Here is a 54,750-nt window from a genome sequence, read left to right as displayed (position 1 = left end):
CAGCAAATAGCCCTGGGCGATGTAGCTGCCCATGCTATGGCCGAGCAAAATAATCGGCAGGTCCGGTTGCTGCTGGCCAATATGCTGGTTGAGGCTGGCCAGGTCGCCGACTACTTTGTTCCAGCCATCCTTTTCAGCGTACAGCCCCAGGATGCCCTCGTCGGCGGTACGGCCATGGCCGCGCTGGTCCAAGGCATACACGCCGTAGCCGGCGCGGCACAAGGCGTCGGCCAGGCGAGCATAACGACCACTGTGCTCGGCCATGCCATGGGAGAGCATGACCACCGCCCTCGGCGGGCTGTCTGGCAGCCATTGGTTGACAGACAGGCGGCTGTGGTCGTTCGCGGTCAGCCAGAAGGTGCTGTGGTTCATGGCGGCTTCCTTTGCTCAGGGTCGTTGCAGTGTATAGCTCATCGCCAGAATTGCGCGGCATCTACCTGCACGTTAGACGCAAGATTCACGCAATCAATGACAGGATTTATCTTATTTGCCTGTTTGGTCATAGCTGCTAACGTCCCTCAAATCTCCGCTTTTTATCAATGCTTAAAGCGGCCGGACACACTCAGGTAAGAGGGCAAGAATAATGCAACCTGATTTCTGGAATGACAAACGGGCGGCGGGCGTCCCCAATGCCATCGACCTCACGACCTACAAGTCAGTGATCGAGGTCTTCGAGCGTTCCTGCAAGACCTTCGCTGACCGTCCGGCGTTCAGCAACATGGGCATTACCCTGACCTACGCCGAGCTGGAACGCCAGAGTGCGGCGTTCGCCGGTTACCTGCAACAGCACACCGACCTCAAGCCCGGTGAGCGCATTGCGGTGCAAATGCCTAATGTGCTGCATTATCCAGTTGCCGTATTCGGCGCACTGCGCGCCGGGCTGATCGTGGTCAATACCAACCCGCTGTACACCCCTCGCGAGATGCGCCACCAGTTCAAGGACGCAGGCGTGCGGGCGCTGGTGTACCTCAACCTGTTCGGTTCGCGGGTGCAGGAGGTGTGCACCGACACCGAGATCGACTACTTGATCGAAGCCAGGATGGGCGACTTCATGCCCGCCGCCAAAGGCTGGCTGGTCAACACCGTGGTCGACAAGGTGAAGAAGATGGTCCCCGCCTATCACCTGCCGCGGGCGGTATCGTTCAAGCGCGCCCTGCGCATGGGCGCGGGCCTTGGGGTGACGCGCCATCCGGTAACCCTGGACGACATCGCCGTGCTGCAATACACCGGCGGCACCACCGGCCTGGCCAAGGGCGCGATGCTCACCCATGGCAATCTGGTAGCGAACATGCAGCAGGTGCGGGCGTGCATGTCGCAACTGGGTGAAGACGGCCACCCGCTGATCAAGGAAGGGCAGGAGGTCATGATCGCGCCGTTGCCGCTGTACCATATCTATGCATTCACGGCCAACTGCATGTGCATGATGGTGTCCGGCAACCACAACGTATTGATCACCAATCCACGCGACATCGGCGGGTTTATCAAGGAATTGAAACAGTGGCGCTTCACTGCGCTGCTGGGGCTCAACACCCTGTTTGTGGCGCTGCTGGACCACCCGGATTTCAAGAGCCTGGACTTCTCCCACCTCAAGATCACCAACTCCGGTGGCACCGCTCTGGTCAAGGCCACGGCGGAACGCTGGAAGGCGCTGACCGGTTGCGCCATCGGCGAAGGCTACGGCCTCACCGAAACCTCGCCAGTGGCCAGTACCAACCCCTACGGCGGCCTGTCGCGCCTGGGTACCGTGGGCATCCCGGTGCCGGGTACGGCGATGAAAGTCGTCGATGACCTGGGGCAAGAACTGCCTTTGGGCGAGCGCGGCGAGCTGTGCATCCAGGGCCCACAAGTGATGAAGGGCTACTGGCAGCAACCGGCCGCCACCGCCGAAACCTTGGACGCCGATGGCTGGTTGAAGACCGGTGACATTGCGGTGATCGACACCGATGGCTACATCAGTATTGTGGATCGCAAGAAGGATTTGATCATCGTCTCGGGTTTCAACGTGTACCCCAACGAAATCGAAGACGTGATCATGGCCCACCCGGCCGTGGCCAACTGCGCCGTGATCGGCGTGCCGGACGAGCGCACGGGGGAGGCGGTGAAACTGTTCGTGGTGGCTCGGGCCCAGGGGGTGAGCCTTGAGGAACTGAAAGCGTACTGCAAGGCCAACTTCACGGGGTACAAGGTGCCCAAGCATATTGTGTTGAGAGAGTCGTTGCCGATGACACCGGTGGGCAAGATCTTGCGCCGGGAGCTGCGCGACATTGCTTGAATTGAAATAGAGTACAAAAAATGTGGGAGCGGGCTTGCCTGCGATAGCAGTGTTTCAGTCACCTGTTGAACTGACTGATCCACCGCTATCGCAAGCAAGCCAGCTCCCACACTGTATTTTTCGCCCTTGAAAGCCTGTTCTAGAGCCATTTTTGGCGTTATAGAATTTTTGCTCTAAAAGTGACCATTGGATATTCTTGAGTCATGTTTATGACTGTAGGGCCCTCTTTTGGCTCTAGGCGGCCCTTGGCAAAGCTGCTACTCTCGGCGCGCTTTGTGACTTCTAGGCCTGCTTGAAAGCGCCAGACTCACCTAAAAACATACACCAATAATAATCGCATCAAATGCGATGATGAATTCGCGTCGCTGAGGAGTGGGCTTCCATGAATGAAGACTTTTGGAAGGATAAGTACCCCGCCGGGATTGCTGCACAGATCAATCCAGACGAGTATCCGAATATTCAGGCGGTACTGAAGCAGTCCTGCCAGCGCTTCGCCAACAAACCGGCTTTCAGCAACCTGGGCAAGACAATCACCTACGGTGAACTGTACGAATTGTCCGGCGCATTCGCCGCGTATCTGCAACAGCATACCGACTTGAAGCCTGGCGATCGAATCGCTGTGCAACTGCCCAACGTTCTGCAATACCCCGTCGCTGTATTCGGTGCCATCCGCGCCGGCCTGATCGTGGTCAACACCAACCCGCTATACACCGCGCGGGAGATGGAACACCAATTCAATGATTCGGGGGCCAAGGCCCTGGTTTGCCTGGCCAACATGGCGCACCTGGCTGAAAAAGTCGTGCCCAAGACCGCCGTCAAGCACGTGATCGTCACCGAAGTTGCCGACCTGCTCTCGCCGTTCAAGCGCGTGCTGATCAACAGCGTGATCAAGTACGTGAAGAAAATGGTCCCGGCCTATCATCTGCCCCAGGCCATCAAGTTCAACGACGTACTCGCCAAGGGCCATGGCCAGCCGGTCAACGATGCCAGCCCGGCCAGCGGCGATGTGGCCGTGTTGCAATACACCGGCGGTACCACCGGCGTGGCCAAGGGCGCGATGCTGACCCACCGCAACCTCGTCGCCAACATGTTGCAATGCAAGGCGCTGATGGGCTCCAACCTCAATGAAGGCTGCGAGATCCTGATCACGCCGCTGCCGCTCTACCACATCTATGCCTTCACCTTTCATTGCATGGCGATGATGCTGATCGGCAACCACAACATCCTGATCAGCAACCCGCGCGACCTGCCGGCGATGGTCAAGGAACTGTCGAAGTGGAAGTTCAGCGGCTTCGTCGGCCTCAACACCCTGTTCGTGGCACTGTGCAACAACGAAGGTTTCCGCAAGCTGGACTTCTCTGCGCTGAAGGTCACCCTATCGGGCGGCATGGCGTTGCAACTGGCTGCGGCGGAGCGTTGGAAGGCCGTGACCGGCTGCGCGATCTGCGAAGGCTACGGCATGACTGAAACCAGCCCGGTGGCCACGGTCAACCCGATCCAGAACATCCAGATCGGCACCATTGGCATTCCGGTGCCTTCCACCGCGTGTAAAGTCATCGCCGACGACGGTACCGAGCTGGCGCTGGGCGAAACCGGCGAGCTGTGTGTAAAAGGTCCGCAAGTGATGAAGGGCTACTGGCAGCGCCAGGATGCCACCGACGAGATGCTCGACAGCGAGGGCTGGCTGAAGACCGGCGACATCGCGATCATCCAGCCAGACGGCTACATGCGTATCGTCGACCGCAAGAAGGACATGATTCTGGTCTCCGGCTTCAACGTCTACCCCAACGAGCTCGAAGACGTGCTGGCGGGCCTGCCGGGCGTGCTGCAGTGTGCGGCCATCGGCGTACCGGATGAAAAATCCGGCGAGCACATCAAGTTGTTCATCGTGGTCAAGCCAGGGGCCACCCTGACCAAGGACCAGGTGATGGAACACATGCGCGCCAACGTCACCGGCTACAAGGTGCCCAAGGCCGTGGAGTTCCGTGATGCGTTGCCGACCACCAACGTGGGCAAGATCCTGCGGCGTGAATTGCGTGATGAAGAACTGAAGAAACTCGGTCTTAAAAAGTAACCCATAAAAAACCCCGCTGATGCGGGGTTTTTTATGAGCGCTGGCCAAACACTTACCTCCTGTGGGAGCGGGCTTGCCCGCTCCCACAGGGTTACCGGGTTACAGCACGAACTGCGCAAAGCTCACACCCGCACCGGCGGGGCGCACGTCCTTCAAGAACGAATCCTTGTCGGCGCTCAACTCCAGGGTAATCTCCGGCTTGCGCTTGCCCGCATTGCGCACCACCAGCCCCTCGAGTTTTTCACGCAGGAACACGGTCGGCACCTTCAGGTGCAACAACTGGTCGGTGTCGGCGTTGTGCATCAACAGATGGATCCACTCGTACTGGCCCACGGCAATACGCCCCACCGGCAGGTCGAACCACCAGATGTTGCGTTTGCGGTCCAGGTCGGTGAAGTGGCAGTTGTTGACGCCGAGTACGGCACCGCCCAGTTCCTGGTTTCTGCGGGCAATGGCCTGTGCTTTATTGAGTTTCATAACCTTCCTACGGGATCTGTTATTCAGCGTTGCAGCCTGAATGTGCCGGGCATTCTCGTGGGTTGGACATAAAACATAAAGCCAAACCTGCCGCTTTCGATGAAATGCTCGTACAAAAATAATTGAAACTCTGCCGTTGCGCTTCAGGTCAACCGCTATGTAGTGACCAAAAACCATTTGATTGTTATCAGGAGTAATACCATGAGCAGCACTTCCGATAAGGTAAAGGGCTTGGCGAACGAAGCTGTCGGTAACATCAAGCAAGGCGTCGGTAAAGTCACAGACAACGACAAACTGCGTGCTGAAGGCGTGATCCAAGAGAAAAAAGGCGAAGCGCAGCAAGCAGTGGGCAAGACCAAGGACGCAGTGAAAAAAGCCACTGAGTAACACGTCCTGGCGGGCAGCCCCCAGCAGCCCGACGGCCATCCACGGATGGCCGTTTTTGTATCCGGTGTTGCAACTAAACTTTCGAAATTGTTTCAAAGTCGCCAAATGGGCTACTTTGATGTAGAAAACGGCCCCTGAGTCGCCCATGAACTCAATCTCTTTGCGGCGAAAGGAGACGCTATGATTTTTCCGGTACTCGATGGTCTCAAGCTGCACAAGGTGCTGATGCGCACCGTCACTGAATTTCTCGATGACGAGATGCCGACTTACGCCTCGGCACTGGCCTACCAGATGCTGTTCTCGTTGTTCCCCTTTCTGCTGTTCCTGATCGCCCTGATCGGTTTCCTGCACCTGCCTGACTTCTTCACCTGGCTGCGCCTGCAGTCGGAACTGGTGTTGCCGCCCCAGGCGCTAGAGCAAGTCAACCCGGTGATCGACCAACTGCAGCAGTCCAAGGGGGGGCTGCTCTCGGTCGGTATCGTGATTGCCTTGTGGACGGCCTCCGCGGGCGTGCGCCTTATGATGAGCGCCATGAACGCCGCCTACGACGTGGTTGAGGGCCGGCCGATCTGGAAGCGTTTTCCACTGTCGATTTTCTACACCGTCGGCATCGCCGGCATGCTGCTGGCTGCTGCCGCGCTGATGGTGCTCGGCCCGCAGGTCATGGAGTGGCTGGCCGGGCAGATCGGCATGCAGGAATTCGTCGTCACCCTGTGGACTATCCTGCGCTGGCCATTGATCGTGATCCTGCTGATGTTCGCCGTGGCACTCATGTATTACGTGATGCCGGATGTCGAGCAGGAGTTTCGCTTTATCACCCCAGGTTCGGTATTGGCGGTGGTGGTGTGGATCGTCGCCTCCCTCGGCTTTGGCTACTACGTCAAAACCTTCGCCGACTACAACGCCATGTATGGCAGTATCGGTGCGATTATTGTCCTGCTCCTGTATTTCTATATCTCCGCTGCCGTGCTGTTGCTCGGCGCGGAGATGAATGCCGTGATCGAACACATGTCTGCCGAAGGCAAGGACCCCGGGCAGAAGGAAATCGGCGAACCGGCCCCGACTGAAAAACAGCACGTCTCTGGCTTAGGCCGGGACCACTCCAAGCCCATTACCGAGCCTGAACAATGATCCGTGAAATCCTGAAAATGGGCGACGAGCGCCTGCTGCGTATCGCCCCGCCGGTACCGCCGGAGATGTTCGACAGCCCCGAGTTGTGGCAACTGATCGACGATATGTTCCAGACCATGGAACACGTAGGCGGTGTTGGCCTGGCTGCACCGCAGATTGGTGTCGACCTGCAACTGGTGATCTTTGGTTTCGAGGCCAGCGAACGCTACCCGGAGGCGCCGCCGGTACCCCAGACCATTCTGATCAACCCGCTGATCACACCGCTTAGCCCGGTACTGGAAGAGGGCTATGAAGGTTGCCTGTCAGTGCCCGGCCTGCGCGGCGCCGTGAACCGTTACCAGCAGATCCGCTACGAAGGTTTCGACCCCAAGGGCGAGCCGATTGTGCGTTTTGCCGACGGCTTCCATGCGCGGGTGGTGCAGCATGAGTGCGACCATTTGATCGGCCGGTTGTACCCATCGCGGATTACCGATTTCAGCAAATTCGGGTTTATTGAAGTGATGTTCCCGGAGCTGGACCCAACGGCTGACGAATAGCCCACAGTTCAACTGTGGGATCAGTGTTTATTCAGGACTGGGGCATTGAGCCCCATCGCAATCATCGGCTTATTGCGCTTGTAACGCACCAGCCGTTCACTCAGCGATTGCGGCAAAACCGTGTCCTGGCTGAACCCCATGCCCCGATACAACCCTTCCAGGTCCGGATGGCACAGCAACCAGACCGTCCCCTCACAACCCGCCACGGCCTCTTCAACCAGTCGCGCCGCGAGCCCCTGGCCACGATAAGTCGGCGCCACAAACACCCCCGTCAGCCACTGCCCACCCACCACCGGGCTCAAGCACAAGCCGGCCACGATCTCGGCATCTCGCACTACCCACAAACGGCCGCCCTTGAGCGCCTTCATCGATGAATTGTGACTGCGGTAAAACTTGTTCAGCAGTGGCCACAGAGGCTCGGCCAGCGGTTCGATGTGCAATGGGGGCATGGGTTCAGACAAGCGTTATCAAGGGCAGGGGATTATAAGCGCCTTCTGCCGGGCAATAGGTGGTATACCCAGTGCTACATCCCCTGTTAGTGGAGCATGCATCATGGCCAAAGGTATGGATTCAAAGAAAGCCGCGAAGAAAAAACCGGCAAAGACCGCGGATGAAAAACGCGCGGACAAGAAGACCAAAAAATCCGAAGCGGGCCTGTTCGGTCACTGAGTTACACGCTTAGAACCAAACGATCTGCAAGATTTTCCCGCCTCATTGCACAGAGCAGGAAACACCTGCTCTGAGCTGCCGATGGCCAATTACCTTGATCCGACCCAACGCCGGGAAATCGAAGCCCTGGCGACGACCTTCGTGGCAAGAACCGAATGGCCGACCTGGCTACTGTTGATCGGCGTATATGCCGGCTGGTTCGCGGTGATCCTTGGCAGCCGGTGGCTGGGCCTGTGGCTGAGCATGTTGCTGCTGATTCCGCTGGTGACCCTGTGGCTATCGGTGCAGCACGAATTGCTCCACGGCCACCCGACCCGTTCGTTGTTGCTCAATAAACTCCTCGGCTATGCGCCTTTCGCGGTGTGGTATCCCTATACGCTGTACCGCGACAGCCACCTGTTGCACCACAACGACGACAACCTGACCCTACCGGGCATCGACCCGGAAAGCCGCTACCTCAATCAGCAGCAATGGGACGACAGCTCGCTGTTCGAACGTGGCGTGCATTGGCTGACCAAGACCGTGCTTGGCCGCTTCCTGCTGGCTGCGCCGTTGGCCATTGGCCGGTTGGCCCGTCACGAGTTTCAACGCCTGCCCCAGGTATGGCCGATGTGGCTGGCTCACGGCGCCGTTACTGTGCTGATGCTGAGTTTCATTGCCTCCTACAGCGCGCTTGCGGTGTGGCATTACCTGCTGCTGGTCAGCGTGCCAGCGTTGTCCCTGGCTTCGATCCGCTCCTACTATGAGCACCGCCCCCATCTGCGGCCGGAACACCGCACAGTGCTCAACGAAGCGTCCTGGCCCTGGGCCTGGCTGTTTCTCAACAACAATCTGCACCTGGTGCACCACGATCTGCCAAAGTTGCCGTGGTACCTGCTGCCCAGGGTGTACCGTGCCCGGCGCGAGCAGTGGCTGGTGCGCAGCGGTGGCTTCCTGGTGCAAGGCTACGGCCAGTTGATCAGCCGTCACGGCCTCAAGGCCATCGACAGTCCCCGGCACCCGTTTGCCTGAGAGGCGACCATGAGTGAGTACTACGCCGACCTGCGCATGTACGTTGCGCCCGAACCCATCCAGCAGGCCAATCAACACTGGCTGGCGCGCATCCTTGAGCGCTTGAAGCTGCATCGTCTTAACGCCGACCACCTCGACTTGCGCGGCCTGTGGCTGGCGCCACAATTGCTCGTCAGCCAAACCTGCGGCTACCCGCTGATGACCCAACTGCGCGGCCAGGTGCGCATCATTGGGCGCCCCCGTTACGAGTTGGCCCACAGCAGCCACGGCGAACATTGCAGCCTGCTGTTGACCCGCGCGGACAACCCGCGTACCCGCCTGACGCAGTTCTACCAGAGCCGCGGCGTGATCAACGGCCACGACTCCAACAGCGGCATGAACCTGCTGCGTCACTGTCTGGCGCCGTTGCAGCGCGACGGGCGGTTCTTCGCCAGCGTCGGCATCAGCGGCGCCCACCGCGAGAGCTTGCGCTGGCTGCGTGAAGGCCGCGCCGACCTCGCCGCCATCGATAGCGTCACCTACGACTACCTCGCCCGATTCGCCCCCGAAGAGGTCGCGGGCCTGCGCGTCATCACCCGCAGCGCGCCGAGCCCGACTTTGCCTTACATAGGCGCGCTGGGCTTGAGCGATGGGCAGGTGGCGCAGATTCGTGAGGCGATGAACCTGGCGTTGCAGGACCTGCCGCAGGTGGCGCAAACCCTCGGTGTGCGAGCTGTGCTTCCTGCCAGCGAAGATGACTATCAGGTGGTGTTGGATTACCAGCGCAAAGCCGCCAGCATCGGCTATTCGGTACTTCAATAAGGTTATATAAAAATGCGTTTTAAGTATTATTAAAGCATAAGGGGCCTTGCTAGGATTGCTTCACCGGAACACCGGACATACCGCGCAACCTACTCAGAAGGAGCCCCTATGTCCGGCGCCGATCGTGCTCACAGCGACTATGTGGGCTCCCTGTTTCGCATTCATTACCCTTGGCTGTGCAGCCGTTTGCACCGCCACCTCAACTCCCGTGCCCACGCCGAAGACATCGCCGTCGACGCGTTTGTCCAGCTCTTGAGTGCACCTCAGGTAGCGCCGATACGACAGCCCCGCGCATTGCTTACCACTATTGCCCAGCGCCTGGTGTACCAGGTGTGGCGTCGACGTGACCTGGAGCGTGCCTACCTCGCTACGCTGGATAACGATGCGGCCTGCGCGGAGGGCAGGGCCCGAGTGCTCGAAGCGCTGCAGGCCGTCGAGCAGACGCTCGACCGCTTGCCGGCCAAGGTCAAGGCGACGTTCCTGCTGTCCCGCGTCAACGGCCTGACGTACCCCCAGATCGCCGCCGAACTGGGGATTTCCCAGCGCTCGGTCAGTGACTACATGGCCCGCGCTGTTACCGGACTTGAATCCCACCCCGATCAAATGTGGGAGCTGGCTTGCCTGCGATAGCGGTGAGCCAGCCAACACCTCTGGCCATGACAGGCCGCCATCGCAGGCAAGCCAGCTCCCACACTTCCTGTGCTCACTTTGAATCTGATCGAACCACCAAGAGGCAACTTATGAAAGCAATCAGACACCTGCTGGGCAGTTCGCTGCTGGCATTGGCAGTAATGGCGCAACCCACCTCGGCGGCCGAACCTTCCACGCTGCGCATCGGCTACCAGAAAAGCTCGGTCAGCATGGTGCTCGCCCGTGAGCACAAGCTCTTCGAAGCCGCACTGCCGGGCACTCAGGTGCAGTGGACCGAATTCCTCGGTGGCCCGCCGCTGATCGAAGCGCTCAACGCAGGCAGCCTGGACATCGGCAATATTGGTGATATACCGCCGATCTTCGCCCAGGCGGCCGGGATCGACTTGCAGTATTTTGCCGTCGAGCCCAACGAGGGCAAGGCCGAAGCAGTGCTGGTGCCCAAGGCCAGCACCGTGCAGAACGTGGCCGAACTCAAGGGCAAGCGCGTGGCATTGCTCAAGGGCTCCAGTGCACACAACCTGTTCCTCAAAAGCCTGCTGCACGCCGGGTTGCAGTGGAAGGATGTGAATGTGGTGTACCTGTCGCCTTCCGACGGCCGCGCCGCGTTCGAACAAGGCAAGGTGGACGCATGGGTAGTGTGGGACCCGTACTACTCGGCCGCCGTGATCGACGGCTCGGCACGCGTGCTGCGGGACGGGCAAGGGTTGAACCCTGCGGGCAGTTTCTTCGTGGTCAACCACCCGTTTGCCAAGCAGCACCCAGAGGCCATCGCCACGATTATCCACACGCTTGGCAAGGCGCAGCGCCTGTCGCTTGATGAGCCTGCCGCGAGCATCACGCTGATGGCCGGCACCCTGGGCCTGCAACCGGCGGTGGTCAAAAGCTACTTCGAACATCGCTCGCCTGAGCCGATCCGCCCCTTGGCGGCCATCGACATTGCCAACCAGCAACGCACCGCCGACCTGTTTTTTGCCAACGGCCTGATCCCGAAAAAAGTCGACGTGCAGCAGGCTGTCTTCAAGCCCCTTGATCATCCCTGAGTAGTGATGCTGGCGGATTAGTGGCCTTGCAGAGTGCCAAGGCCTGTCTATGCTCACCCAGAACCGTTAACGACGCTTGGCCGATAAAGCGTTTCCAATGGTTATTTCCCCATGCAGGTGTACCAGAAATATCCAACGTATGAATGGAATGCGCCCTCCAGGCGCCGGGAATCCAGGGTGATCTGACCATGTTCAACCGCCAGCACAAATCCGACCTGCAAGAGATCCAGCGTTTTTCCTGTGCCCTTACCGAAGCCAACGCCAAGCTTGCCGCCATCAGCCGCTCCATGGCGATGATCGAGTTCGACCGCACGGGAGTGATCCTGAATGCCAACGAGCGTTTTTGCCAAACCATGGGCTACAGCATCGAGCAGATCCGTGGCAAACATCACCGCCTGTTTTGCGAGGAGGCGTATACCCACACCGATGCCTACCACCAGTTGTGGCGCGATCTGGCGCGAGGCGAGGCGCTCAGTGGCACCTTTATGCGCTTGAACAAGCATGGCGAGGAGGTGTGGCTCGAAGCCAGTTACATGCCGGTGCTGGACAGCGACAACCAGGTACGCAGTGTGATCAAAGTAGCGTCGGATATTTCTGCACGGGTGCACCATGAACACGAAAACCAGAGCCTCATCGACGCCATTGGCCGTTCCATGGCGGTAATCGAGTTCACGCCCCAGGGCCAAATCCTGAATGCCAACGACAATTTCCTGCGTACCGTGCAGTACACGCGGGAGGAAATCATCGGCCAGCACCACAGCATGTTCTGTCATCGCAGTGAAGTGGAGTCGCCGGCCTACAAGGCATTCTGGGCCTCACTCAATCGCGGCGAATATCACTCCCATCGCTTCGAGCGTAAAAACAAATACGGTAAGACCTTGTTTCTGGAGGCGTCCTACAACCCGATCTTCGACACGAATGGGCGCCTGTACAAAGTGGTGAAGTTCGCCAGCGACATTACCAGCCAGGTCACTACCCTGCGTACTGCCGCCGATTCGGCCCACGCCACCTCGGTGCAAAATGACGCCTGCGCACGCAAGGGCTCGCAGGTGGTGCAGCAAACGGTAGAGATCATCGAGGCGATCTCCAGTGACCTCAACCAGGCTGCCGAGAGTATCGATGCGGTGAACAAGCAATCGGACATCATCGGCGCCATTGTGCAGACCATCCGCAGCATCGCCGAGCAAACCAATATGCTGGCACTCAATGCGGCGATTGAGGCGGCGCGGGCCGGTGAGCATGGACGTGGGTTCGCGGTGGTGGCCGATGAAGTGCGCAGTCTCGCGGCACGCACCAGCCAGGCCACGGTGGAGATCGTGGATGTGGTGCGCAAGAATCACGACCTGTCGCTGTGCGCGGTGTCGAGCATGCAGTCGAGCCTGAGCCGCACGGGGCTCGGGGTGGAACTGGCGAATGAAGCGGGGCAGGTGATCCTGGAGATCCAGGAAGGCTCGCGGCATGTGGTGGATGCGATCAGTCAGTTCAATTCCACGCTGCAACTGCAGTAATTGAAACCTGCGCTGATACCCTGCGAAAGAATATTCAAATGTGGGAGGGGGCTTGCCCCCTCCCACATTTGGATTCCCTGCGCGACTAGATCGCAGCCAGGGTTTCTTTCACGGCCTGCGCCTGTGGGTCAGCCGTCTTCGCCGCTACCTGCTGCTGTTGCTGCTGCTGGAGGCGTTCGGATACTTCCTTGGCAAAGGCCTCGTCAATGTAGCGGCGGGTAGGCGGGCGCTTCAGGCGGCAAGCGATGACCGTATAGAGACCAATCGTTGCCGCTGGCTAGCTGTTTTTTACGGTGCGAATATCAAACGAGCCTTTGAACGAACGGTCCGTGCCTTCGACCTCAGCAGTGATTTCGAAAGTGCCGGCTGCAGAGCCTGTATTCCCGTCATAGGTGCGCAAGTCAAGCGTGCCGCTTTTTGCACGGTAGGAGGTGCGATGGCCGAAGACTGTTTGTCGGAAATAGCTGACGTTAACGTCTTTTGGCCAAGGTTGAGGCACGGTGATCGGACCTGGGGGCTGATCCTTGGGAAAGTCGATTTGAATGCCGATAAAGTCGCCACCCTGGCTGGGCTGGCGTCCATCCAGAGTGATCCAGCGTCCGGGACTGGATTCGCGATATACGACGTTGCTGGTATCTATTTCACCTTCGAAGCCTGTGGATTTAAGCCATCCTGCCGAGGCGTGTTCGCTCTGTTCCATGTTCAATCCGGGTTACCTTCCAATGGCGGCCCACCACGGGAACGCCTGATTATCAGTAGAACCGCCTGAGGCGTTGCGATCTACTGTCAAAGTTGACAGTAGAGTCACTCCGCTGACGGACGGTATCGAGCGCCGACGGTGGTCAATGGGCGATATTTTCCAATGCCAGATTACGCGTACGCGGCCCGAACCAACTGATGGTAATCATCACGATCAACATGCTGCTGGCGATAAACGCCAACACCCCCGGCGTGCCAAGGTGCTCTAGGATAAAGCCGATCAACAGGCTACTGAACACCGTGGACAAACGGCTGAACGAATAACAGAACCCGACCGCTCGCGCACGGATATTGGTGGGGAACAATTCGCTCTGATAGGAGTGATAACTGAAGCTCAGCCAGGCATTGCAGAAGGTGATCATCACCCCGCAGAAAATCAGCCCTAACGCTGTGGTTTGCAGGGCAAACAGGCTGCCGAAGATCACTGCACCCATGGCCGAGCCGACAATTTGCCATTTGTTCTCAAAGCGGTTGGCCACCTTGACGAACAGCAGCGGGCCCAGCGGGTAGGCGAGGGTGATGATAAAGGCGTAGAGCAGGCTGTGGGTCACGCTGACACCCTGGCCCGAGAGCAAGGCCGGCAGCCAGTTGCCAAAGCCGAAGAAGCCGATGGCCTGGAATACATGGAACACGATCAGCATCAAGGCGCGTCGCCGGTAGGGCGGCTGCCAGATATCGGCGAAACGGCCATTGCCCTGCACGCTGATGGCTTCGGGGTCCGGTTCGTCCAGCGGCTTGCCATGATCCTTTTGGCAGCGTGCCTCCAGGTTGTTCAGGATCGTGTCGGCCTCTTCGAAGCGTCCCTTTTGTGCAAGCCAGCGCGGTGACTCCGGCAGGCGCTTGCGCAGTTGCCAGATAAACAGCGCAAACACTGCACTTGAGAGCACCACCCAGCGCCAGCCCGCGATACCGAACGGCGCCTGTGGCACCAGCCACCACGACATCAAGGCCACAGCCGGTACCGACAGAAACTGGATAAAAAATGCAAAGGCAAACGCCGAACTGCGCATGCGCTTAGGTACCAGTTCCGAGAGATAGGCATCGATGGTCACCAGTTCGATGCCAAGGCCAATGCCCACCAGAAAGCGCATGCAGATAATGCCCACGGCCGAGGTCTGAATGCCCATCAGCACCGTTGCCACCGTGTACCAGACCAGCGCAAAGGTGAAGATCGCGCGTCGCCCGAAGCGGTCGGCGATGGGGCTGAGCAGGCTGGCGCCGAGGAACAGGCCCAGGAATGTGGCCGAGGCGAAAGCGGCCTGGTCCGAGAAGCCGAAAACACCTTCGCTGCCGGTATGAAAAATTCCGTCGCTGATCAGGCCAGGGCTGATATAGGCGGTTTGGAACAAGTCATACAGCTCGAAAAAGCCGCCGATGGAGAGCAACGCCACCAGGCGCCAAATAGTGGCGACGGCGGGCAGGCGGTCGATGCGGGCGCTGATGTGGGCGGCGCGCAGAGAGGCGAGGGTGTCTGTGGTGGAGGCGGGGAGTGTGGGCATGAGCAAATTCCATAGGCAGTCACCTGGAATCTTAGCTTCCTAACGGAAATGGGTGCTTGTTAAGTTGCCGGAAATGGGCCGTACATTCGCCGATTAATTGCGCGTGGTGCCGCTGTTTCGGACGTTTATGGTTCGAGGGCCTGAAAGCTGTCCTGCCGAAGGTTGCTATCGGCAGGCAGCTTCTGGCGGGAGTGGGGCCCTCCCGCTGCGTGGATGTTCTAGACGTGCTTGAAGTCCTCAACCTTATAAGCGCCTTGGGTGAAGCTCATCTTCTTTTGAGGGTCTTGCGCGTTTTGCGCTTCAAATTCGAGGGACGCTAACAGAGTATTGCCTTGCAGTTGCAATACGGCGAATTTGCCACTGGTTGCCATATAATTGCCTGGCTGACCTTGTCGCGTGTCGTCAAACTCAAGTCGTACTTTTTTATCACTTTCAGTTGCACCGATGTCGTAGGTCTCACCTTCCTTGATATTTTGGTCGATGCTCATTTTTATCAAGCCAGATCCGGACATGATTCCAACGGTCGAATTGAAATTTGACTCTCCGTTCAAATGGGCGACGTAAGACGTTTCAAATGGGAAGTTCCACCCATCGATTACGCCGGAAATTTTGTCGTTCTCACCGATCTTCTTGCTCATGGCCGCTTCTCCATATTCAGGGATGAGCGAGGCATTGCCTTGCTCTGGCTTATGAATAGGTGAAGATGAAAAACAGGTCTACTGTCAAATATGACAGGTGGTGGTGGTTTTCAGACCGATGGTGATGACCATCGGCCTGAGGCCCAATAGCTCGCTCAGTCATGGCCGTCGAGGGCGAAGGTCTTGAAGCCGGCATGCTGGCTGAGGCGTTGGTAATACGCCGCGATGGCGGGGTAGGGTGGCCGCTCCATGGGTGTCATCTGCCACCGATGCACCGAAAGACCTATCAAGATGTCAGCGAGGGTGAACTCTTCGCCCGCGACGTAGGCGCCGGTCTGGGTCAACTGTTGTTCCAGCAAGGCCATCTTGTCATTCCAGGCCTGCACGCCCGCCTGGATGCGTTGCGGGTCCTGATAGTCCGGGTTCTTACGCACCAGTGCGTTGAACACATAGCCCCATGAAGGATTGAGTTCGGTGGCCTGCCAGTCCATCCACTGTTCAACCCGTGCACGCAAGGCAGGCTCAACGGGTAGCAAGTCATGGCGCTGATAAAGGCCGACAAGGTAGCGACAGATGGTATTGGACTCCCACAGCACGCCATGGTCGTCGATCAGCACCGGCACCTGCGCGTTGGGGTTCAAGGCGAGGAACTCGGGGGACTGGGTGGGCTTGAAGCCGATGCCCCAGTCCTCACGCACGTAGTCGATGCCCAGTTCTTGGCAGGTCCAGAGTACTTTGCGCACGTTAATGGAGGAGGTGCGACCCAAAATTTTCAGTGAATGGCCCATGGTGCTTCCCTGGCATTTGGAGAATGACCAATCTAGCAGGCGCCGGGCACAGCGGCGAGGGTGTGAAGCGGGCCCGGTCGAAAATGTGGGAGCTGGCTTGCCTGCGATAGCGCTGTGTCAGTCAATGAAGGTACTGCCTGATACGCCGCTATCGCAGGCAAGCCAGCTCCCACAGGGATCGTGGATTGCCTCAGCAGCGTGGTGTGTGCTGGTCCATGGCCTTGCCCACCAGCAATACGCTCAGCTCGCTCAATTGATGAATGGCCAGGGCCACATCACGGTGTTTGCCGGTGAGGTCATCGGACAGGTCGAGAAGTAAGGTGCTGACGGAGCAGACGGTTTCGTAGCTGTTGGCCAGCAGGGTTTCAGTGGAAACATCGGGGATGAGCGTGAAGAGGGTGGTTAGCGGCGGATCGATTTTTTTGATCATCAGAGCATCCTGGAATGGGCTGCCGCCGTATCGCTACTAAACGAGGGTGGCAGCTGTACGCAGGTTAGTAGACCGGTGGACACTCAAAGCCGGCGCACCCGAAAGTGCCCTACGCACAGCCGCCATTAACGCGGGCAGGCTTATGCACTTAGAGTGACCAAACTCGGGCTACTAAACCCGATCACCGAGAAATTCAGCGACCGGCAAACCTTAGAGACCGTCACCGAGGCGCACAAGCCGGCGGATTCTGACGTAAGCGTAGGCAGCGGAGCAAGGCGCTTACTGCAATGTAAGCCGCTTCCTACGGCTGTCCTACCTATCAAGTGGGCACGGTAGAAAAAGGTGGGAGCTGGCTTGCCTGCTCCCACATTGTGTGCGTTCAGCTCGACGTTCAGGTGCTCTCGCGCACCTGCAACTCAAACCCCATATCCACCACTGGCTTGGCCACCTTGTTGCCCGCCATGATCGTCAGCAAATGCTCCGCCGCCCGACGCCCGATGGCTTCCCGTGGCGTGCTGATGCTACTCAGGCGCGGCACCATGAATGAGGAAGCGGGCAGGTCGTTGAAGCCCAGCACCGCCACACGTTCAGGCACCTTGATGCCATGGCGCAGGGCTTCGAGCAGGGCGCCCTGGGCCAGGTCGTCGTTGCCGAAGAAGATCGCATCCACATCCGGATGCGCTGCCAGCAATTGCAGGAACAGTTCGCCGCCCAGGCCCACGGAGGAGGGACGTGGTGTCAAAAGCTCCAGCGCCGGGTCGTACATGCCCGCCTGCTGCAAGGCGCGGCGGAAACCTTCGCCGCGCAACAACGTGCGCTGATCCAACTGCGCGCCGATATAGGCCAGGCGCTTGCGCCCCCGGGACAGCAAGTGCGCCGCCGCGGTCTCGCCAGCGGCCAGTTGCGAGAAGCCCACGCAGTTCACCCCGGCATTAGGGTCCAGATCCATCATGTACACACAGGGCACATTGCTGGCCTCGACCATTCGTCGCGCGCTTTCGGTGCGGTCAAACCCGGTCAGCAGCAATCCCCGCGGCTGATAGGCCATGTAGTTGCGCAGCAGGTCTTCTTCTTCATCGCGCGAATAATGGGAGTTGCCGATCAGTACTTCAAAGCCCTTGGGCCGCAGTACCTGATGAATAGCTTCCAGGGTTTCGATAAACAGCAGGTTGGACAGTGACGGCACCAGCACCACCACCGAATGGCTCTGCGCCGAGGCCAGGGCGCGGGCGGCGGGGTTGACCACGTAGCTCAGTTCGGCGGCGGCCTGTTGCACCTTTTCTACCAGCTCCGTGGCGACCGTGCTGATACCGCGCAAAGCACGGGAGGCGGTAATCGGACTGACGCCAGCCAGGCGGGCGACTTCGTTCAAGGTGGGGCGACCCGTCGTGCGGGTATTTTTATCGTTCTTAGAGGTCATCAGGCAGCTTGCCAAACAAAAATCGAGGCACTAAGGTAGCGCTGTCTCCAAAGGGCTGCAAATTCTTGGATAAAGGGTTGCCTGATCCTGTCCAGCTCTTGAAGTCAATCTGTTGGAACGGATGCACGCGTCACTCCATAAAAATGACAAGTCGGCGCGGGAAAAGCCTGTTTTTGCACTAGCCTTACGCTATGCAAAGGTAGCGCTATCTGCGTCCTGAGGTGTTTCATGAGTCAACCTGTTACCGCCCTGGTCATCATGGGTGTTTCCGGCTGTGGCAAGTCCAGCGTCAGCCAAGCCCTGTGCGCCCTTAACGGCGCCACTGCCATTGAAGGCGACAGCTTTCACCCCGCCGCGAACATCGAAAAGATGAGCGCCGGCCACCCCCTCAACGACGACGACCGCGCCGGCTGGCTCGACATCCTGTGCGATGAACTGCGCCGCGCGTTGAAAGCGGGCGAGCATCCTGTACTGACCTGTTCGGCCCTGAAGAAAAAATACCGTGACCACTTGCGCGAAGCCGCGCCGGGCCTGGGTTTTGTCTTCCTGGAACTGACCCGCGAAGTCGCCGCCGACCGCGTGTCTCACCGCCCCGGCCATTTCATGCCGGCAAGCCTGATCGATAGCCAGTTCGCCACCCTTGAATCGCCCAAGGGCGAGCCGCTGACCCTGGCCTTGAACGCCAGTGAAGACAGCGTCGAGGAGCTGGCCGAGCAGACCAATACCTGGTGGCGCAAGCACGGCTTTGAACCTACTCATTAATTTTTTGCCGGAAAAGATAGCGCTATCCCCGGCAGGAAGTTCAACACCCGCTTTAATAACAACAACAAACAGGAGAGACCCCCCATGTTTGGCATGTCCCACGAGTCTTACCTGCTGCTAGATGCAGTAGTCACTATCATCGGGTTGATCGTACTGATCACCAAGTTCAAGGTGCACCCGTTCATCGCACTGATCATCGCGGCCGGTTTCCTCGGCCTGACCTCGGGTATGCCCGTGGACAAGATCATCAAGGCGTTCCAGGACGGCTTCGGCGGGGTGCTCGGCTTTGTCGGCATCATCCTCGCGCTGGGCACGATGCTCGGCAAGATGATGGCCGAGTCCGGCGGTGCCGATCAGATCGCCCAGACCCTGATCCGCGCCTTCGGCAAAGAGAAGGTCCAGTGGGCCATGATGTTCGCCGCGTTCCTGGTGGGCATCCCGCTGTTCTTCGAGATCGGCTTTGTATTGCTGATCCCGCTGGTGTTTATTGTCGCCCGGCGTACCGGCGTGTCGTTGATCAAGATCGGTATCCCGCTGCTGGCCGGTTTGTCGGCGGTGCACGGTCTGGTGCCACCGCACCCGGGCCCGCTGCTGGCCATCGGCGTGTTCGGTGCCGATATCGGCAAGACCATCCTGTACGGTCTGATCGTTGCGCTGCCGACCGCCATCATCGCCGGCCCGATTTTCGGTACGTTCATCGCCAAGTACATCCCGGGCAACCCGTCCCAGGAACTGGTGGACCAACTGGCCCGCGAGACCGATAACAAGTCGCTGCCAAGCTTCAGCATCACCCTGGTCACCGTGCTGCTGCCGGTGTTCCTGATGCTACTCAAAACCTTTGCCGACATCGCGTTCGCTGAAGGCAACGTGGTGCGTAACTGGATGGACATGATCGGCCACCCGATCACCGCACTGTTGCTGGCTTTGCTGTTGTCGCTGTACACCTTTGGCCATCGTCAGGGCATCCACTCCAAGCAGATCCTCAAGCTGCTCGACGCCAGCCTTGCGCCGACCGCCGCGATCATCCTGATCATCGGTGCCGGTGGTGGTTTCAAACAGATGCTGGTGACCAGCGGCGTGGGCGACGTGATCGGCCATATGGCGGTGAACGCGCAGATCAACCCGATCCTGCTGGCGTGGCTGGTGGCGGCGGTGATTCGGATTGCCACCGGTTCGGCGACGGTTGCGACCATTACCGGCGCGGGCATTGTGGTGCCGGTGGTGGGCATGATCCCAGGGGTTAACCGCGAGTTGCTGGTACTGGCGACGGGCGCGGGTTCGTTGATCCTGTCTCACGTCAACGATGCGGGGTTCTGGCTGGTCAAGCAGTACTTCAACATGACCGTGGCCGAGACGTTCAAGACCTGGACGGCGATGGAGACCATTCTGTCGATCGTGGCGCTGATCTTCATCATGTTGCTGTCGTTGGTAGTGTAAGCCACACCACAAAAGCAGTGGCGGCAACTCGATCAAAATGTGGGAGCTGGCTTGCCTGCGATAGCATCACCTCGGTACATCTGAAACACCGAGGTGTCTGCATCGCAGGCAAGCCAGCTCCCACATTAATTGGGTTTCTTCAGGTAGATCAGGTCAGGCTTTGCTGACCAACGCATCCGCCCTGAACATCCCGCGAATCCCACGCACGGCCTGGCGAATCCGGTCCTGGTTTTCGATCAGCGCAAAACGCACATGATCGTCGCCATACTCACCAAAGCCGATCCCCGGCGACACACACACCTTCGCTTCCAATAGCAGTTTCTTGGCAAACTCCAGCGAGCCCATGGCCGCGTACTGCTCGGGAATCTTGGCCCAGACGTACATCGACGCCTTCGGGTTCTCCACCATCCAGCCCAGCTCATGCAGGCCTTTGACCAGCACATTGCGACGCTGGCGGTACTGTTCAGCGATGTCCTTCACGCACTGTTGGTCGCCTTCCAGCGCTGCAATCGCCGCCACTTGCAGCGGGGTGAAGGTGCCGTAGTCGTGGTAGCTCTTGATGCGTGCCAGGGCGTTGACCAGTTCCGGGTTGCCTACCATGAAGCCGATGCGCCAGCCGGCCATGTTGTAGCTCTTGGACAGGGTGAAAAACTCCACCGCAATGTCCTTGGCGCCGGGCACTTGCATGATCGAGGGGGCTTTCCAGCCGTCGTAGACGATGTCGGCGTAGGCCAGGTCGTGCACCACCAGCACGTCGTACTGCTTGGCCAGGGCGATCACCCGTTCGAAGAAGTCCAGTTCCACACACTGCGCGGTGGGGTTGGACGGGAAGCCGAGGATCATCATCTTCGGCTTGGGGATCGAGCCGCGAATCGCGCGCTCCAGCTCAGCGAAGAAATCCACGCCCGGTATCAGCGGCACCGAACGTACCTGGGCACCTGCAATCACTGCGCCGTAGATATGAATCGGGTAGCTGGGGTTGGGCACCAGCACGGTATCGCCCTGGTCCAGGGTGGCCAGCATCAAGTGCGCCAGGCCTTCCTTGGAACCGATGGTCACGATGGCTTCGGACTCAGGGTCGATATCCACCGCGTAACGGTCCTTGTACCAGCGCGAAATCGCCCGGCGCAGGCGCGGAATGCCTTTGGAGGTGGAGTAGCCGTGGGTGTCTTCACGCTGGGCGACGGTGACCATTTTCTCCACGATATGAGGAGGCGTGGCGCCGTCAGGGTTACCCATGCTCAAGTCGATGATGTCTTCGCCGCGCCGACGCGCAGCCATCTTCAGCTCGGCAGTGATATTGAAAACGTAAGGGGGGAGTCGATCTATGCGCGCAAAGCGGCGCGGCGAACCTTGGTCTGCCATTGTTGCCTCGAGGTACGTAAGCGCCCGGAACCGTCCGAGCGACGTCGGCCACTGCGGTGGCCTGCGGGGCAGACAATAAGGGCGATGATGGCCAGTTGTCCAGATGCGTAGGAAATTTTTCTACATGGAGTACAACGCGGATATGCCCCTATACTCGATGCGGGTTTGTTCCCTCATAAGAAGGAGACTGTTCGTATGGATCAGCAGACAAAACAACCGTTGGAGTCACGCCTGGAAGCCGGTAAGGCCCTGGTGATCGCCGGGGTACAAGGGCGATATTCGAAGGCCACCGTGGGCGATATCCCACGGCTGTGGGAGTTGTTCGATACCTGCATCAAGGACATCAAGAAGCGCGTCGGCGGTGTGACCTACGGGGTGTGCCATAACCCGCATCACGGCGAATTCGATTACCTGGCAGGTGTTGAAGTCCCGGCCAGGAAAGACGTGCCAAGCAATTTCGAGGTGATCGAAATTCCGCCACTCAACTATGCCGTGTTCCCCCACTACGGGCCGGTGCAGGCGCTGGAGCAAACCTACGAGCGCATCATGTTCGAATGGCTGCCGCACTCGGGCTACAAAGTCATGGGCGCGGATTTCGAGCGCTATAGCGCGGACTTCGATGCCAGGAAGGGCACGGGGACGGTGGAAATCTGGCTGCCGATCGGGGAGCGGGGCTGACACTGCACCCGATGTCACGTAAACACGACATGCACGCTTAAAAGTCATGTTTACGTGACATTGCCGCTATGGATTAAACCTGAAGCTCAACCGGCGCTCATACCCTACGCGACCCTTGTACGCCTCACCGCGATCCACCCATCCTGCCCCCAGATACAACCCCATTGCCGCCAGGTTGTGGGCATCCACCGACAACTCCAACCCCTTGATCTGCGGCCAGGCCTCGCGCGCCACGGCGGGCAACGCCTGCAAACACATCTTGCCGTATCCACGCCCCTGTTGATGCCGGTCTACCTGTAGCGCGTGGAGTGTGGCGCTGTGTTCATCGGCCCAATGAGGCAGGCACGGTGGTCGCTTGAGCAGCAAGAACGCCACAGGAAGGTCGTCGACCAACAGCGCAAAGCCCTTGACCCCAGGGCTAGGGTTGGCGAGCAGGGTATTGAGGGCGCAATACATATCACCGCAAAACGGCAGTTGTTCAGGGTGAACTTCGATGGCGCCGACTTGCTGTTGTTGCACAGCATTCAGCGCCTCGTAGGCAACGAGGCGGGTTGGCATGGGGCTGTCCGAACGGCTGCAAGGGAAGTGGCAGTTTATCGGGTTTGAGCCACGGGAAATTATTTTTCAGGGGGATGTCGATTTCCCTTCGGGCCATTCGACTAAGGGTGTCTTCCGTGATTTTCCACCCCAAGGAGTCATCGCCATGAGCACTGCAATCAAGCGCCTGATCGAGCAATGGAAAGACGCCGTCGTCAGTCGCGATATCGACAAAATTGTCAGCTTTTACGCCGACGATATCGTCTCGTTCGACGCCGTAACCGCTCTGCAATTCAAGGGCAAGGCGGCCTACCGCGCGCATTGGGAGGCGTGCATGGAGCACTGCCCCGGCCCCGGCATCTTCGAGTTTCATGAATTGCATGTCGTCGATGCGCCAGACAGCGCATTCGCCCACTGGCTGGCCCACTGCGGCGGCGCCGGGCCGGACGGCGAGGTAAAGGCCTGCTGGATGCGCGTGACTGCCGGCTACCAGCGTATCGATGGCCAATGGAAGGTGGTGCACGAGCACTGGTCGGCACCGTTTGATATGCAAAGCGGCACGGCGTTGTTCGACCTGAAACCTTGAGCACTGCGAACTATAGTCAGTAGTCCGAAAACGGAGAACGCCATGAAATACCTGTGCTTGATCTACAGCGACGAACAGGCGTTGCACACCTCGCCCGACAGCCCCCACGACTCGGAATGTCTGGCCTACGCCGAGTCCATCCAGGCCAGCGGGCGCATGCTGGCCGCCGAGCCGCTGGAGTCAGTGACCACCGCCACCACCGTGCGCATGCGCAACGGCAAGCTGTCGATCACCGACGGGCCTTTTGCCGAAACCAAGGAGCAGCTCGCCGGGTTCTACCTGATCGACGCCAAGGACCTCAATGAAGCGCTCCAGGTGGCTGGCGGCATTCCGGCAGCCCGGGTCGGCAGTGTGGAAGTGCGCCCCGTGCGCCAATTGAATCTCTCAACACAATAATCAAAAGACTTGAGGAGGTTGCCCCGTGAACATTCAACCCGCCGAATTTGAACTGTCCATCAGCCGCTTGATCGATGCGCCGCGCCGCCGGGTGTTTCGCGCCTGGACCGAGCCAACCCTGCTGCAACAATGGTGGGGCCCCCACGGCATGACCACCCCTGAATGCGAGATGAACCTGTGGGTCGGCGGCTTGTTCCGCACCTTGATGCGCGCCCCGGATGGCAGCGAGTACCCGACCCAAGGCGTGTTCCTGGAGATCGACGCGCCCAACCGCCTGGTGTTTACCGACGCGTTCATGCCGGGTTGGGTGCCTTCGGGCAAGCCGTTCATGAGCGCCGAAGTCACCTTTGAGGAGGTCGGCGAAAAGACCCTCTATACCGCCCGCGCCATGCACTGGAGTGCCGAGGACAAGCAGGCCCACGAAGCCATGGGCTTTCATGACGGCTGGGGCCAGAGCCTGGACCGCCTGGTGAAGTTGGTGACCGAGGACATGGTCGATTGACCCAGCAGATCGACGCTATTTACCGCCGCGAATCACGCCGCGTGCTCGCGACGTTGATTCGTGTGCTAGGGGATTTCGACCTGGCCGAGGAGGCGCTGCACGAAGCATTTTTCGTCGCCCTGCAGCGCTGGCCCGAGGATGGCGTGCCGGATAATCCACGGGCGTGGCTGGTGTCCACCGGTCGCTTCAAAGCCATCGACCGCCTGCGTCGGCAGTCGCGTTTTACCCCGTTATTGGAAGAGCAGGCCGAGGCGTTGGAGGCCGCGCCTTGGAGTGATGAAGACGTGGAAGACGACCGCCTGCGCCTGATGTTCACTTGCTGCCACCCAGCGTTGGCAGCCGATGCCCAGGTTGCGCTGACCTTGCGCGAGATCTGCGACCTGAGCACCGAGGCCATCGCTCACGCTTTTCTAGCCACGCCCACCACCATTGCCCAACGCATCGTGCGCGCCAAGGGCAAGATCCGTGAGGCGAGAATTCCCTATCAAGTGCCGTCCCGCGCCGAATTGCCCGAACGATTGGACAGTGTGCTGCGGGTGATTTACCTGGTGTTCAACGAGGGCTATTCGGCCTCAGCGGGTGCCGACCTCACCCGCGAGGACCTGACCTTGGAGGCCATTCGCCTGGGGCGTTTGCTGCTGGAGTTGCTGCCCGAGCCGGAAGTCATGGGCTTGCTGGCGTTAATGTTGCTGCACGAGTCGCGTCGGCCTGCCCGCACTTCTGCCAGCGGCGAACTGGTGCTGTTGGACGCTCAGGATCGTACGCTTTGGGACAGGGCCTTGATCGCTGAAGGCTGCGCATTGGTGGAGCAGGCGCTGATGACGCCACGCTTCGGGCCGTATTGCTTGCAGGCTGCGATTGCCGCCGTGCACGCCGAGGCGCCCAGCGCAGGGGAAACCGATTGGCGGCAGATTGTCGGGCTCTATGATGTATTGCTCAGGTCTGTGCCGTCGCCGGTGATCGAGTTGAACCGTGCGGTAGCGGTGGCGATGGAGCAGGGGCCTTTGGCGGGGCTGGCGCTGGTAGACAACCTTTTGCAGCGCGGTGAGTTGCAGGACTATCACTTGGCGCATTCGGCGCGTGGGGAATTTTGCCGGCAGTTGGGGCGGTTTGACGAAGCTCGCAGCGCGTACGAAAAAGCGCTGTCGCTGACGCAACAGGCGCCAGAAAAACGCTTCATCACGCGACGCCTCGCCGAACTCAAATAGCCAACACGATGTTATGACGCCCCGCGATCCAATGTGGGCGCTGGCTTGCCTGCGATGACGGCCTGACAGCCAACGTCTCTCTAACGGCCCCCTCTACATTGCACTGCGTTCACTCCAGCATCTTGCCCAGCAACCAGCTCCCCGCAGGCCCCGGCGGCTGGTGCCGGGACCACAGCGCATCCACCGCCACCGAACGCGGCCAACTGCGCACCTTGAGTTCAACCAACTGGTTGCCGCCAAAACGCTCCACCAGCCAGCGCGGTATCGGTGCCCAACCAAAACCCAGCTGTGCCATTTCCATCAGCATCAGGTAACTCGGCGCCGACCATACTCGCTGCGTGCCGCGGTTTTCATTGGGGCTGATGATGCTCGCCAAACGCAACTCCCGGTGTTGTTGCAAGGTGTGCGGGTGAACCTTGTCCAGGTTCGCCAATGGGTGTCCAGGCGAGACAAACAGCGCGATCTCCGTGCGCTCTTCCACGGGGGAGAACGTCAGGTCCGGCGGGTAGGCTTCTTGTTTCTCGATAAACGCGATCTGCGCCCGGCCACTTTGCACCAGTGCGATCAAGTCTTCGCATTCCGCGATCAGGCATTCCAGCTCAAGGTCTGGGTAGCGTTGTTCGAAGGCGCTGAGAGCGACCTCGAATCGATCGGATTGGTAAGTATCGGACATGGCGAGACTCAACTTCGGCTCCAGGCCTTGCGATAACTGACTGGCTGCCAGCTCCAGGCGGCTACTGGCTTCCAGCACTTGCTCAGCCCGTTGCAGCAACACTTGCCCCGCCGGTGTGAGGGTCGGCTTGCGGCTGCTGCGGTCAAACAGCACCACGTTCAGGTCAATCTCAAGGCTGGCCACTGCCGCGCTCACGGTGGACTGGCTTTTGCCCAGCTTGCGCGCCGCCGCGGAAAACGAGCCTTGGGTGGCAGCCTGGACAAACGCCTGAAGCACTTCATGGGAGGCCATGACTATCGCCTTGATCGATGGTTATTGGTTATGAAGTATCGAGACAAAGCCTGATCATGGCAACCATCGTCACTCACGGAGCCGGGCCATGACCCCTACCAAATCCCTTACTGAACGCGTTTTTCAAGCCCTTGGTTTCGAGGGGTTGGCCTTATTGATTTGCACGCCGCTGTTGGTGTGGATCACCGGCCGGCCAGCGCTGGAGATGGGCGCAGTGACCCTGGGCATCAGCCTGTTGGCACTGAGCTGGAACGTGGTGTTCAACAGCCTGTTCGACCGCCTTAAAAATCGCCTGCAACTGGCCAACGGTGGTTGGACCCGTGTGCTGCATGCGCTGCTGTTTGAAGGCGGCCTGATCCTCTTGGCAGTGCCGTTGATTGCCGCCTTGATGAAGATCAGCCTGTTGGAAGCCTTCATCCTCGACATTGGCGTGTTGTTGTTCTTCCTGCCGTACACCTACGTGTACCACTGGGGTTATGACGTGCTGCGCGAGAAATTCGCCGGTAAAACCCCAGTTACCCCGTAGGCGTGCGTCGCTTATAGGAACATCCCGCCCGACGCCTCGATCCGCTGGCCGGTGATCCAATGACTGCCATCGGCCAGCAAGGTCGAAATCGCCCCGCCAATGTCGTCCGGCAAGCCTACGCGGCCCAGGGCGGTGTTATTGGCAACCATCGCATTCACATCGGTGTTATCGCGCACCGCGCCGCCGCCGAAGTCGGTGGCAATCGCGCCCGGTGCCAGGGTGTTCACGGTAATACCCCGTGGGCCCAGTTCTTTAGCCTGGTAGCGCGACAAGACTTCCACCGCGCCTTTCATAGATGCGTAGGCGGCATACCCCGGCAGGCTGAAGCGCGCCAGGCCGCTGGAGATATTGATGATGCGCCCGCCATCGCTGATCAGCGGCAGCAGTTTCTGCGTGAGGAAAAACGGTGCCTTCACATGGATCGCCACCAACTGGTCGAACTGGGCTTCGGTGGTTTCGGCAAAGCTTGCGTAGGTGCCAACCCCGGCGTTGTTGATCAGGAAGTTGAAATGCTCCTGGGCGAACACATCCTTGAGCAGTGTGCCGATCTGGCCAACGAATGCATCGAAGGTTGCGCTCTGGCTGACGTCCAGTTGCAGCATGGCGGCGCGACCGCCCAAGGCCTCTACCTGGGCAACCACGGCTTGGGCTTCGGCCGCTGCGCTGTGGTAAGTGCCGATGATGTCGATGCCTTGCGCAGCCAGGTGCAGGGCGGCGCTTTTGCCCAGGCCACGGCTAGCGCCAGTGATGAGTGCGATTTTACGGGTCATGGTGCAGTCCTCGAATGGGGTGAGTGGGACTGAGTGTATTTGTCCGGCCATAACGTGATAAACAGGCTGATATCGAAATCACTGGCCGGATAAGGCGAACAATCTAATGAACAAGCTTGAGCTGCTGCGCACCTTCGTACGCGTTACTGAGTTGTCGAGCTTTACCCAGGCCGGCCAAAGCCTGGGCTTGCCGCGCTCTACGGTCTCCGAGCATGTGCAGGCGTTGGAGGAGTTGCTCGGCGCTCGGCTGTTGCAACGCACCACGCGCAAGGTGCAGGCGACCCAGGATGGTCGTGTGTTGTATGAGCGCAGCAAGGATCTGCTGGCGCACATGGAAGAGTTGGAAGGTTTGTTCCGTCAGGACGAAACCCAATTGGCCGGACGCATACGGGTGGACATGCCCAATGTCATGGCGCGGGGCGTGATCTTGCCGAACTTGCCCACGTTCATGGCGCGCCATCCGCTGATCGACATGGAAATCAGCTGTTCGGACCGCCAGGTGGACCTGATCGCCGAAGGTTTTGATTGCGTGGTGCGCGTCGGCGCCCAGCCCGATCAAACTGTGGTAGCGCGGCGGGTGTGCAGCATGCCGATGGTCAACTGCGCGAGCGCGGCGTACCTGCAACGGTATGGCGTGCCCGACACCCTGGCAGACCTGGCGCATCATCAGTTGGTGCATTACGTGCGGCCGCTGGGCGCACGCTCGGCCGGGTTCGAATACCTGGTGGGCAACAAGGTGCAGCGGTTGCCGATGGCAGGCCGGGTGACGGTCAACAGCACCGACGCCTATCAATCGGCGTGCCTGGGCGGGTTTGGCATTACCCAGGTGCCGCAACTCGGGATACACGACTTGTTGGCCAGCGGCGAGTTGGTGGCGGTGCTGCCCGACTACCAGGCGCCGCCCTTGGATGTGTCGTTGCTGTACGCCGGCCAGCGGCATCTGCCGTTGCGGGTGCGGGTGTTCATGGACTGGTTGACCGCCATCCTGCAAGCTCATCTTTAACGGCGTGCCGACAACTGCTGGGGCGCCAGGAACGCGTCGTGGAAGTAATCCCGGAACGCTTGCATCGCGGGGGTAAACGCGCGCTCGCGGTGCCAGGCCAGGCCGACGCTCATGGGTGTGACCGGGTCGGTCACGGTCAGGGTTTCGATGCGTTTGCCTTCCAGGGACCAGGGCCGGTGCACCAGGTCTGACAGGATCGCCACGCCGCTGCCATTGGCAACCATGCTGCGCACCGCCTCCACCGAGCTGGTGCGCAGCCGCACCTTGGGCGTTTGCCCGGCCTGTTCCCAGTAGCGCATGGCGCTGTGTTCGGCTTCATCGACGGTGAGCAAGATGTAGGGTTCTTGGGCCACGTCGGCCAGGCTCACGGCACCGCGTTCGCACAATGGGTGATGGCTGGGCAGCCACAGGCGGCGTTCGGAGTTGAATAGAATTTCCGAGACGATATCCGCGTGGGTGAGGTTGGCAGTGAGCACCACAGCCATGTCGAACTGGCCGTCGAGCAGGCCCTGTTCGATGGCCTGGCGCTCCTGTTCGAACACCTCGATGGTCACGTCCGGATGCCAATGCTCCATGCGCTGTAAATGGTGCGGCAGGAAATAACCCAGCACGGTGTAGCTGGCCGCCACCCGCAGCACGCCGCTGGCGCGGTAGTCCGGCAACGGGCTGTTGAGGGCATCCTCCACGCTGCGCACAATCACATAGGCACGGTTGAGAAAATGCCGCCCGGCATCGGTGAGGTTCATGCCTTGGGCCGAGCGCACGAACAACTGCACGCCGAGCATGGCTTCCAGCTCCTTGATCGCTGTGGTCACCGCCGATTGGGAAATATTCAGGTGAATTGCTGCCTGGGAAATCTGGCCGATTTCCGCAGTGGCGACGAAATAGCGAACCTGGCGCAAGGTTAAAGACATATCGCACTCTGCTTATTGATCGTTCCCACGCTCTGCGTGGGAATGCCTCTTGTGACGCTGCGCGTCACGGTCTCAAGTGCGGACGCAGAGCGTCCATGGCTGCATTCCCACGCAGAGCGTGGGAACGATCGGGGGTCGAGGATAAAAAGCTATCTGATTTTCAGAAGATGGGCCATCTGATAATAGATCTTCCCAAGGGGTCAAGCCACGGCCTACTTTGCGGGCATCACCTTTGGCGGAGCGACCTTGATGCAGGCAGTGGATTTCAATTCAGACATGGGCGAAGGCTTTGGCCCCTGGACCATCGGCGACGGCGTCGACGCAGAGCTGATGGCCTATATCAGCTCGGCCAATATCGCCACCGGCTTTCACGCCGGCGACCCAGGCACCATGCGCCGCACCGTCGAGCGCGCCAAGCAACGGGGTGTGGCCATCGGCGCACACCCAGGCTTTCGTGACCTGGTGGGTTTCGGTCGTCGGCATATCAACGCACCGGCCCAGGAACTGGTGGACGACATGCTCTACCAGCTCGGTGCCCTGCGCGAAATAGCCCGTGCCCAAGGCATGAGCCTGCAACACATCAAGCCTCACGGCGCGCTCTACATGCACCTGGCCCGCGATGAAGAGGCCGCCCGGCTGTTGGTGCAAAACCTGCAAATCATCGAGCCCACGCTGATGCTGTACTGCATGCCCAACTCGGTGATCTGGCGCATTGCCAAGGAACTGGGGCAGCCGGTGGTGCGCGAGTTCTATGCCGACCGTGAATACGACCTCAGCGGCTCCATCGTGTTTACCCGCAATGTGCGGGCGCTGGACCCCGCCACAGTGGCCGCGCGCGTCTTGCGTGCGTGTCAGACCGGCCTGGTACGTACCGTCGAAGGCGAAGACCTGGCGATCGAATTCGATTCCATCTGCCTGCACAGCGACACCCCTGGCGCCCTGGAGCTGGTGGGGGCCACCCGTGAAGCCCTGGACCAGGCGGGTATCGACGTCAGAACACCCCGATAAGATCCCCCCCTTACTTTTTTGCCTGCCTTTCTACAATGATTCCAAGAGGAACAGACATGGCTGAAACGTCCCCCATCCGCTACAGCTTCGGCGGTGATGAACACCTGTTTGCCGAGGTCAGCAACAGCATGTCCCTGGAGGCTTTTTTCAAGGGCATGGCGGTGACCCGCGCCGTGGAGCGCCTGGCACTGGAAGGCGTATTGGATGTCTGCCTGGCCAACGCATCGTTCCAGATTCGCTTCGACCCTGACCGCATCGCCCCTCAGGCGCTGCTCGACGCCGTGCAAAGCGCCGAAGCCCAGGCCGTGGCCGAACGCACCTTGCGCACGCGCATCATCGAAATCCCGGTGCTCTATAACGACCCCTGGACCCACGAAACCCTGATGCGTTTTCGTGACCGCCACCAAGACCCCAGCGGCACAGACCTGGAATACGCGGCACGCATCAATGGCCTGGCCGACGTGGACGCGTTCATCGCCGCCCACAGTGGCGCGCCGTGGTTTGTGTCGATGGTCGGCTTTGTCGCGGGCTTGCCGTTCATGTTCCAGATGGTCGAACGCGAGCGGCAATTGCAGGTGCCCAAATACCTGCGCCCACGCACCGACACGCCGAAACTGACCCTGGGCCATGGCGGCTGCTTTGGCTGTATCTACTCGGTGCGTGGCGCGGGCGGTTACCAGATGTTCGGCGTTACCCCGGCACCGATCTACGACCCGGCGCAGCAGTTGGCGTACCTCAAGGAGCACATGGTGTTCTTCCGCCCTGGCGATATCGTGCAGTTCAAGCCGATGGACCGCGAGGCTTATGACCTGGCGGTCGCCGAGGTGGACGCCGGTCGTTTCGACTTGCGCATCCGCCCGGTGGAGTTTTCCCTGGATGCCTTTCTTGCTGACCCCATCGGCTACCCGAAAACCCTGCAGGAGGCGCTGGCATGATCAAGGTCCTCAAACCTGGCCTCGCCACCTCCGTGCAGGACCTGGGCCGCGAAGGTTATTACCACTTGGGCATCCCGCCGTCGGGGGCGCTGGACCAATACGCGTTGAGTGCGGCCAACCACCTGGTGGGCAATCCTGTGGGCGCGGCGGGCCTGGAATGCACGCTGATCGGGCCGGAGCTGGAGTTCCAGCAGGACGCGCTGGTGGCCTTGAGCGGCGCCTTGATGTCGCCGCGCCTGGACGGTGAAGTGGTGCACCAGGACACCGCCTTTGCCGTGCGCGCCGGGCAGGTGCTGCGGTTCGAGTTTCCCAAGGCCGGCGCACGCACCTACCTCGCCGTCGCCGGCGGTATCGACGTGCCGTTGGTGCTCGGCAGCCGCTCCACCTACACACTCGGCGCCCTCGGCGGGTTTAACGGCCGACGCTTGCAGGAGGGCGATCAATTGCCGATCGGTACCGCCAGCGGTATGGGGCGTGCGGGCAACAGCTTGCCGATGGCGTTGCGGCGTTCGGTCGGCGGCGATGTGACGTTGCGGGTAGTGCCGGGGCTGTATTACGAGCGCTTGACTGACGAGGCCAAAAGCAGCTTTTTTGCCGAGCCGTGGACGGTGGGCTCCGAGGCCGATCGCATCGGCTACCGCTTCAAGGGCGGCAGCGCGTTGAGCTTCCAGCCACGGGAACAGCCGTTTGGCGCGGGCTCCGATCCTTCCAACATCGTGGACAGTTGCTACCCGATTGGCTCGATTCAAGTACCGGCGGGGCTGGAGCCGATTGTGTTGCACCGCGATGCGGTGTCGGGCGGTGGCTACGCGATGATTGGCACGGTGATCAGCGCCGACCTGGACTTGATCGGGCAGATGCAGCCCAACCAGCGAGCGGGGTTTGTGGCGGTGAGCCTCGAGGAGACTTTGGAGGCGCGGCGGGTGTACAAGAAGCGCCTCAAAGCGATGACGGGACTCTTCAATCACTGAATAAACGCAAACTGCTGTGGGAGCTGGCTTGCCTGCGATAGCGGTGGGCCAGCTTGCATTGTGTTGGCTGATACACCGCAATCGCAGGCAAGCCAGCTCCCACAGTTGGGCTCATTTCAATTTGAGAATGTGCGCAATGCCCGGCGATCAGTGGCTGGACGCTTCAAACACTGAATAAACGCAAAACCCTGTGGGAGCTGGCTTGCCTGCGATAGCGGTGGGTCAGCTTGCATTGTCTTGGCTGATACACCGCAATCGCAGGCAAGCCAGTTCCCACCTTTGGGCTTATTTCAATTTGAGAATTTGCGGAATGCCCACCGTCCAGCGATCAGGGTGAAGGTTGCGACCAAGGCCACCAGTATCCAGAAGCCTTCCGGATCCTGGGAAAGCGGCACCCCACCCACATTCATGCCAAAAAAGCCGGCAATGATATTGATCGGCAGCGCCAGCACCGTCACCACCGTGAGGGTAAACAGCGTGCGGTTGCTCTGTTCATTGAGGTTGGCGGCGATCTCTTCCTGCAACAGCTTGATGCGTTCGCCCAAGGCGGTCAGGTCGTTGATGATCAGCGCAAACTCCTCGGTGGATTTGCGTAACTCCTTCACGTCTTCCTTTTGCAGCCATTGCGGCGGGCGATTGAGCAGGCGCAGCAGCGAGCCCGGTTCCAGCGCCAGCAGGCGTTGCAGGCGCACCAGCACGCGGCGGGCGGCACCCAGTTCGGCGCGGTTGGTGGACAGGCGCGAAGACAACAGCTGATCTTCGATATGGTCGACGCTGATACTGGTCTTGCGCACGATCTGCGTCAGCACTTCGCCCTGGTCGCGCAGCAGGTGTACCAACAGCTCCAAGGGGGAGCGAAAGTGTTCGCCGGCCTTCACCGACGAGCGCAATTTATCCACCGAGTGCAAAGGCTGCAGGCGCGCGCTCACCAGCAAGCGGCTGCGAGCGCACACCCATAGCGTGGAAATATCCGACGACACCATGCTGCTGAAGTTGAACACCACATCGTTGACCACTGCCAACAAGGCCGAGTCCACATGCTCGATGCGCGTGGAGCGTGAGCCCTCATGCAAGGCTTCAAAAAACTCTTCCGGCAGCGACAAATGCGCCTGCATCCAGCGCTCGCAGGCGGCGTGCGCCAGGTTCAGGTGCAGCCACAGGAATTCGTCCGGGTCTGGCGGGTGCTGTAAGGCGGCGAGGGCGGTGGCGGAATCAATTTGTTGGCCTTTCTCGCCGGGGCGAAAACGAAAACCGTAAAGCAGGCCAAACAGATCGGAATCTTGATGGCCGTGGTCGATGCTGTGGTTCATGGCGACTCGCAGAGAAAGGGCCTGTAGGACGTTTCACAGGTTCCTGAGCGAATCATTGCAAGGCGGTATGACGGTTATGTGACCGTTTGAGGCGCGCATAAAAAAACGCGCCACCCGAAGGTGGCGCGTTTTTTCAAGGTTCAACTCAGGTGTCTTGCTTGTTTTCCAGCACGGCACCGGTCTTGGCGTCGAGCTTCACATCCCATTTCTTGCCGGTGGTGTCGGTCAGGTCCACTTCGTAGACCAGCTTGCCAGCTTCGTGATCCAACTCGGTATCGTTGATGGTCGCGCCGGCATGTTGGGCGACGGCGGCGGCGTTAAGCTTTTCGAACGCCATCACTTCACCGGACTTGAGCAGGCTAGGAATCTGGTCCGGACGGACATCAGCCTGGGCCAGGCCGGCAGTCAAGGTCAGGGCAGTAGCAGCGAACAGGGCAGTCAAGGTTTTCATGGTGTGTGTCCTTCTTAGGTTGAGCTGTTTAAGTGGCGCCAGATTAACCGGCGCAACTTAACTCATCCTTAATGGCTCACTGACACTAACGCTTTTAGTACTTATGGTCGTTGAGCAGGTCTTGCACGCTGGACGACGGCCAGCGCTTGTAGAACTTCAACAGCTCGGCGGCGCGGTTGGTGAAAATGCCATCGACGCCGGCCTTCATCACTTTCTCGAAGTCCACCGGCTCATCCACCGTATACACATGCACCAGCAGGCCCTTGTCGTGGGTCAGCTTGTTCATTTCAGGCTTCACCAGGTCGGTGTAGCTCTGGTCGCCGTGGTCGGTCAGCTCGGCCGACGGGCCGGTGCCGATGGCGCCGAGGCTTTTGGCTTCATCAACCCATTTTTCGAATTCGGCAGCGTCTTTAGGCTCTTGCTTGGCGTAGTAGGCGGCCTTGGTGGATTCGCCAGACTCGGCGAAGGTCACTTTGGATTTGGGCTCGATGCTGCCTTCACCCACCCACAACAGCAGGATTTTCGGAGTGTTGGGCATTTCCTTCTGCAGCTCTTTGAGGCTGGCGGTTTCGAAGGTTTGCAGCACCACGCGGCCCTTGCCTTGGCCGACACCGGTATTGCTCTTGCCCAGTTTGGAGCCGGCGGAGCTCAGCCAGCCTTTGTCGAGCAGCTTGTTTTTCAGGTCGGCTTCGATACCGGGGAACTGCTTGGGCTCCTTGGTCTCGATGTACAGGCCGGGTTTGTGCGAGGGGTTGCCTTCGGCGATCTTGATGATGTCGTCCAGGCTCAGGATTTTCAGGCCAACGAAACCAGGGCGCGCGCGGTCCGGGTAGGCGGCGTTGAACCAGCTGCCGGCGTCGAGGGTTTGCAGCTCTTTCCAAGTGAACTCGTTGGCGGGTGCGTCTTTGCGCTCGGGAAACTTGGTGGCGACGTCGGTGGTGCGCTGCAGGTTGTTGTCGTGCAGGGCGAACAGCACGCCGTCCTTGCTACGTTGCAGGTCCAGTTCCAGGTAGTCGGCGCCCAGGTCGCGTGCAACCTTGTAGGCAGCGGCGGTGGATTCAGGCGCATCGTAGGAAGCACCACGGTGAGCGATCACGGCAGGGTAGGGAATGCCTTCGTTTGTCGCCAATTCGGCCGGGCTGACCGGCTCGGCAGCCTGTGCCTGGCCAAGGCCGAGCATCAACGCCAGCAGCAAGGCGCTTTTGGAAAACGTGACAGGCATATGCGAAGTCCTTTCGTGGAGGTAACTTTGAGAAGGTGTCCTTTTTAACAATTGATTGCGAACGGCGCTATCACCAAACCGACATTAACGTGCGCACCGGCCAATTTTGTCGACTTTTTTGCAGGGTGTTGCAGTATTCTTACGGGTAGCTGCCCCGCCAGAGGGCGGTATTTTCTGCCACGCGTGTAAACCATCTTTCCAGTCCCTGTGGGACTTTTCAGTGAGGTTTACCATGCGCATCACTTCCGAGCTTATCTGCCAGGCCGCCGACCAACTCCAGGGTTTTGTCGGCCTCAACCGCAAGACCGGCCAGTACATCGTACGATTCAGCGAAGACTCATTCGGCATGGACGTGGCCGATGACGGCATCATCCCCACGGCCGAGTTCGTCTGGCTGCCGGCCGCCGACCACACCATGACCCTGTGCCGAGCGCGCCTGCAGTTGTTGCTCGACCAGAATATCGACGAGCGCATCAACATCACCGAGCCGCTGCGTGTGTATATGCGCCGGGTAGAGATCCCGCAGATCAGCGCGTTGCGCAGTTTGGTGAGCTGAGCGTCCGCGATTGCTAACGATGACGAGCAAATGTGGGAGGTGGCTTGCCTGCGATAGTCTCACTGCGGTTTCACTGCATCACCGAGGTGTCTGCATCGCAGGCAAGCCAGCTCCCACCGGGTTCGGTGTTTCAAGTGGAGAAGGCGTAGGCCCGCTCTACCTTGCACACCCGCGTGTGAAACGCCGCATACCAAGTGGCCCGCCCTTGCTCACGCACCTGCCGATGCTCGGCCTGCTGTTTCCAGGCCAGGATGGACGCCTCGCTGGCCCAGTAGGACACGGTGATCCCCAGCCCATCCTCCCGCGCCGATTCCACCCCAAGAAACCCCGGTTGTTGCCTGGCCAGTTCCAGCATGCGCGTGGCGGCCTCGCCATAACCCCGGTCGGCGTCGGTGCGCAGCGAGCTGAAAATTACCGCGTAATAAGGTGGGGCGGGTGTTTTGGCAATCATGCCGATACCTCCTGGCAGGCCTTGAGCAGCGCAATCACCAGCGGCGGCGTGATGCCCTTGAGTGCGGCGCGTTCGGGCTGGAACAGGGTGGCGACGAAGAACGGGTGGTCGAGCAGTTCCACCGCGCGCAGATCGCCCGCCGAATCGTGGCCGGTGGGAATCAGGTTGGCGTCCAGCAGGGCGTCGGCAAAGGTGGGGTTGATGCCGTAGCGGCAACGGTAACCCTCGTGGATGTCCAGGCTGCCGTAGGCCTGGGCAATGCGCGTGTACGCGGCCAGGCGCACGGTGTCGTTCACTTCCACCAGGGAGCAGTCCAGCGGCGTGATGACGGCGCGCTCAGCATCGGGCATTAATTCGCCGTGCTGGGCATCGGCCCAGCCGAGCACATGGCGGGCATATTCCAGCACGGCATGTTGAAAACCGCCGCAGGTACCGAGGAAAGGGCGACCTTGTTCGCGGGCAAAACGTATCGCGCGCAGGGCGCCGTCGACGTCGCGATAGGGGCTGCCGGGCACGCACCAGAAGCCGTCGAAGTCGCTCAGGGCAGAAGTGGAGGTAAGGGTGTCGGTGGCCAGCCATTGCACGTGGACGCTCAGGCCCAGAGCGTCGGCGGCCTGTTGCAGGGCCATGGGAATGGCTTGGTGGGCGGTCACATCAGGGTTGTAGTCACCGATCAGGGCAAGGTGCAGCGCGGGGGTTGGCATCGTGTACGTCCCATGGCTTGTGGTGGGTTGATACCCACTATAGATTGGCGCTCACGCAATCAATATTGGCGTTTGCCCATATGTTCAATGCAGCTACGCACTATCAAATCGACTACGCCGACCTGTCATTGGTCCTGGCCCTGGTGCGCGGCGGTACCCTGGCACGGGCGGCGGCGCTGCTGCGGGTCGATGTGTCCACGGTGTTCCGTGCGGTGCGGCGGCTGGAGGCGGCGCTGGGTCAAACCCTGTTTGAAAAAAGCCGTGCCGGTTATTTGCCCACCAGCCTGGCGAGCAACCTGGCCCAACAGGCCGAGCGTGCCGAGCAGGCGCTGGAGGCGGCGCGCATTGGCGTGGAACAGGGCGGTGAAGTGATCAGCGGCACCGTGCGCCTGACCTGCACCGACTCAGTGTTGCAAGGCTTGCTGTTGCCGGCCCTCGCGCAGTTCATGCCGGCCTACCCGGCGTTGACCCTGGAACTGAGCACCTCCAATGACTTCGCCAACCTCAGCCGCCGCGATGCGGATATCGCCCTGCGCCTGACCACGGCGCCGCCGGAGCATCTTGTCGGACGTTGCCTGGGGGCGGTGGCGTATCAGGTGTGTGCCAGTGCCGACTATGCGCGCCTGCACCCAGACCATGAGTGGGCCGATCTGGCCTGGATCGCGCCGGACGATTTTTTACCCGATCACCCCACCGTCGCCTGGCGCCGTGAGTATTTGCCGGGCGTGCGTCTCCGTTATCGGTGCAACAGCATGCAGTCGGTGGCCGAATTAGTGCGCGCAGGGTTGGGCGTAGCGGCGCTGCCGGATTTTCTAGTCGGGAATGGCGTGCAACCGCTGGGCCCTGCGCTGGCAGGGCACGATACGGCGTTGTGGTTGTTGACGCGGCCTGATTGTCGGGCGTTGCGCTCGGTGGTGACGCTGTTTGATGAGTTGGGGCGGCATGTGCGCTGGCTGCGAAGTTAACCCTCAGACAGCCAGCGCCAAGGGTTCAGCGATTGCCCCGCTCATTGGCAAACGCGCTTACCGCTTGTACCGCCTCGCCGGTACCTTCGCGAATCTGCAGGATCACCGTGCCGGCCTGGTTGGCCAGTTCCACACCCTGGGCAGCGCGGTCGCGGGTGGCGTCCATGCTGTCGATGGCTTGGCGGGTTTCGTCCTGGATCATGGCGATCATGCCGGAGATTTCCGCGGTGGAGCCGCTGGTGCGCGCGGCCAGTTGCCGCACTTCATCGGCCACCACGGCAAAGCCACGTCCCTGCTCGCCGGCGCGGGCGGCTTCGATGGCGGCGTTGAGGGCCAGCAGGTTGGTCTGGTCGGCAATGCCGCGAATGGTGTTGACGATGGCGGTGATCTGTTGCGAGCGTTCGCCCAGCTTGGCGATCAGTTGCGAAGAGGTGTCGATATCCACGGCAATTTCACGCATGCCGCTGGCGGTCTTCTGAATCACCTCAGCGCCTTTTTCCGCCATCTCCTGGGTGTTCAACGACAGGTGATAAGCCTGGGCGGCGCTCTGTGCGTCAGCGGCATGCTGTAGCACGCGGGCGGTGACGTCCGAGGCGAACTTCACCACTTTGCACAAGCGCCCGCTGGCGTCGTAGACCGGGTTGTAGTTGGCTTCCAGCCACACGACCTGGCCGTGTTTATCCACCCGCTCGAACTGGCCATTGAACAGCTCGCCCTGGTTCAAGCGCTTCCAGAACTCGCTGTAGGCCGCACTGTTGGCCAGTTCGGCCGTGCAAAACAGGCGGTGATGCTTGCCCTGGATCTGCGCCAGGCTGTAGCCCATGCGCTGCAGGAAATTGCCGTTGGCGGTGATGATGGTGCCGTCGAGGTTGAACTCGATCATCGCCATGGCGCGGTCGATGGCTGCAAGCTTGGCGTTGGCTTCGCTCTCGGCTTGCAGGCGCGGGGTGACGTCCATGGCGTATTTCACCACTTTGATTACATTCCCCGCTTCATCCCGTACCGGGTTATAGCTGGCTTCCAGCCACACCGAGGCGCCGTTGCCGCCTACTCGTTCAAAGGTGCCCGACTGGAATTGGCCGTTGCGCAGGTGCGTCCATAACTGGTTGTAGTCCGCGCTGCGGGCGAACGCCGGGGTACAGAACATCCGATGGGGCTGCCCCAGGATCTGTTCGGCGCGGTAGCCCATGGTCTTGAAGAAGTTGTCATTGGCGCGCAGCACGGTACCTTGCAGGTCGAATTCGATCACGGCCATGGAGCGCTCGATGGCGTCCAGCAGGCTGGTCTGTTGGGCAAGGCTGTGTTGCAGGGTACTGATGGTTTTCTTGTGAGCGTGAAATAGCATGGTGGAGGGCTCGGGCATGCAAGCGTATGCGGGGTCCATGTATTTGCGCCTGACCCCGTAGGGCCCCTGGCCTTACGGTTGACTTGCTCATTGCCAGCTTCCTGGTGCTGACAGAGGGGGGTAGAACAACGGTCTCAGAGTGATCAATCGGCCTGGAAGTTCGCTCGTCAGGCAGGACTATTTTGGCCAGGCGACCAATGGCGGCATTATGCTATTGCAGCAGGTGGGCGGAGCAAGATTCGGACGAGGTGTCATCAGACAACTCAGGCTGAATGAACGACCGTGCATTCGCTGATCTTGACGCGGTTGCGGCCGCTGTTTTTGGCGGTGTACAACGCGCGATCCGCAGCATCGAGCCACATGACCGCGTCCTTGAAGGACGGGTGGAAATCCGCCAGGCCAATGCTCAGGCTGACGCGCAGGTCTGGGATTTGCGGATGCCGATAGTGACTGAAGGTTTCGCGTAGATGCTCCATTACCTGCGCAGCGGCTTGCAGGGGCATTTTCGGAAGAATCACACAGAACTCATCGCCGCCATAGCGGCCGGCCAGGTCTTCTTCGCGCAAGTGTTCGCGCAGCGCTTGGCTCAACTGGCGCAGCACCGCGTCACCCACGGTGTGGCCATGAATGTCATTGATGTGCTTGAAGTGGTCGATATCGATCAAAGCAATGGTCGCTTGGCCGTGTTGCTGCTGGCACTTGTGAAACTTGAGGTTCAGCAGGTCTTTCCAGGAACCATGGTTGAGCAGGCCGGTGAGGCTGTCGATGCGGCTCAGGGCGCTGAGGGCGCGTTTGTGTTGCGACAGTTTGATCGCCAACTGGTAACAGACCATGCCGATGGCCATCGGGTAGAGCGTCAGCATCGGCAGGCAGGTGTAGACCTCGGTGAGGCTGACGCTGGGGTCGAACTTGATGCCGAACAGGCCCCAGGCCACCGCGATACCGGCCGCCTGTGCCAGCAACCCGCGCAGGAACAGGCGTTTGCCACCGGCTGCGACGTTGTTCATGGCCATCATCGACAGAATAGTCACCGCTGTCAGTGGCGAAAACTGAGTGGCCGCGGCCCAGAATCCGCCCAGCACTGAGTCATACAGCAGGTTGCGTTGTTCGGCCTGGTAGGGAAATGGCGAGTGAGTGGAAATCAGGTACGCCACATGCGGCCAGGCAATGCCGTTGAACAGCAGCAACGCCCAGACCCAACCGGGCATCGACAAGGGATACAAAGCCCCGATTACGCTGATGCTACCGATACCCAGGCCGATAATCCTTGGCGTGTAGATACGCCTGGCAAATGAAAGCCCTTTGCCTCGTCTGTTTTCCATAGTGTCCTGGGTCAACTTTTTTGCGGGTGCAACAGCACGCGTCAGCGGGCAGAGCCGGTGGTCGGATAAGAAAGGTGGATTGTCGATTATTCCTGTGGGATTAATCAGTGTCCTTCCAGGCCATTTGCGCAAAACAGCGGGCAAAAACGCCATAAACGACCTTAAATGTCGCTCCTGCAACAGGGCTTACTGGGGCGTGCGCTGCGTGCTGGCTTCGTAGCCGGCGAGGAACAGGTCGATGGCCGATTCGATGACGTGGGCCTGGGTGGCAGGGTCGAGGGTGGGCTGGCCGAGGGTGATTTGCGGCCAGAATGCAAAGGCCTTGAGCAGGCTTTGGATCTGGTGGGCGGCGAACGCCGGGTCGGTGCCGGTGAGGCGGCCGTCTTCCTGGGCGGCGCGCACCCATTGGGTAAAGCCTTCTTCCCGCGCACTGAGGCGGTTGACCATGTCTTGCGCGCGCTCCGGCGAATGGATAGTGGCAGCAATGGCCACGCGTGCCAGGTCGAGGAAGTTGGCGTCTGACATCATCTGCATTTTCGCTTCCAGCAACGTGCGTAGTTGGTCGCGCAGTGGGCGGTCACTGGTGTAGATCACGTCCAGTTGGGCAACGCTGCTGGCCCACAGTTGGTGGAGGATCTCGGCGAACAGTTCTTCCTTGCTGGGGAAGTGGTTGTACACGGTGCGCTTGGAAACGCCAGCGCTGGCGGCGATCTTGTCCATGCTGGTGACCTCGAAGCCGTGCTCGCGAAATTCGGCAATCGCCGCCGCCACGATGGCTTCGCGTTTACGCTCGGTGAGGCGTTTGGGGGCAGTCATGGAAGGCATTCGACTCAACAATGAAATTACACCGGGCAGTTTACTTGCTCGGGATTTTGTTGCAATCTAGAAACTACACTGTGCAGTGTAATACTTGAGCGGACCGCAGGAGTCACTTTGTCATGGCTACGATTTCAACCCGTCTCGACCCTGCGCCCTCGGCGCCCAAGCCTGCCGAGCAGGGCCTGGGGCACTTCAGCAACGACACGCCGGTGCAGCACGGTGGCTTGGGCAAGACCCTGCGCATTTTCTGGAACATGCTATTCAACAAGCCGCGAACGACACGGCCGGTGGGGCAGATTCCGGTACAGCCACTGACCCGCGAGCAGTTATTGGCCGCCCCTGATCACAGCGTGTATCGCCTCGGCCATTCAACCGTGCTGCTGAAAATGCGCGGTAAATTCTGGGTCACCGACCCGGTGTTTGCCGAACGCGCCTCGCCATTGCGTTGGGCCGGCCCCAAGCGTTTTCATCAGCCGCCTATCAGTCTTGAAGAGCTGCCTGCGCTGGAAGCGGTGATCCTTTCCCACAATCATTACGACCATCTCGACCGCAAAGCGGTGGTCCAATTGGCCGAAAAGACCCGCTACTTCCTGGCGCCCCTGGGCGTGGGCGACACACTGGTCAAATGGGGCGTGGATGCCAGCAAAGTCCGCCAGTTGCAATGGTGGCAGGGCACCGAGGTCGATGGCGTTCGTTTTGTCTGCACGCCGGCCCAGCACTTTTCCGGGCGCGGCCTGTTTGATGGCAACCAGACCCTGTGGTGCTCCTGGGTGATGATCGACGACACGCGGCGTATCTTTTTTAGTGGCGATACGGGCTATTTCGACGGTTTCAAACGCATCGGCGAGCAATACGGGCCGTTTGACCTGACCCTGATGGAAACCGGCGCTTACAACGTCGATTGGCCCCATGTACACATGCAGCCGGAGCAAACGCTGCAGGCGCATATCGACCTTAAAGGGCGCTGGCTGCTGCCGATTCACAATGGCACCTTCGACCTGGCCTTCCACGCCTGGCATGAGCCTTTCGACCGCATCATGGCCCTGGCCTGGGAGCGCAATGTTTCGATCACCACTCCGGCGATGGGTCAGGCTTTTCGCTTGAACCAGCCTGAGCGCGGGCGTGCCTGGTGGCTGGAAGTGGAACCTCAATCGGTCAACGAACACGCAGCAGGCTGAGCCAAAGGCCCGTTTGGAAAAGAGCTTTTCAGCGAATTTCAGCCCTGCGACAAAGGTCAAGAGAGAGTGCGATGATCCCCCGGGAATTTTATCTCCGGGAGGATGTTTCGATGGACAGCCATTGTAAGAAACTTTGGAAGATGGGTTTGCCGTGTGCGTCAGCTCAACCGCTGGCATCGCTAATGAACGCCGTCGACGTTCCCGCTTTACCCCCCGGTGCCGCTCCCCCTTCTATTGTCTTTGGCACCGAGCAACGTGCCGGCGCTACGCCCATACCTGGGTATAACGCCTTGGCTCCCCATATACGGCCGGTGCGCGATCCCGCGCTATCGCTGATCGCCATCAGCGGCGTTGACCCTACCGAACCGGTGATGGTGGAGGTACCGCTGGTATTGAATAACACCACCTTCACCGCCTCGCTGCCGCTGACGGGATATCGTATCGGCTATGCCGAGCATTATGTGCAGGGCAAGCAGGTTGAACGGGTCGCACGCAGTGCGGCCTTGAACCGAGTCTTCGACACCCTGCGCCAGGCTGGTGCGCAATGCGTGGCAGTGGATATGCAGCGCAGCGGTGATTGTGAGCAGGCTTGTCATGAAATCGACGAGCTGGTGGTAGGTCTTCGCCTTGATGCCTTGGTGTCAGAGGATCCCGAAGCCGCCTTTCATCACGCCTGTAAAAGCGGCTACCCCAGTATGTGTGAAACCCTGGAAGACGGCTCCAAGGTCTGGTTTTACGGTGCGCGCTGGGCGGGTGATCGCTTGGCGGCACTGGTACGAGCTTACCGCGTGCTGCGGCCGTAGGTATTGATGCCTACATCGGGCTGCGAAGGGTAGGACGCAGTGGCAGGATTCGCCTGAAATAGTGATGGGCGGTCGGCTCTTAGACTGGTGCGGCGCTATCGACCGATAGCTCTCACACTCAGTCAAACAGAGGGGCACTTCATGATCGGACCAGTTTCGGCAGGTGGATGGGCCACGGGCCTGCTTCAGGAGCTTTCAAACCCGGTGCAAGGTTTCAAGAGTGCCTGCCAGATGTCAGCGGAGATGGCCCAAGGAGGCGGCGTCACCTCAGAGTCACTGTTGAAGGACTCGCTCAAACAAATTGCTAATATTGATCGTGGGCTACAGGGCGGCAATGCGTTTTTGGAAACCAACCCGGATGCCATGAGGGAGGCGAAGGCCCGCGATCAGGAACGTGCCAATGGCCGCGTACGCGGGTACTTGCATGGCGTGCCGATAGCGCTCAAGGATGTCTTTGAAACCAATGACCGCATGCAGACCAGTGCAGGCTCCAAGGCGTTGGTGGGTGCGCCTGCCGCCCGGAATGCCAAGGTCGTCGACAATTTGCTGAAAGCTGGCGTGGTGATTGTAGGCAAAACCAATATGAGTGAGCTGTCCAACTTTCGCTCACTCAAATCGGCGGATGGCTGGAGCTCCCGAGGTGGCCAGACGTTGAACCCACATCGACTCGGAGGGACGGTGGCCGGCTCGAGTTCAGGTTCGGCCGTGGCGGTCGCCCAGGGGCATGTGCCCGTGGCACTGGGGTTGGAAACCAACGGATCAATCATCAGCCCCGCAGCCTACAACGGTGTGTTTGGCCTGAAAACAACGACGGGCCTGGTCAGTACCGAAGGCGTCATGACCAGCACCCGCATGGACGCGGTGGGGACCTTCACCCGCAATATCTGTGATGCGGCAGAAGCACTCAATGCAATGACCGAGACCAACGTCTACACCGAGGGCCTGCACGCTGATGCCTTGAAGGGTAAGCGTATTGGCTATACCCCTTTGCCTGAATTGTCCGCAGAGGAGTCCAAAGACCCGGCCAAGCGCGCAGACCGCAAGCACTATGAGGCGGCGCTCGAAGTGATGAAGGCCCAGGGTGCAATTCTAGTGCCCTTGGAGCGGTTGGACGCCGGTGTCCCCGATGAAGCCTATGAGGGTTATAACGAGGCGATATTCTCGGAGGTCAAGCAACAACTGGAAGACTATTTGGCTGGGCGGGAAGGTTTGCCCGTCAAGTCACTTGCTGAGCTGATTGCTTTTATCAAACGCACGCAGAAACCTGATGAGCCTGACCAGAAATTGCTGGAAATGATCAATGAGCTGGAGACCACGCCGCAAAAGCGCGAGGTATTGTGGGAAGCCATCCTTCCTGTATTTCAGAAGACCATTGATGCCCCCCTGAAGGAGCACAAGCTCGACGCCATGGTGTCGAATTTTCTGACGCACAACTATTTCTATAGTGCGGCCGCCGGGTACCCCGGTATATCTGTTCCATCAGGTATGGATGATGAAGGCATGCCCACGGCAATTTACGTGTATGGCTCCGGCAAGAGTGAAGCCACCTTGCTGTCAGTCGCCCATGGTTATGAACAAGCCTCGCAGGCCATTCAAGAACCGGCTTTTCTCCCAGGTGCTCCTTCTACGCAAACACCAGACAGTCCAGATAAAACGGTTGAGGCCACCAACGGCTGAGTTGAGTCAGCCTCGGCTGGTTGCCACGGTTGAACCCATCAATTGAGAGATAAGGCTTTGTGCAGAAGGTTGCGCCGCCGGGGTATCGAACCGGCGCGCACTCATCCCCCACCCCGGTGCGAACCCCGGGAAAAACACCAGCCCTTCGGCCTCCAGGCGAAACGCCAGGATCAAACGGGTTTCATCGTCCACGTCGCCGTGGTCTTCCAATTGTTCAATGGCTTGCACCGCCACGCCAGCCTGGCGAGCCAGCGCTTCGCGGCTCCAGCCCAGCATGACGCGCGCCTGCGCGCAGTGTTTGGCGGTGAATTGATGCAGGACGATCTGTTGTTCTACGAAAGAACTCATTGCCAGAGAGGACATGGGGTTTCTCCAGGTTCGACAGGGGAGGTGCAACTATACTGTGTTTTTGTACAGTTGTTTCTACCGCTCATCCACTGGCGTTGCAACCCCTTATGATTCCAGCCCCGGTGCCTCACGAATAATCAGGTGATCCAGATTCTCGATCCTGGCGCTGAATACCCCGAACGTCTGCTCGGGGTTTTTCTGGCTGGGCACGTGCACAAGCTGCGGCGTGACCCCATAGAAAAAGCAATACAGCGACCGTTCACTGCTGGCCGCCGCCTTGATCTGCTCCAGGAATGCCGTGCGCTTGCGGTAGTTTTCGATGAGCTTTTTGCTCAGGTAGACGTTCACCGAATAAGGCTTCCTGTCGAGCCACACCTTCTTTTCGAAGTCGATGCGAAAGCTGCTGGTGTAGTCCTTGATGGCCTTGATCTTGCCCCAGTAAATCAAACCCTGGTTGTCTTGCAGGTATTCGATCTTCTTGAAGAATGCCCAGTAGGTCGCCGCGTGCTCACCGATCTTCAAAGGCATGGCCTTGAGCTTGTCCTTGTCATCGATGTTGGACACGTAGCACTCCACCGGGTGTGCGAACACGCTGGTTTTGCCCGGGATCGAGTCATTGCTGCTAGAAGAGGTGGTAGCGCGGTTTGCGGGCGCTTTCGTCGGCTCCTGAAGGACGCTTCCAGCGGTGCCGACTACCGGCGTTTTAGGCTCGTACAGTCGCCGCGTCAGCACAAATTCCGATGGGAAATTTTCCTCACGCTCGTCGTCATTTTCACCCGTCGCAGGTTTATGGCTGCCGGCATAGCGGCAGCCGTCGATATGCCGCGTGCCGGGTTTGTTCTTGAAGTGCGGCGTGCGCAGGTAGTTGACGTTCTTGGCGTTGAAAGTGCTCAACGCATTGGTGCTATCGAACGCCGCGCGGCAGGCGTCGTTGGGGCACAGGAAGCTGTCCTTGTCGGAATCGAACGCGGTGGTTTCGTCGAAATTCAGGTCTCGTATGTCATAGATCGACACCTTGTCGTCGAGACTCAGGCTGTAGGCCGTGTCGAATTTCATGGGGCTCGGGTCCTTCAGAGGTTTGGCTATTAATAGCCGGATCTTGCGTAAATATCAGCAAGAACCTGCCACGCGTCGCCCGCTCAAGAAACACAGGGTGCCGCCCATGGCCGTGAGTGCGGCCAAGGCAAAGAACATGCTGGTGGGCGCCGCATTGATCAGCAGATAGCCGCAAATCACCGGGCTCATGGCCCCGCCAAACGCGGCCAGGTTCTGGGCCCCGTAATAACTGCCCCGTAGTGCATCCGGCGCGATGGTGTCGATAAACAGGAACTCTGAGGGATAGATGATCATCTCGCCCAAGGTGAACACAAACATCGCCACGCACCAGGTCAGCAGACTGTGCGCCTGGCTGAAGCCGACCAACCCGACAATAAACAGCAGGGTGCCCAGCACGATCCAATGGCGCAGTTGCTCGCGCTTGAGAAATCGGCCGATTTGGTACTGCATCAAAATCACGGTGATGGCGTTGCAGGCGAGCACCGCAGACAGAATTTTCAGTGCCTGGTCGGGTGTGTAGGCCACCAGCAAAAACTGCGACAGATAAAGGGTGTAGCGCCCATGGACGATGGTGCTCAACAGGCTGCCGCTGGTGAAGAGGATCAGCGTGCGGTCGCTGCGCAAGATGCGCAGGGTGCTGAGGAAACTCTGAGGCTTATGACTGTCGTCGCGCTGGGTCGGCGCAATGCCGATCATCAGGAACAGGCTGACAAAGGCAATGGCGCTGGCGATCAAAAACGGTGCCCACGGCAATTGGCCGGCAATCACTACGCCCAACATCGGGCCCGTGGCATAGCCGACATTGGTCAGGGTGTAGCGCAGGGAAAACACCTTGGCGCGCTCACCCACCGGCAGGTTTTCGCTGATGATCGCCTTGGAGCCGATCAGGAACAGCGCCGACGCGGCTTCAGTCACAACAAGGGTCAGCGTGGTGAGGTAGAGGTTGCTGGCAAAGGTCAGCAACAAAAAACCGATGGAGCTGGAGAGCATGGCCAGGATCAGCAGTTTGCGCTTTTCCAGGCGATCGATGATGTAGCCGCCATACAACCCCATGAGCGTGGCGATGAACACCGCGACCCCCATCAGCAGGCCGATGTCCTGCTGGTTGAGACCCAGGCGTGTGCTCAGCCAAAGGGCCAGCAATGGGCTGGTCATTGCACGGCTGACCACGATGGTCACCGAGCAGATCATCAGGCGACGGATTACCAGGGAGTAGGTGGCCACGGTGGGGTGGGCTCCTTGTGATTCTTACCTACACGACTCAGATCACCAGCGAACGCAGATTGAGTGTGGGAGCTGGCTTGCCTGCGATAGCGGAGTAACAGCCAACATTGTTTTAGCTGACCCACCGTTATCGCAGGCAAGCCAGCTCCCACATTCGATGGCGTTATTGGCCAGAGTTGATGGTGATTTTTTCTACCGCACCTTGTTCCAGATCCCACTTCTTCAGGATCTTGCCGTAAGTCCCGTCATCAATCATGTCTTGCAACGCCTCACTGATCGCCGTGACCAACTCGGTATTGCTCTTCTCAATCCCAAGCCCGGTGAATTGCTTGGAAATCGCCAGCCCCACCGGCTTGTACTTGCCCTTGTCCAGCGACATCAAATAAGGAATCGTCTCGCTGCCCTGCATCGCCGCATCCAGGCGGTTCTGCTGCAACTGCGCCCGGGCATCCGCCGAACCTTCGGTCCCGATCACCACGATTGCCGGCTTACCGGCCGCTTCGCAGTTTGCCTTGCTCCACGCGGTAATTTCCGACGGCCAGGTGGTGCGGCGGCTGGTGCCGACTTTTTTACCGCACAAGTCGGTCAATTCCTTGATCTCTTCGCGCTTGGCCAGGGTGTACAACTGTGGGCCGCTGGTGAAGTAGTCGACGAAGGTCACGGCCTTCTGGCGCTCGGCGGTGTCGCTCATGCCCGACAGCACGATATCGACGCGCTTGGTGGTCAGGCCGCTGAGCATTTGTTCGAAGCCGGTTTCCTGCCATTTGATCTTCACGCCCAGGCGCTCGGCCAGGGCGTTGCCCAGGTCGAAGTCAAAACCAGTGAGCTTGTTGGTGGCCGGGTCCTTGAAGTCCATCGGCGGGTAGTTCGGCACGATGGCCGCGCTGATCTCACCCTTGTCCTTGATGGCCTGCGGCAAGGCCGCCAATACACACGAGGAGGCCATCAGGCCGGCAAGCAAGGAAGGGATAAACATCTTTTTCATGGGGGCGTTCTCGTTAGTTTTTTAGTTAAGTGCGAACGGCAGAAATAAAGCTTTGGGTACGCGGGTTTTGTGGGCTTATTAGAATGTCTTCCGGGCTGCCGGCTTCCACAATCTGGCCGGCGTCCATAAACACCATGCGGTTGGACACTTCGCGAGCGAAGCCCAACTCATGGGTGACCACGATCATGGTCATGCCGGTGGTGGCCAAATCGCGCATCACCGACAGCACTTCGCCTACCAGCTCCGGGTCGAGGGCTGACGTGGGTTCGTCAAACAGCATCAACTTGGGGCGCATGGCCAAGGCACGGGCGATTGCCACGCGCTGTTGCTGGCCACCGGACAATTCCACTGGGTAGGCATTGCGCTTGTCTGCCAGGCCAACGCGGGCCAGCAGTTCCAATGCATCTTCGATGGCTTCCTTGGGCGAGCGCTTGAGCACTTGGCACGGGCCTTCGATGATGTTTTGCAACACGGTCATGTGCGGGAACAAATTGAATCGCTGGAACACCATGCCGGTGGCCAGGCGCTGGCGGGCGATCTGCGCTTCGTTCATCTCGTGCAGCTTGTTGCCGACCACCCGATAACCGACCAATTCGCCATCGACCCACAGGCCGCCCTTGTCGATTTTTTCCAGCTGGTTGACGCAACGCAGCAACGTACTTTTACCCGAGCCGGACGGGCCAATGATGCACATCACCTCGCCTTGCTCGACCTCGATATTGATGTCACGCAGGGCGTGATACTGGTCGTAATACTTGTTCAGGTTGACGGCCTTGACGATGCTTCTCATGGGGCAAATCTCCTCAACCCAGGCTTACGAACGCTTGCCGGCGCCGCGGGCAAAACGACGCTCGAGGCGGCTTTGACCAAATGAAAGAACAGTCACCACCGCCAGGTACCAGATGCCCGCCACAATCAGCAGCTCCATCACCCGGGCGTTGGCGTAGTAGATGTTTTGCGCGTTGTGCAGCAGCTCGGAGTACTGGATCACACTGGCCAGGCTGGTCATTTTCACCATGCTGATGAACTCGTTGCCCACGGGCGGGATGATCACGCGCATGGCCTGCGGCAGAATGATCCTACGCAGCGCTTGCAGGCTCGGCATGCCGATGGACTTGGCCGCCTCGTATTGGCCGGTGTCCACCGACAGCAAGCCGGCACGCACCACTTCAGCGGTGTAGGCGCCCTGGTTGATGCTCAAGCCGAGCAGGGCGGCTACGAAGGGCGTCATCAGGTCGACGGTGTCGATGCTGAACAGGCCCGGAATCGCGATCACCGGGAAGATCAACGCCAGGTTGAACCACAGCAACAATTGCAAAATCAGCGGTGTACCGCGAAACAACCAGGTGTAGGTGATGGCCACGTAACGCAGGATCGGGTTGGCCGACATGCGCATGATCGCCGTGATCACGCCGATCACCACGCCCAATGCCATCGCCAGGATCGACATGACGATGGTGTTCACCAGGCCCCAGAGGATGGCTTGCGACGTAAGGAACTGGCCAATGTAGGACCATTCGATCTGGCCATTGGCAAACGCGCGCAACAGCGCAGCCAACACAATCACGATCAACGTGGCAAAAAACATCCGCCCGTAATACCGCCGCGGCACATGCTCGTACCGGGTGATATCGAACTGGTTTTCAGACAACTTGCGCTCGGCTTCCAAGCGCTCGGCCGGGGTTTGATTCATGTTGCTACTCCAAAACTAATGACGCTCTAACCGATGTACACGGTGTTACGGTTGAAACCCGGTCAAATGTGGGAGCTGGCTTGCCTGCGAAAGCGCCGGTGAGCTCACCACACCTACCAAGGCTTAAATCCGAAACCCCTGATAACTCTCAGCCCACTTCTGCTGTTCAGCCAAAGCAGTCTTCAACCGCCCAATCTGCTCCTTCACCCGCTCCGGCGCCGTACCACCCCACCCACTGCGCGCTGCAATCGCCGCCTCCAGGGTCAGGCAATCACGCACGTCCGGGGTGAGCCGCCCATCCACCTCGGCCAACATCGCCGGTGAGGCTTGCCACAACTCAATTTCATGCTGCTCACAGGCCTGTACCAGCGCGCCGGTAATCTCATGGGCCTCCTTGAACGGCACGCCACGGGTGGCCAACCAATCCGCCACCTCAGTCGCCAAGGTAAAGCCCATCGGTGCCTGGCGTCGTAGCTCCTCTACCTGCACCTTCATGGTCGCCACCATCCCGGCCATCGCCGGCAACACCAGCAGCAAGGTGTCCACACTGTCCAACACGCTGTGCTTGTCTTCACTCAAATCGCGGTTGTACGACAGTGGCAACGACTTGAGCGTCGACATCAGCCCGGTCAGGTTGCCGATCAAACGCCCGGCCTTGCCCCGCGCCAGTTCGGCAATGTCCGGGTTCTTTTTCTGCGGCATGATCGAACTGCCGGTGGCGTAGGCGTCGTCCAGCACTACCCAGCGAAACTGGCGCGACGACCACAGGCAAAACTCCTCAGACAGCCGCGAAATATTCACCCCGAGCATGCCCGCCACAAACAGGAACTCCGCCACATGGTCACGGCTGGCGACAGCGTCGATGGAGTTTTCGCATGGCCCGGTGTAGCCCATTTCCTTGGCCGAGTGCTGCGGCTGACGTGCTATCGCCGAACCTGCCATCGCTGCCGCGCCCAATGGCGACAGCGCCGTACGCGCATCCCAATCCACCAGGCGCTGCACATCGCGCAGCATCGACTGCGCGTGAGCCAGCAAGTGATGGGCGAACACAATGGGTTGCGCCTGCTGCAAATGGGTAAAGCCTGGGCAGATGCTCTGCACATGTTGCTCGGCCTGTTCAACCAACGCCTGCTGCAAGCCCAACACCTCGGTGGCGATGGTGCGCGCATGGTCACGCAGGAACAGGCGCAGATCGTTGGCCGTCTGGTCATTGCGCGAGCGCCCGGCGCGCAACTTGCCGCCAAGGGCGCCCAGGCGCTCGGTCAATACGCGTTCGATAAAGGTGTGCACGTCCTCGTCATCCAGGGAGGGATGCAGGCGGCCGGCGGCGAAATCCTCACCGATACGGTCCAGGGCTTCGAGGGTGCGCAGGGTTTCCGATTCATCCAGCAAACCGGCGCGCTGCAACTCACGGGCATGGGCGCGGGAGCCGGCCAGGTCGTAGGGCGTGAGGCGAAAATAGCGCTCAGGGCAACGCGACAACGCGGCCAACGCCGCAGACGGACCGGTCTTGAAACGAGCGCCCCAAAGGCGGTCGGTGGGCTGGGACATGGGTGTTCCTCACGCTTGTTTTTAGAAGAGTCGGAGGCAGTTTCAACAGAAGTTTATCGGTGTAGAACCGACGTCTGACGCGCCGTATTCAAGGTTGCCAAGGGCGGATGTTTATGTTCATTATCGCCGCCTGGCTATGTTCAAGGATTGGGTTCAAGCCTGTTGAATATGGCACTCGAGGTCAACGCGCATTATGGAAACCCCACTTTCCACTTCTGGAAACCTGCCGCCAAAACCCGGCACACGAGCGCCGCTGCAACTGAGCGGGCTGGACTTTAAATTGTTGCGGGTATTTATGGCCGTGGTCGAAGCCGGCGGCTTCAGTGCCGCGCAAAACGAGCTGAACGTGGGCCTGGCGGCCATCAGCAAACAGATCTCCGATCTCGAGATTCGCATCGGCATGCGCCTGTGCACACGGGGCCGCGAAGGGTTCGGGCTGACCGAAGAAGGCAAGTTGGTGTATCAAGCATCCATCGAGTTATTTACCTCGGTGGACAGTTTTCGCGACAAGCTTAGTTCGGCGCAGAATGAACTCATCGGCGACCTGAGTGTGGGCGTTATCGATAACACCGTCTCCGACGTTAGTTCCCCACTGATTACCGCCCTGGGCAACTTACATCGCCAATCGCCAAAAATAAGATTGCGCCTACACGCCTCGCAATTGGACGAAGTTGAACGTGGGGTAGTGGAAGGGCGACTGGTCGCCGGCATCGTCCCGGTGTACCAACGCCGTGAAGAATTCGACTACTTCCCACTCTACGAAGAAAAGGCCCACGCCTACTGCGCCGTAGGGCATCCCTTGTTCACTGCGAGCGACATCACCCCCGACGCTCTTCGCCAATACGAAGTGGTCAACCATCGGTATGCGATCCATCGCGACAAGGCCAACTTCGTCAGCCACGACAGCCAGTCCGCCTCGGCTTCACAAGTGGAAGCCGTCGCCATCCTGATCCTCACCGGCCGCTTCCTGGGCTTTCTGCCAGAACACTACGCCACGCCACTGGTAAGGGAAGGGCGCCTGCGCGCACTGTGCCCAGAGCAGGTTCATTTAAGCACCGCGTTCAACCTGATCCTGCGCCACAACGCGCCGAGAAGCCCGATGGTAAAAGCCTTCGCCACAGCGCTGGGTGTAGACTTGAAGACGTCGGCCTAAGCCTCAACAAAGCTCAAATGTGGGAGCTGTCGAGCCCCAGCGAGGCTGCGAAGGGATCGCCTCGGTCTCCCGCCAACCCCACCCACCCGCATCACCGCTGCAACCGAGCCCGCTTTTTCTTCTTCGCATGAAAATGCCGAAAATGCGCATCCTGCGCCGCCGCCAACAACTCCCGATCCCCACGCGTATCGCCCCAGGCCCTGAGCCGATACTCCCCCAGGTCCCCATACACCGCCTCAAGCCGCAGCACCTTATTCTCACAACGGCAATTATTCCCGGTGAGCTTGCCGGTCAGCACCCCATCCACCACCTCAAGCTCAGTACCGATCAAGCGGATGCCAAGCCGGTCGGCAAACGGCTGCAACACCAACGCCGGCGACGCCGAACACAGCGTCACCACCGCCCCGGACTTCACCTCATCCGCTACCGACTGCAAACCGCTCGGGCGCATCAACTTGCTCCAGCGCGCCTGGCAATATTCCTGCGCTTGCTGCTGAACCCAAGCCTTCTCCACCCCGGTCATAAAGGTGCGAATCAACTGCGCCTTCAACTCATCCCGGCTGATCTGCCGCACCAAAAAACGCAGCCCCGGCAGCGCCAGCTTGACCATCCGGCCATAAAACTCGCCGGGGCCAAAGGCAAACTTGAGGAAGGGCACGAAACTGTCGTGGTGGGTGAGGGTGCCGTCGAAGTCAAAGACGGAAAGTACTTTGGCGTCTGCGGGGCCGGCTTCGAGCATGTCTGGGTTCACGGGTTGGCCTCGATCCTATCTGATAGTTTTCAAGCGGGCATCAGCTGTGACAGCAGGAGTCTACTCCCGTGCCAATCTTCCGATCTTGGCGTAAAGCTCTTCGGTGAAAGCTTCCCGAGCGCTTGACCGGTGACAACGCTGATGGCAATTGGGGCACAAGGCTACAGCATTGGGGGGGCGATCCGAACCCTTCCGGGCCAGGTGCTTGAGGTGATGTACTTCAAGAAATGGCAAATTCCTTTTTTACCGACGAAAAAAAGCCCTGAACATGCCAGGGCTTCCTTTAGTGCTTAGTCCGAATCAATCCCAGCTCAGCGCGCCGCCGGTCTGATACTCGATCACACGGGTCTCGAAGAAGTTTTTCTCTTTCTTCAAGTCCATGATCTCGCTCATCCACGGGAACGGATTGGTGGTGCCTGGGTACTCTTCCTTCAAGCCGATCTGCGACAGGCGACGGTTCGCGATGAACTTGAGGTAATCCTCCATCATCGCCGCGTTCATGCCCAGCACCCCACGCGGCATGGTGTCACGCG

At 59.7% G+C, this 54,750-nt stretch carries 59 protein-coding genes and 2 pseudogenes (1 of these 61 only partly in view); 29 read left to right on the top strand and 32 right to left on the bottom strand.

Annotated elements, in window-relative coordinates; all coding sequences use genetic code 11:
- Window positions 1-372, bottom strand: the start of a protein-coding gene (locus tag JMV15_RS19375; RefSeq protein WP_038451295.1) for an alpha/beta hydrolase. Its footprint begins 573 nt before the window's first position; 372 of the gene's 945 nt are visible here — the first part of the coding sequence; its start codon is at window positions 370-372; its stop codon lies off the left edge, out of view.
- 211 nt (window positions 373-583) lie between these two features.
- On the opposite strand from JMV15_RS19375, the gene fadD2 reads away from it, so the two are divergent.
- Window positions 584-2,272, top strand: coding sequence for a long-chain-fatty-acid--CoA ligase FadD2 (gene fadD2, locus JMV15_RS19370; RefSeq protein WP_038451293.1), 1,689 nt, complete (start codon window positions 584-586; stop codon window positions 2,270-2,272).
- 382 nt (window positions 2,273-2,654) lie between these two features.
- On the top strand, window positions 2,655-4,346 hold the full coding sequence (fadD1, locus tag JMV15_RS19365) for a long-chain-fatty-acid--CoA ligase FadD1 (protein WP_014719656.1): 1,692 nt from the start codon (window positions 2,655-2,657) through the stop codon (window positions 4,344-4,346).
- Window positions 4,347-4,445: 99 nt separating this feature from the next.
- On the opposite strand, the gene JMV15_RS19360 is transcribed toward fadD1, so the two are convergent.
- A complete protein-coding gene (locus JMV15_RS19360; protein ID WP_034134348.1) occupies window positions 4,446-4,823 on the bottom strand; it encodes a hypothetical protein in 378 nt (125 codons plus the stop codon).
- Between the two features lie 201 nt (window positions 4,824-5,024).
- On the opposite strand from JMV15_RS19360, the gene JMV15_RS19355 reads away from it, so the two are divergent.
- The 3 genes from JMV15_RS19355 (at window position 5,025) to def (ending at window position 6,877) form a co-directional block, all read left to right on the top strand.
- Window positions 5,025-5,210 carry a CsbD family protein gene (locus JMV15_RS19355; RefSeq protein WP_003193737.1) on the top strand — a complete coding sequence of 62 codons (186 nt, stop codon included), beginning with the start codon at window positions 5,025-5,027 and terminating at the stop codon, window positions 5,208-5,210.
- A gap of 180 nt (window positions 5,211-5,390) precedes the next feature.
- Window positions 5,391-6,341: a YihY/virulence factor BrkB family protein gene (locus tag JMV15_RS19350; protein WP_014719655.1), complete on the top strand. Its 951-nt coding sequence runs from the start codon at window positions 5,391-5,393 to the stop codon at window positions 6,339-6,341.
- Window positions 6,338-6,877, top strand: a complete 540-nt coding sequence (def, locus tag JMV15_RS19345; RefSeq protein ID WP_014719654.1) for a peptide deformylase — start codon at window positions 6,338-6,340, stop codon at window positions 6,875-6,877. The genes JMV15_RS19350 and def overlap by 4 nt, the downstream gene beginning before the upstream one ends.
- 20 nt (window positions 6,878-6,897) lie before the next feature.
- Here the strand turns inward: def and JMV15_RS19340 are convergent, their stop codons facing one another.
- A complete protein-coding gene (locus JMV15_RS19340) occupies window positions 6,898-7,326 on the bottom strand; it encodes a GNAT family N-acetyltransferase (protein ID WP_014719653.1) in 429 nt (142 codons plus the stop codon).
- A gap of 301 nt (window positions 7,327-7,627) precedes the next feature.
- Between JMV15_RS19340 and JMV15_RS19335 the strand changes: the two genes are divergently transcribed.
- The 6 genes and pseudogenes from JMV15_RS19335 to JMV15_RS28755 all read left to right on the top strand — a co-directional run bounded on the left by JMV15_RS19335 (window position 7,628) and on the right by JMV15_RS28755 (window position 12,557).
- On the top strand, window positions 7,628-8,557 hold the full coding sequence (locus JMV15_RS19335; protein ID WP_014719652.1) for a fatty acid desaturase: 930 nt from the start codon (window positions 7,628-7,630) through the stop codon (window positions 8,555-8,557).
- Between the two features lie 9 nt (window positions 8,558-8,566).
- Complete coding sequence (locus JMV15_RS19330; RefSeq protein ID WP_014719651.1) at window positions 8,567-9,358, top strand: phosphate/phosphite/phosphonate ABC transporter substrate-binding protein; 792 nt, start codon at window positions 8,567-8,569, stop codon at window positions 9,356-9,358.
- A gap of 108 nt (window positions 9,359-9,466) precedes the next feature.
- Window positions 9,467-9,988, top strand: coding sequence for a sigma-70 family RNA polymerase sigma factor (locus tag JMV15_RS19325; RefSeq protein WP_014719650.1), 522 nt, complete (start codon window positions 9,467-9,469; stop codon window positions 9,986-9,988).
- Between the two features lie 110 nt (window positions 9,989-10,098).
- Complete coding sequence (locus JMV15_RS19320; protein ID WP_014719649.1) at window positions 10,099-11,049, top strand: aliphatic sulfonate ABC transporter substrate-binding protein; 951 nt, start codon at window positions 10,099-10,101, stop codon at window positions 11,047-11,049.
- Window positions 11,050-11,192: 143 nt separating this feature from the next.
- Window positions 11,193-12,014 (top strand): annotated as a pseudogene (locus JMV15_RS28760) (PAS domain-containing protein); the annotation flags it as partial.
- Window positions 11,988-12,557 carry a methyl-accepting chemotaxis protein gene (locus tag JMV15_RS28755; RefSeq protein ID WP_371103969.1) on the top strand — a complete coding sequence of 190 codons (570 nt, stop codon included), beginning with the start codon at window positions 11,988-11,990 and terminating at the stop codon, window positions 12,555-12,557. The pseudogene JMV15_RS28760 and the gene JMV15_RS28755, both read left to right, overlap by 27 nt.
- Window positions 12,558-12,834: 277 nt before the next feature.
- On the opposite strand, the gene JMV15_RS19310 is transcribed toward JMV15_RS28755, so the two are convergent.
- The 6 genes from JMV15_RS19310 to gntR form a co-directional block, all read right to left on the bottom strand.
- Complete coding sequence (locus JMV15_RS19310; protein ID WP_019819324.1) at window positions 12,835-13,257, bottom strand: hypothetical protein; 423 nt, start codon at window positions 13,255-13,257, stop codon at window positions 12,835-12,837.
- A 142-nt stretch (window positions 13,258-13,399) separates the two neighbouring features.
- Window positions 13,400-14,815, bottom strand: a complete 1,416-nt coding sequence (locus JMV15_RS19305; RefSeq protein WP_014719646.1) for an MFS transporter — start codon at window positions 14,813-14,815, stop codon at window positions 13,400-13,402.
- A gap of 218 nt (window positions 14,816-15,033) precedes the next feature.
- Window positions 15,034-15,453, bottom strand: coding sequence for a hypothetical protein (locus tag JMV15_RS19300; RefSeq protein ID WP_014719645.1), 420 nt, complete (start codon window positions 15,451-15,453; stop codon window positions 15,034-15,036).
- A 155-nt stretch (window positions 15,454-15,608) separates the two neighbouring features.
- On the bottom strand, window positions 15,609-16,241 hold the full coding sequence (locus tag JMV15_RS19295; protein WP_014719644.1) for a glutathione S-transferase family protein: 633 nt from the start codon (window positions 16,239-16,241) through the stop codon (window positions 15,609-15,611).
- 190 nt (window positions 16,242-16,431) lie between these two features.
- Entirely contained in the window at window positions 16,432-16,671 is a 240-nt protein-coding gene (locus JMV15_RS19290; protein WP_014719643.1) for a DUF6124 family protein, read from the bottom strand.
- Between the two features lie 391 nt (window positions 16,672-17,062).
- Window positions 17,063-18,094, bottom strand: coding sequence for an HTH-type transcriptional regulator GntR (gene gntR, locus JMV15_RS19285; RefSeq protein WP_161793224.1), 1,032 nt, complete (start codon window positions 18,092-18,094; stop codon window positions 17,063-17,065).
- Window positions 18,095-18,319: 225 nt separating this feature from the next.
- Here gntR and JMV15_RS19280 point away from each other — a divergent pair, with 225 nt between their 5' ends.
- Both JMV15_RS19280 and JMV15_RS19275 read left to right on the top strand, forming a co-directional pair.
- A complete protein-coding gene (locus tag JMV15_RS19280; protein ID WP_014719641.1) occupies window positions 18,320-18,853 on the top strand; it encodes a gluconokinase in 534 nt (177 codons plus the stop codon).
- Between the two features lie 84 nt (window positions 18,854-18,937).
- On the top strand, window positions 18,938-20,290 hold the full coding sequence (locus JMV15_RS19275; protein WP_014719640.1) for a GntP family permease: 1,353 nt from the start codon (window positions 18,938-18,940) through the stop codon (window positions 20,288-20,290).
- 153 nt (window positions 20,291-20,443) lie between these two features.
- Here JMV15_RS19275 and alaC read toward each other — a convergent pair whose 3' ends face one another.
- Window positions 20,444-21,655, bottom strand: a complete 1,212-nt coding sequence (gene alaC / locus JMV15_RS19270; RefSeq protein ID WP_020303120.1) for an alanine transaminase — start codon at window positions 21,653-21,655, stop codon at window positions 20,444-20,446.
- 195 nt (window positions 21,656-21,850) lie between these two features.
- Between alaC and JMV15_RS19265 the strand changes: the two genes are divergently transcribed.
- Window positions 21,851-22,333: a GyrI-like domain-containing protein gene (locus JMV15_RS19265; protein ID WP_032902784.1), complete on the top strand. Its 483-nt coding sequence runs from the start codon at window positions 21,851-21,853 to the stop codon at window positions 22,331-22,333.
- A gap of 66 nt (window positions 22,334-22,399) precedes the next feature.
- On the opposite strand, the gene JMV15_RS19260 is transcribed toward JMV15_RS19265, so the two are convergent.
- A complete protein-coding gene (locus JMV15_RS19260; RefSeq protein WP_014719637.1) occupies window positions 22,400-22,891 on the bottom strand; it encodes a GNAT family N-acetyltransferase in 492 nt (163 codons plus the stop codon).
- Window positions 22,892-23,036: 145 nt separating this feature from the next.
- Here JMV15_RS19260 and JMV15_RS19255 point away from each other — a divergent pair, with 145 nt between their 5' ends.
- Genes JMV15_RS19255 through JMV15_RS19240 form a run of 4 tightly spaced genes read left to right on the top strand, consistent with a single transcriptional unit; the run spans window position 23,037 to window position 25,562 of the window.
- Complete coding sequence (locus JMV15_RS19255; RefSeq protein ID WP_019819316.1) at window positions 23,037-23,456, top strand: YybH family protein; 420 nt, start codon at window positions 23,037-23,039, stop codon at window positions 23,454-23,456.
- A gap of 42 nt (window positions 23,457-23,498) precedes the next feature.
- Window positions 23,499-23,852: a YciI family protein gene (locus JMV15_RS19250; RefSeq protein ID WP_014719635.1), complete on the top strand. Its 354-nt coding sequence runs from the start codon at window positions 23,499-23,501 to the stop codon at window positions 23,850-23,852.
- A 25-nt stretch (window positions 23,853-23,877) separates the two neighbouring features.
- Window positions 23,878-24,354 carry an SRPBCC family protein gene (locus JMV15_RS19245; protein ID WP_019819312.1) on the top strand — a complete coding sequence of 159 codons (477 nt, stop codon included), beginning with the start codon at window positions 23,878-23,880 and terminating at the stop codon, window positions 24,352-24,354.
- A complete protein-coding gene (locus JMV15_RS19240; RefSeq protein ID WP_014719633.1) occupies window positions 24,351-25,562 on the top strand; it encodes an RNA polymerase sigma factor in 1,212 nt (403 codons plus the stop codon). Before JMV15_RS19245 ends, JMV15_RS19240 begins: the two co-directional genes overlap by 4 nt.
- Window positions 25,563-25,671: 109 nt before the next feature.
- Here JMV15_RS19240 and JMV15_RS19235 read toward each other — a convergent pair whose 3' ends face one another.
- Entirely contained in the window at window positions 25,672-26,526 is an 855-nt protein-coding gene (locus JMV15_RS19235; RefSeq protein WP_014719632.1) for a LysR family transcriptional regulator, read from the bottom strand.
- An 88-nt stretch (window positions 26,527-26,614) separates the two neighbouring features.
- Between JMV15_RS19235 and JMV15_RS19230 the strand changes: the two genes are divergently transcribed.
- A complete protein-coding gene (locus JMV15_RS19230; protein WP_014719631.1) occupies window positions 26,615-27,052 on the top strand; it encodes a multidrug/biocide efflux PACE transporter in 438 nt (145 codons plus the stop codon).
- An 11-nt stretch (window positions 27,053-27,063) separates the two neighbouring features.
- Here JMV15_RS19230 and JMV15_RS19225 read toward each other — a convergent pair whose 3' ends face one another.
- Entirely contained in the window at window positions 27,064-27,822 is a 759-nt protein-coding gene (locus JMV15_RS19225) for an SDR family NAD(P)-dependent oxidoreductase (RefSeq protein WP_014719630.1), read from the bottom strand.
- Window positions 27,823-27,928: 106 nt separating this feature from the next.
- Between JMV15_RS19225 and JMV15_RS19220 the strand changes: the two genes are divergently transcribed.
- Entirely contained in the window at window positions 27,929-28,825 is an 897-nt protein-coding gene (locus JMV15_RS19220) for a LysR family transcriptional regulator (protein ID WP_014719629.1), read from the top strand.
- On the opposite strand, the gene JMV15_RS19215 is transcribed toward JMV15_RS19220, so the two are convergent.
- Window positions 28,822-29,739 carry a LysR family transcriptional regulator gene (locus JMV15_RS19215; protein ID WP_014719628.1) on the bottom strand — a complete coding sequence of 306 codons (918 nt, stop codon included), beginning with the start codon at window positions 29,737-29,739 and terminating at the stop codon, window positions 28,822-28,824. The genes JMV15_RS19220 and JMV15_RS19215 overlap by 4 nt on opposite strands.
- 249 nt (window positions 29,740-29,988) lie before the next feature.
- On the opposite strand from JMV15_RS19215, the gene JMV15_RS19210 reads away from it, so the two are divergent.
- Genes JMV15_RS19210 through JMV15_RS19200 form a run of 3 tightly spaced genes read left to right on the top strand, consistent with a single transcriptional unit; the run spans window position 29,989 to window position 32,653 of the window.
- A complete protein-coding gene (locus tag JMV15_RS19210) occupies window positions 29,989-30,747 on the top strand; it encodes a 5-oxoprolinase subunit PxpA (protein ID WP_014719627.1) in 759 nt (252 codons plus the stop codon).
- Window positions 30,748-30,803: 56 nt separating this feature from the next.
- Window positions 30,804-31,682 carry a 5-oxoprolinase subunit B family protein gene (locus tag JMV15_RS19205; protein ID WP_014719626.1) on the top strand — a complete coding sequence of 293 codons (879 nt, stop codon included), beginning with the start codon at window positions 30,804-30,806 and terminating at the stop codon, window positions 31,680-31,682.
- Complete coding sequence (locus tag JMV15_RS19200; protein ID WP_201491868.1) at window positions 31,679-32,653, top strand: 5-oxoprolinase subunit C family protein; 975 nt, start codon at window positions 31,679-31,681, stop codon at window positions 32,651-32,653. The genes JMV15_RS19205 and JMV15_RS19200 overlap by 4 nt, the downstream gene beginning before the upstream one ends.
- A 290-nt stretch (window positions 32,654-32,943) precedes the next feature.
- On the opposite strand, the gene JMV15_RS19195 is transcribed toward JMV15_RS19200, so the two are convergent.
- The 3 genes from JMV15_RS19195 to JMV15_RS19185 all read right to left on the bottom strand — a co-directional run bounded on the left by JMV15_RS19195 (window position 32,944) and on the right by JMV15_RS19185 (window position 35,636).
- Window positions 32,944-33,963, bottom strand: a complete 1,020-nt coding sequence (locus JMV15_RS19195) for a transporter (protein ID WP_014719624.1) — start codon at window positions 33,961-33,963, stop codon at window positions 32,944-32,946.
- A gap of 145 nt (window positions 33,964-34,108) precedes the next feature.
- Window positions 34,109-34,414: a PepSY domain-containing protein gene (locus tag JMV15_RS19190; protein ID WP_014719623.1), complete on the bottom strand. Its 306-nt coding sequence runs from the start codon at window positions 34,412-34,414 to the stop codon at window positions 34,109-34,111.
- A 94-nt stretch (window positions 34,415-34,508) separates the two neighbouring features.
- Complete coding sequence (locus tag JMV15_RS19185) at window positions 34,509-35,636, bottom strand: glycerophosphodiester phosphodiesterase (RefSeq protein ID WP_014719622.1); 1,128 nt, start codon at window positions 35,634-35,636, stop codon at window positions 34,509-34,511.
- 232 nt (window positions 35,637-35,868) lie between these two features.
- On the opposite strand from JMV15_RS19185, the gene JMV15_RS19180 reads away from it, so the two are divergent.
- Window positions 35,869-36,192, top strand: a complete 324-nt coding sequence (locus tag JMV15_RS19180; RefSeq protein ID WP_014719621.1) for a DUF2025 family protein — start codon at window positions 35,869-35,871, stop codon at window positions 36,190-36,192.
- A gap of 130 nt (window positions 36,193-36,322) precedes the next feature.
- Here JMV15_RS19180 and JMV15_RS19175 read toward each other — a convergent pair whose 3' ends face one another.
- Both JMV15_RS19175 and JMV15_RS19170 read right to left on the bottom strand, forming a co-directional pair.
- On the bottom strand, window positions 36,323-36,643 hold the full coding sequence (locus JMV15_RS19175) for an antibiotic biosynthesis monooxygenase family protein (protein ID WP_014719620.1): 321 nt from the start codon (window positions 36,641-36,643) through the stop codon (window positions 36,323-36,325).
- Complete coding sequence (locus tag JMV15_RS19170) at window positions 36,640-37,347, bottom strand: CTP synthase C-terminal region-related (seleno)protein (RefSeq protein ID WP_014719619.1); 708 nt, start codon at window positions 37,345-37,347, stop codon at window positions 36,640-36,642. Before JMV15_RS19170 ends, JMV15_RS19175 begins: the two co-directional genes overlap by 4 nt.
- Before the next feature lie 80 nt (window positions 37,348-37,427).
- On the opposite strand from JMV15_RS19170, the gene JMV15_RS19165 reads away from it, so the two are divergent.
- Window positions 37,428-38,312: a LysR family transcriptional regulator gene (locus JMV15_RS19165; RefSeq protein WP_014719618.1), complete on the top strand. Its 885-nt coding sequence runs from the start codon at window positions 37,428-37,430 to the stop codon at window positions 38,310-38,312.
- Window positions 38,313-38,337: 25 nt separating this feature from the next.
- Here the strand turns inward: JMV15_RS19165 and JMV15_RS19160 are convergent, their stop codons facing one another.
- From JMV15_RS19160 to JMV15_RS19150, 3 genes are all read right to left on the bottom strand, one after another.
- A complete protein-coding gene (locus JMV15_RS19160) occupies window positions 38,338-39,657 on the bottom strand; it encodes a methyl-accepting chemotaxis protein (RefSeq protein ID WP_020303112.1) in 1,320 nt (439 codons plus the stop codon).
- 263 nt (window positions 39,658-39,920) lie between these two features.
- The gene (locus JMV15_RS19155; RefSeq protein WP_014719616.1) at window positions 39,921-40,979 is read right to left on the bottom strand and encodes a diguanylate cyclase; all 1,059 of its coding nucleotides are present in this window, start codon (window positions 40,977-40,979) and stop codon (window positions 39,921-39,923) included.
- 186 nt (window positions 40,980-41,165) lie between these two features.
- Window positions 41,166-41,795, bottom strand: a complete 630-nt coding sequence (locus JMV15_RS19150) for a TetR/AcrR family transcriptional regulator (protein ID WP_014719615.1) — start codon at window positions 41,793-41,795, stop codon at window positions 41,166-41,168.
- A gap of 122 nt (window positions 41,796-41,917) precedes the next feature.
- Between JMV15_RS19150 and JMV15_RS19145 the strand changes: the two genes are divergently transcribed.
- The 3 genes from JMV15_RS19145 to JMV15_RS19135 all read left to right on the top strand — a co-directional run bounded on the left by JMV15_RS19145 (window position 41,918) and on the right by JMV15_RS19135 (window position 45,456).
- Window positions 41,918-42,976 carry an MBL fold metallo-hydrolase gene (locus JMV15_RS19145; protein ID WP_020303109.1) on the top strand — a complete coding sequence of 353 codons (1,059 nt, stop codon included), beginning with the start codon at window positions 41,918-41,920 and terminating at the stop codon, window positions 42,974-42,976.
- 182 nt (window positions 42,977-43,158) lie between these two features.
- Window positions 43,159-43,779 (top strand): hypothetical protein, encoded by a 621-nt coding sequence (locus JMV15_RS19140; RefSeq protein WP_224797016.1) that lies wholly within the window; start codon window positions 43,159-43,161, stop codon window positions 43,777-43,779.
- Window positions 43,780-44,010: 231 nt separating this feature from the next.
- The gene (locus tag JMV15_RS19135; RefSeq protein ID WP_020303107.1) at window positions 44,011-45,456 is read left to right on the top strand and encodes an amidase family protein; all 1,446 of its coding nucleotides are present in this window, start codon (window positions 44,011-44,013) and stop codon (window positions 45,454-45,456) included.
- A gap of 6 nt (window positions 45,457-45,462) precedes the next feature.
- On the opposite strand, the gene JMV15_RS19130 is transcribed toward JMV15_RS19135, so the two are convergent.
- The 7 genes from JMV15_RS19130 to argH all read right to left on the bottom strand — a co-directional run bounded on the left by JMV15_RS19130 (window position 45,463) and on the right by argH (window position 52,313).
- Complete coding sequence (locus tag JMV15_RS19130; protein ID WP_014719611.1) at window positions 45,463-45,819, bottom strand: transcriptional regulator; 357 nt, start codon at window positions 45,817-45,819, stop codon at window positions 45,463-45,465.
- A gap of 90 nt (window positions 45,820-45,909) precedes the next feature.
- Window positions 45,910-46,860: a hypothetical protein gene (locus JMV15_RS19125; protein ID WP_038451272.1), complete on the bottom strand. Its 951-nt coding sequence runs from the start codon at window positions 46,858-46,860 to the stop codon at window positions 45,910-45,912.
- 54 nt (window positions 46,861-46,914) lie between these two features.
- A complete protein-coding gene (locus tag JMV15_RS19120; RefSeq protein WP_038451270.1) occupies window positions 46,915-48,084 on the bottom strand; it encodes an MFS transporter in 1,170 nt (389 codons plus the stop codon).
- 163 nt (window positions 48,085-48,247) lie between these two features.
- The gene (locus JMV15_RS19115) at window positions 48,248-49,069 is read right to left on the bottom strand and encodes an ABC transporter substrate-binding protein (RefSeq protein ID WP_038451268.1); all 822 of its coding nucleotides are present in this window, start codon (window positions 49,067-49,069) and stop codon (window positions 48,248-48,250) included.
- A gap of 25 nt (window positions 49,070-49,094) precedes the next feature.
- The gene (locus tag JMV15_RS19110; protein ID WP_003193648.1) at window positions 49,095-49,859 is read right to left on the bottom strand and encodes an amino acid ABC transporter ATP-binding protein; all 765 of its coding nucleotides are present in this window, start codon (window positions 49,857-49,859) and stop codon (window positions 49,095-49,097) included.
- Between the two features lie 24 nt (window positions 49,860-49,883).
- Window positions 49,884-50,762 (bottom strand): amino acid ABC transporter permease, encoded by an 879-nt coding sequence (locus JMV15_RS19105; RefSeq protein ID WP_038451266.1) that lies wholly within the window; start codon window positions 50,760-50,762, stop codon window positions 49,884-49,886.
- A 123-nt stretch (window positions 50,763-50,885) separates the two neighbouring features.
- A complete protein-coding gene (gene argH, locus JMV15_RS19100) occupies window positions 50,886-52,313 on the bottom strand; it encodes an argininosuccinate lyase (RefSeq protein ID WP_038451264.1) in 1,428 nt (475 codons plus the stop codon).
- Window positions 52,314-52,506: 193 nt separating this feature from the next.
- On the opposite strand from argH, the gene JMV15_RS19095 reads away from it, so the two are divergent.
- Window positions 52,507-53,466 carry a LysR family transcriptional regulator gene (locus JMV15_RS19095; protein WP_014719606.1) on the top strand — a complete coding sequence of 320 codons (960 nt, stop codon included), beginning with the start codon at window positions 52,507-52,509 and terminating at the stop codon, window positions 53,464-53,466.
- A 91-nt stretch (window positions 53,467-53,557) separates the two neighbouring features.
- Here JMV15_RS19095 and JMV15_RS19090 read toward each other — a convergent pair whose 3' ends face one another.
- The 3 genes and pseudogenes from JMV15_RS19090 to JMV15_RS19080 all read right to left on the bottom strand — a co-directional run.
- Window positions 53,558-54,205 (bottom strand): HAD-IB family hydrolase, encoded by a 648-nt coding sequence (locus JMV15_RS19090; RefSeq protein ID WP_020303103.1) that lies wholly within the window; start codon window positions 54,203-54,205, stop codon window positions 53,558-53,560.
- A 72-nt stretch (window positions 54,206-54,277) separates the two neighbouring features.
- Window positions 54,278-54,451 (bottom strand): annotated as a pseudogene (locus JMV15_RS19085) (HNH endonuclease); the annotation flags it as partial.
- A 66-nt stretch (window positions 54,452-54,517) separates the two neighbouring features.
- Window positions 54,518-54,750: ribonucleotide-diphosphate reductase subunit beta (locus JMV15_RS19080; protein ID WP_176902628.1), on the bottom strand; the 233-nt coding region annotated here is incomplete at its 5' end.

Source organism: Pseudomonas paracarnis (assembly GCF_904063055.1).
Classification (GTDB): domain Bacteria; phylum Pseudomonadota; class Gammaproteobacteria; order Pseudomonadales; family Pseudomonadaceae; genus Aquipseudomonas; species Aquipseudomonas paracarnis.
This window is presented reverse-complemented; position numbering and strand designations above follow the sequence as displayed.

Coding starts and splice junctions, on each gene's coding strand:
- fadD2 (WP_038451293.1), top strand. CDS start 584: ATGCAACCTGATTTCTGGAATGACAAACGGGCGGCGGGCGTCCCCAAT.
- fadD1 (WP_014719656.1), top strand. CDS start 2,655: ATGAATGAAGACTTTTGGAAGGATAAGTACCCCGCCGGGATTGCTGCA.
- JMV15_RS19360 (WP_034134348.1), bottom strand. CDS start 4,823: ATGAAACTCAATAAAGCACAGGCCATTGCCCGCAGAAACCAGGAACTG.
- JMV15_RS19355 (WP_003193737.1), top strand. CDS start 5,025: ATGAGCAGCACTTCCGATAAGGTAAAGGGCTTGGCGAACGAAGCTGTC.
- JMV15_RS19350 (WP_014719655.1), top strand. CDS start 5,391: ATGATTTTTCCGGTACTCGATGGTCTCAAGCTGCACAAGGTGCTGATG.
- def (WP_014719654.1), top strand. CDS start 6,338: ATGATCCGTGAAATCCTGAAAATGGGCGACGAGCGCCTGCTGCGTATC.
- JMV15_RS19340 (WP_014719653.1), bottom strand. CDS start 7,326: ATGCCCCCATTGCACATCGAACCGCTGGCCGAGCCTCTGTGGCCACTG.
- JMV15_RS19335 (WP_014719652.1), top strand. CDS start 7,628: ATGGCCAATTACCTTGATCCGACCCAACGCCGGGAAATCGAAGCCCTG.
- JMV15_RS19330 (WP_014719651.1), top strand. CDS start 8,567: ATGAGTGAGTACTACGCCGACCTGCGCATGTACGTTGCGCCCGAACCC.
- JMV15_RS19325 (WP_014719650.1), top strand. CDS start 9,467: ATGTCCGGCGCCGATCGTGCTCACAGCGACTATGTGGGCTCCCTGTTT.
- JMV15_RS19320 (WP_014719649.1), top strand. CDS start 10,099: ATGAAAGCAATCAGACACCTGCTGGGCAGTTCGCTGCTGGCATTGGCA.
- JMV15_RS19310 (WP_019819324.1), bottom strand. CDS start 13,257: ATGGAACAGAGCGAACACGCCTCGGCAGGATGGCTTAAATCCACAGGC.
- JMV15_RS19305 (WP_014719646.1), bottom strand. CDS start 14,815: ATGCCCACACTCCCCGCCTCCACCACAGACACCCTCGCCTCTCTGCGC.
- JMV15_RS19300 (WP_014719645.1), bottom strand. CDS start 15,453: ATGAGCAAGAAGATCGGTGAGAACGACAAAATTTCCGGCGTAATCGAT.
- JMV15_RS19295 (WP_014719644.1), bottom strand. CDS start 16,241: ATGGGCCATTCACTGAAAATTTTGGGTCGCACCTCCTCCATTAACGTG.
- JMV15_RS19290 (WP_014719643.1), bottom strand. CDS start 16,671: ATGATCAAAAAAATCGATCCGCCGCTAACCACCCTCTTCACGCTCATC.
- JMV15_RS19280 (WP_014719641.1), top strand. CDS start 18,320: ATGAGTCAACCTGTTACCGCCCTGGTCATCATGGGTGTTTCCGGCTGT.
- JMV15_RS19275 (WP_014719640.1), top strand. CDS start 18,938: ATGTTTGGCATGTCCCACGAGTCTTACCTGCTGCTAGATGCAGTAGTC.
- alaC (WP_020303120.1), bottom strand. CDS start 21,655: ATGGCAGACCAAGGTTCGCCGCGCCGCTTTGCGCGCATAGATCGACTC.
- JMV15_RS19265 (WP_032902784.1), top strand. CDS start 21,851: ATGGATCAGCAGACAAAACAACCGTTGGAGTCACGCCTGGAAGCCGGT.
- JMV15_RS19260 (WP_014719637.1), bottom strand. CDS start 22,891: ATGCCAACCCGCCTCGTTGCCTACGAGGCGCTGAATGCTGTGCAACAA.
- JMV15_RS19255 (WP_019819316.1), top strand. CDS start 23,037: ATGAGCACTGCAATCAAGCGCCTGATCGAGCAATGGAAAGACGCCGTC.
- JMV15_RS19250 (WP_014719635.1), top strand. CDS start 23,499: ATGAAATACCTGTGCTTGATCTACAGCGACGAACAGGCGTTGCACACC.
- JMV15_RS19235 (WP_014719632.1), bottom strand. CDS start 26,526: ATGGCCTCCCATGAAGTGCTTCAGGCGTTTGTCCAGGCTGCCACCCAA.
- JMV15_RS19230 (WP_014719631.1), top strand. CDS start 26,615: ATGACCCCTACCAAATCCCTTACTGAACGCGTTTTTCAAGCCCTTGGT.
- JMV15_RS19225 (WP_014719630.1), bottom strand. CDS start 27,822: ATGACCCGTAAAATCGCACTCATCACTGGCGCTAGCCGTGGCCTGGGC.
- JMV15_RS19220 (WP_014719629.1), top strand. CDS start 27,929: ATGAACAAGCTTGAGCTGCTGCGCACCTTCGTACGCGTTACTGAGTTG.
- JMV15_RS19215 (WP_014719628.1), bottom strand. CDS start 29,739: ATGTCTTTAACCTTGCGCCAGGTTCGCTATTTCGTCGCCACTGCGGAA.
- JMV15_RS19210 (WP_014719627.1), top strand. CDS start 29,989: ATGCAGGCAGTGGATTTCAATTCAGACATGGGCGAAGGCTTTGGCCCC.
- JMV15_RS19205 (WP_014719626.1), top strand. CDS start 30,804: ATGGCTGAAACGTCCCCCATCCGCTACAGCTTCGGCGGTGATGAACAC.
- JMV15_RS19200 (WP_201491868.1), top strand. CDS start 31,679: ATGATCAAGGTCCTCAAACCTGGCCTCGCCACCTCCGTGCAGGACCTG.
- JMV15_RS19195 (WP_014719624.1), bottom strand. CDS start 33,963: ATGAACCACAGCATCGACCACGGCCATCAAGATTCCGATCTGTTTGGC.
- JMV15_RS19190 (WP_014719623.1), bottom strand. CDS start 34,414: ATGAAAACCTTGACTGCCCTGTTCGCTGCTACTGCCCTGACCTTGACT.
- JMV15_RS19185 (WP_014719622.1), bottom strand. CDS start 35,636: ATGCCTGTCACGTTTTCCAAAAGCGCCTTGCTGCTGGCGTTGATGCTC.
- JMV15_RS19180 (WP_014719621.1), top strand. CDS start 35,869: ATGCGCATCACTTCCGAGCTTATCTGCCAGGCCGCCGACCAACTCCAG.
- JMV15_RS19175 (WP_014719620.1), bottom strand. CDS start 36,643: ATGATTGCCAAAACACCCGCCCCACCTTATTACGCGGTAATTTTCAGC.
- JMV15_RS19170 (WP_014719619.1), bottom strand. CDS start 37,347: ATGCCAACCCCCGCGCTGCACCTTGCCCTGATCGGTGACTACAACCCT.
- JMV15_RS19165 (WP_014719618.1), top strand. CDS start 37,428: ATGTTCAATGCAGCTACGCACTATCAAATCGACTACGCCGACCTGTCA.
- JMV15_RS19160 (WP_020303112.1), bottom strand. CDS start 39,657: ATGCTATTTCACGCTCACAAGAAAACCATCAGTACCCTGCAACACAGC.
- JMV15_RS19155 (WP_014719616.1), bottom strand. CDS start 40,979: ATGGAAAACAGACGAGGCAAAGGGCTTTCATTTGCCAGGCGTATCTAC.
- JMV15_RS19150 (WP_014719615.1), bottom strand. CDS start 41,795: ATGACTGCCCCCAAACGCCTCACCGAGCGTAAACGCGAAGCCATCGTG.
- JMV15_RS19145 (WP_020303109.1), top strand. CDS start 41,918: ATGGCTACGATTTCAACCCGTCTCGACCCTGCGCCCTCGGCGCCCAAG.
- JMV15_RS19140 (WP_224797016.1), top strand. CDS start 43,159: ATGAACGCCGTCGACGTTCCCGCTTTACCCCCCGGTGCCGCTCCCCCT.
- JMV15_RS19135 (WP_020303107.1), top strand. CDS start 44,011: ATGTCAGCGGAGATGGCCCAAGGAGGCGGCGTCACCTCAGAGTCACTG.
- JMV15_RS19130 (WP_014719611.1), bottom strand. CDS start 45,819: ATGTCCTCTCTGGCAATGAGTTCTTTCGTAGAACAACAGATCGTCCTG.
- JMV15_RS19125 (WP_038451272.1), bottom strand. CDS start 46,860: ATGAAATTCGACACGGCCTACAGCCTGAGTCTCGACGACAAGGTGTCG.
- JMV15_RS19115 (WP_038451268.1), bottom strand. CDS start 49,069: ATGAAAAAGATGTTTATCCCTTCCTTGCTTGCCGGCCTGATGGCCTCC.
- JMV15_RS19110 (WP_003193648.1), bottom strand. CDS start 49,859: ATGAGAAGCATCGTCAAGGCCGTCAACCTGAACAAGTATTACGACCAG.
- JMV15_RS19105 (WP_038451266.1), bottom strand. CDS start 50,762: ATGAATCAAACCCCGGCCGAGCGCTTGGAAGCCGAGCGCAAGTTGTCT.
- argH (WP_038451264.1), bottom strand. CDS start 52,313: ATGTCCCAGCCCACCGACCGCCTTTGGGGCGCTCGTTTCAAGACCGGT.
- JMV15_RS19095 (WP_014719606.1), top strand. CDS start 52,507: ATGGAAACCCCACTTTCCACTTCTGGAAACCTGCCGCCAAAACCCGGC.
- JMV15_RS19090 (WP_020303103.1), bottom strand. CDS start 54,205: ATGCTCGAAGCCGGCCCCGCAGACGCCAAAGTACTTTCCGTCTTTGAC.